Here is a 55749-nt window from a genome sequence, read left to right on the forward strand (position 1 = left end):
TCGGCCAGATAGCCGCCGAGGGTGAGAAAAATCATGCCGCCAAACCCCATAAAAGCTGCTTGCAAACCCAGGAATTGGGCGCGAGCAGAACCGATGTAATAATCAGCAATCAAGGTGGTTGCAGTTGTCATAATACCTGCCACGCTGAAGCCCAGGAGCATCCGTCCCAGCAAAATTAGCCCAATTTGATCCAACAGGAAGCCAGAGCTGCCTGCGAAGCCATAGAGAAACACAGATAATCCCAACAAACCTTTGCGCCCAAAGCGATCGATCGCAATTCCGGCAATGGGCGCACCGATCGCAATAAACAAAGCTGGGGCAGTCAATACCAATCTCACCCAATAATCAGCATTAGGAACAGCCGAAAAGTGCTGTCGCATTGCTGGGAGGGAAGGGGCAATTGTGGCTCCTGCCATCACGGTTAGGGTGCTGACTAGCAGCAGGGTTGCTTTTACGATAAAAGTTTCAGGGCTGCGTGGTTTCATAGAATATTTAGGAAATTATCTGCCTTCATCTGTCTGGATCTGCTTGTGATTTGCGATCGATCTATCAAATTGTTACATACCAAGGTTTTTTTGCACCCATCTGCTTAGATCGACCCCAAATATCAGGCAGGTAAACACAGATGAGCGCAGATAATTTCAGGCTATTTTGGAGATAATGCAATTCCTGTCTATTCAAAATGGTTGACTAGGGTTTGAAGTCGATTATAATCCTACTTGCCCAATGTATTCTGCTACAGAAGTTAGTGCGAGCTGCGGATATTGAATGTTCGTACAGCAAGCTGATCGCTGCATTCTCAAAGCACTGAGGGTAGCGAGTTTCTGAACTTCGCAGCGCTGCATTCTCATGTTCCAGTTGAGCGACTCGCGCCTGCAATTGCTGCATCGAGACTTCCGGATTTAATGGGTTCATCGGTTTTACCTGCGATGTATTGCCTACCTGGTATCTATTTTGCTTGATTCCCAGAAAGTTGGAGCGCGATCGATATATAGTGGTTCTCACAAAGATGAAGTATTGACCAATCAATCTCTCAATCTAAAATCTAAAATCTCAACTTCTAACTCATCTTTTGAGCAAGGCTATATAATTAAAAGATGCCTCACAGCCTTATTTTAAACCTACTGCCAGTTGCACCAATCCCATCCCAATTTTTAACGGGACGGCATCTCCACGCCTTATTTCTCAACCTGGTGAGTGCTGTAGACAGCGATTTGAGCGCGTACCTGCACGACCAATCCAACGAAAAAGCTTTCACATTAAGCCCTTTCCAAGTAAGCAGAAAAGAGACTTACAAAAACAGCAACCCGCAGCCACAAAAGAGGGTTTTGCCTCCGGCGGGGCGCACAAGTTCCCAAGCTGTACAGTGGGAACACAAGCAAGCAATTGGCGAAAATACACCGATTTGGTGGCGCATTTCTCTGCTGGATGACGGTTTGTTCGATCGCCTAACTCAACTGTGGCAGCAACTCAACTTCGATCGCCCGTGGCATCTGGGCCCGACAGATTTGTACGTGACTAGCATTGTCAGCCAACCGCGATCGCACCAGCCTTGGGCAAACTTCTGTACTTACGCCGAATTGTTCGATCGCGCTTCGGAAACTGAGAGGCACATTGCGTTTACCTTCTGCACTCCTACGAATTTTCGGCAAGGCGTGTACGACAGTGCGATGCCGACTAGAGAGAGTATTTTTGGCAGTTTGGCAAATCGTTGGAACAAGTACAGCGAAATTGCGATCGAACCTACTTTCACAGAAGCTATTTTTCCCAGTTTCTTCGATATCCGCACCGAAGTTTGTACGGATTCTCGCAGTAAATTTATTGGCTGCGTCGGCGAGGTTACTTACCGAATTATGGGAGATGTCAGTCCGCTTGCTGTCAAGCAAATTAATGCTTTAGCAGATTTTGCACTTTACAGCGGAGTCGGGCGCAAGACGCCGATGGGAATGGGAATGACGCGCCGATTGCCAAATTTTTAATCATTCACTTTTCGGCTTAATTTCACTGACAATTTCATAAACATCAGTGTCGGGAATCTTGGCAAACAAAGGCGTCATTTGCTTCAATATTTGCTGATAAGCTTCGCTTTGATTTGCTGCCATCTCTTCTACACTTTCCCAAAAAATGATGGCAATACCTTTGTCTGTATTTGGCAATTGCAGCAGGTATGCTCCCTTAAAACCTGTGGCATAGGTGGCGACGGCTTTGCCAAAAAGTTCTTCTGCTTCTTTGAATTTTCCTGGTTTAAATTCGCCAATTGCAACGTAGGCGAACTGATGTCTGAGAAAGTCTAAAAATTCTGACATATCCTTTTCCTCAACAAATCGCGATACACCAACTTATATTTTACCCTCTTCGCAGTAATTTTGTGAACTTCACAGTTTGTAATTTTGAGCGAGCTAAGCGGCGAATTGATGAGATATTGCACCTAGCTGCGATCGCGCTTTACCGGTGAAAACCCGTAAAAAGCGGTTTTTTGCAATAACCCTATCGCACTTGAGCGGTGAAAACCCGTAAAAAGCGGTTTTTTGCAATAACCCTATTGAAAATTTTAAAATTTACCTGCCAAAATTATAACATACAAATACCAACAAAGTAAAGAGCCAGCTCAAAAACATGAAAAAAATATTAGTAATTGAAGACAATAACTTAATCCGAGAAACCGTTTTAGAACTTCTGGAATCGCGAGGTTTTGAAGTTGTGGGCGCCGAAAACGGACAAGTTGGTATCCAGTTAGCGATCGCCCAAATTCCCGATTTAATCTTGTCTGATGTCATGATGCCGGAACTCAACGGCTTTGAAGTTTTCGCGGCTTTGCGATCGTACCCTGCAACCGCCAGGATTCCGTTTATTTTTATGACAGCCTCCGAAATGGAACAAGCCCTAGAACTCCCAGCCGACGGCTATCTCAAGAAACCTTGCAGCGTCACAGAAATCCTCCGGGCGATCGCAAATCAACTAGAAAAACCGACTGTTACCAACCCAAAATATCAAAAAATACAAGACAATTCTGCGCCATCAAATCTCAGCTCGCGCGCCAAGAATCAAAAATCTCGGTTTGAGATTGCGTCGCTTTGCTCGCAATGACGCCCACAGTAACGTTATTCATAGATAAGTTGAGGGAATTGCAAATTGCTTCCAGCCGGGGGTGGCTTAGACTGGGTATGTTGAATTTGGTAAAAAAGTCATGAACGCACAACCCAAAGGCCGCCTAGTTTGGAATCACTCTACCCACCTTCCCGGTTTGATACCAATTTTAGAGCGCCTGACTCTAAGAAAGGGGATTCAAACCGTTACCCCAGGCGTCATTAACAAAGTTAAAGGACACATCCCCCACATGACATTAAGAGTGTCAGTACCCATTCGCGGGGGATTTAAAATCATTGCTAGACAGGGCAAAACTGTACAAGAAGTCTTTATATTAACCACTCTCAGTCAAGGGGACTTGGAAGAGCTCATCGCCCAAACCCTAGCCAAGTGACAATTTTTCCTGAGCAAGCAAAGCCCGGGCTCTAACTGCCAAAGTTTCATCGCTTTGGGCTATTTCCTCAAGTTGGGCCGAAACTTCCGCTAACCAATCCGGTTTAACAGTCGCAGCACCAGCCAAAGCTTGCAAACCTCCCGCCGCTGCGTAGCGAACCACCCATTCCGGATCTCGGGACGCTTGCAGCAGCGTTTTCACAGCGCGAAGTTGAGCATCTAAAACTTGTTCTGCCGGCATCAGTTCCCAGCAAATCGTCCCCAAACCCCTAGCCGCCGCCCGCCGCACGCTCAAAGCAAAGTCATTCGCCGCCGCATCGAGCAAAATCTCTAAACCTCTGGGATCGCCAATTCCCGCCAAAGCCCGAACAGCCCAAGCTCTCGCTCCGTAATTGTAGCCGTCAAGCTGTTCGAGAAGTGGCAGCACGGCAGGTTCTCCGAGTTGAATTAGCCCGTCAACGGCGGCAACAGAGGCGCCTGGGTTGTTGTAGCCGAGGACTGTAATTAAGGTAGGAATTGCTTCTTTTGAGTCAGCAGCCGACAGTGCTTTGACTGCGTTTAACAAGCCTTCGGAAGAATCTGCTTGCTCGACGGCGCGAATTAGTTCTAATGCCATTTATTTGTAAGCTTTACCGTGACTATTGTAATTGTAGGTTGGGTCGATCGCGCGATCGAACTTTTTGTAAGGTGGATGAGGCGCGGCGATTAACTGGGAAAGCTTCCCCTGCTCGAAGTAGGACAGTCTTGGTTAAAGAGTCGAATCGGCAAAAAACTCGACTCCATACCCGCGCTAGGAATTCTTGCGCTGTGCGTCCTCACCGCCTTGGCGCTTCCTATAAGACTTAGCCCAAGCATACCGCTGCGGATTTTTTTTCAGCAGATATTCCACAACTTCCCGACGCTTCTCATCTTTAGCATTTTTGACAACCTGCTTGAGTTCGGAATCTATATCTTCTGATTCAGCACCGCGTTTAATTGCCTTGTTAAACCAATCATCGCCCTGTGAATATTGACCCCGCTCAAAACAAATAGCTCCCATCAAAGTGTAAGGATGATGACTCAGAGGCTGATACTCAATAGCTTTGAGCGCGCACTTTTGTGCATCATCTAATTTATCAATATCTCGGAAAGCACCGCCCCTCGTTGTTAGCAAAGCGGACTTGAGCTTATTTTCTTTGATTTGGTCGAAGTCCAGATTTTCTGTCACCTGCAATGCACTTTTCGGTTCATTTGCCTTGCGCCAATGACTGCTGGCGTTGGGCAAGTTCCATTTATTTCCAGTGCGCTCATATTCCTGCTCATAGAAACGCGCTTCAAGCCTGTGGTAGGCAATAGCAATCCTTCCATGACTAGCTAAAAGTCCCTGTTGTATTAACTGAACAACTAACACAGGATCTAGACGCTCTTCTTTCTCCAATTTGACCATAATTGCGTAAAACGGATCGAAAGGGAAATCACGATCTATAATCCGATACTTGACCTTCAGAGCACCAAATTCCTTTTCTTGGGCAAAAGTAATTACATCCTCACGTCCATTCTGTTTCACCCAATCAATATCAGCCTCACTCAACTTCTCTCCCAATTGGATTTTGGATTTCAGACTAGCAGCATATTTGTCAATAGCAAAAGTAATTACATCCTCACGTTCATTCTTTTGTAACCAATCAATATCAGCCTCACTCAACTGCTCTCCCGATTGAATCTTAGACTTCAGACTAGCAACATATTTCTTAATAGCAACAGTAATTGTGTCAGTCAGTTTACGCTTTTTAAGAAAGTTAATATCCGGCTCACCTAGCTGATTGTCTAAATCAATTTTCTTGAGAACTTTATAAAGATGGCTAGAGCGTGATAAATCCTCAGATTCATTAGCTTTATACTTAACTTTCAGTTGAGCAAAGTGTCGTGTCTGTTCAATCTCCAAAACAATATTAAGCGTTTCGCTCAGTTGATTCTCTTCCAGCCAGTTAAGTTCTGACTCACTCAACTGTATATCTGCATCCAGGTTTTTCAGGATTTGATAGAGCGGACTAGAGACAGATGTTTCTGGGTATTCACTAGCTTTGTACTTATCCTTGAGTTGGGCAAATTCAGCTTCCCGTACAGCTTTTTGTTGCCAAAAAATTTCTAGAGTATCAATCAGTTGGTTATTAAACAGCCAGTTAGCCTCTACATCACTTAATATTTGTCGTGCATCGAGTTGCTTGAGGATTTGATACAAGGGGCTATCAAGCGAACAATCGGGATATTCAGTGGCTCGGTACTTAGCCTTTAGTAAAGCAAATCGCGCCATATCTTCAGCGATAGCAACTGTTTCAGTAAGCCCCTCTTCTTTAAGATATTTAACTTCTAAGTGAGTGAGCTGATTTTCTGAGTCAAGTTTCCAAAGAATAGGATACAAAGCACTGGATAGCCGTAAATGCGGATGTCTGGTTACTTTAAACTTAGACTTAAGTTGAGAAAAATTAGCATCTAGTTTTATTCGTTCTTCAGCTTTACGTTGTGGCTGTTGCTCGATAGCTTCTATTGTTTCCAAAAGCTCTTGGTTGATTAACCAATCCCACTCGAAGCCGGTAATTGCACATTCTAAATCAGCTTTTCGCAGGATGAGATACAGAAGACTAGAAGGAGATGAATCTTCATATTTTGTTGCTTGATACTTTGACTTAAGCGCTGCAAAATGTTGCACCTGGACTTCAAAAGGATCGTTGATCATGGTGAATCCCCCGATTTATACTTCTAGCTGCTACACAACCATCTCCCAGCATTCCGCGATCGCTATTTTCTAAACCAAAGCTTTTTTAACTGGGGAGCGCTCCACATGGTAAGGTGATTTTAACATGAGTTCTTTTACCAAATCAAGCTACTAATCTCAGTATTTTCACTGAAATTTTAGCAAAATTATTGCCGAAAGCGTCCTCCCTCATTCCATCAAACCATCCGTCGCCGATTCACCAGGCTAAAACCGATCAAATAGTTTTCAATTACCTGAAATACAGATATGCGGTAAGGACACAGCAGTGGTGTTTTCTTAATGTGCTGTGTCCTGAATATACGGCAGATAATTGAGAATCGCTAAAGCAATCCTATTGCAGTTGCGAACTAATTTTGGTCAAAGTAAACTATCCATTAAATTCATAACTTGGATAGCTTCATCGGACAAAGATAGAGATTCTTGTTGATTGAGATGATGTTCCAAAACTCCTTTGAGCGCAATCAACTTCATGCTATTTTCTGCTAAAGTTTCAGCAATAGCTGGCGCTGACGGTAAATAGCCGATCGCCCCCAAGTCCATCAAAGCCGATCGCCTCAACTGCAAATTATCCCCATTTAAAGCAGTTACCAACCGCTCTCCGTAAACCCGATCGGCAGTCAACTGATACATCGCCCGCGCCGCAGCGTACTGCACCCGCTCCACAGAATGTTCTAAAAAAGGTGAAATTAGCGGTATAGCTTCTGTCGCTTTCAGCGTACCCAAAGCTTCGATTACCGAGTCGTAAGGCTGCACGAGGTGCGATTTTCCCGGCACTCGCACGGCCACAGCTACGCCCCCATCTAAGAGTTTCATCAGCGGTGGAATCGAATCGATCTCGCCCAGCATTTCTAGAGCTTGAGCCGCCGCTTCCCGCACGTAAAAATCGGCGCATTCTAAACAGCGAGTCAGTGCCGGCAAGGCTTGTTTGTCGCCCAATTTTCCCAGAGCTCGCGCCGCATTTCGCAGTAGGGAATAGTCGCCGATTTTTGTTTGTTCTGATTCTTCTTGCAATGCGGCAATCAAAGCTGCAATCGCTGCGGGTTCCTTGACTCGAAATCGGCCTACCCACCAAGCAGCATAATAGCGGAGACTGTAGTCTTGGGAGTGCAAATTTGCGATCGCCTGTTCTATTGTTAAAGACTCGCCCTCAGCTACACCCGCTGGCGGTGAGTCTGATTCGTCATAATTCATATTCGTTAGTTATTAGTTTAAAAGTGGTGGGATGGGCTTCTAGCCCGTCCTCAAAGAAACTCGGCGATTGAAATCGCGACTAGACAAACAAAACCCGCCTGCGCGGGTTGGGGAAACTTGGCGATTTCAATCGCCAGTTCTAGCGGAATTTGCTATTAATTATGATCCGACGATGATTCCGGTGATGATTCTGCGATCGCACTTAGCGGATGAATGTTCACAATTTTGCCACCCATGCGAGTAATCCGCTGCATTTCTTGATTCATCCGACTGTACGGTACGGTAATAAATGTACTCGCGCTCGATCGAATCGAATAATCGATATTTTCTGTATCATCGCTTTGGCGCAAGCCCACTACTTCATAACGAAAACAGCGACCTGCGGAAGCTGTATTGCCACTTTTTCCAGCTACAATTTGACCAAACATAAGCTTTTTGGTAATTGGTTAGTTGTTATTTGTTAGTTGTTATTAGTTACTGGTTGGTGGTTATTGGTTTTTATTTGTTTGTAACAATAACCAATAACCAATAACCAATAACCAATAACTAATAACCAATAACCACTAACTAAATTGGAGTAATGCTGGCGATTTTTCCGCCCAGGCGTTGAAATTTCTGCATTTGCGAGGACAAATCCTCACCAGGTACGATAAATGCCTTGCTGCTGTGGCGCACTCTGGGATAGCCACCCGTGCGAATGCCCGACACTTCAACGCGGAAAAGCCGCCCTTCTTTACCGTAAGCTGCCGCGCCGCCGAAACCGCTGCTGGGAGTTACGTTTTGTGTCGAAGACCGGTATGCCCAACCTTCGTTGCCGCCAGAAGGCCCAACTACAGCCGTAGCCGTGTTGGTGCCGAGTTCGACAGCTAACCGGGAGTTATTGCCTTCAAGTTGAGATGTATCGCTGTTGGCATAGCCGCGATATAACCGGAACATCCGCGTAAAACCGACGGTTTTTTGCCCGCGCTGCGTGTTAAAGCCCCGGTAGTAAGGGACGATATTTTCGCCGAAGTTTTCTTGATACTCTACTGAATCTATGTAAGAATCAATATCAGCGTCGTAGCCTTCTGTTTGGTACAAATCTAAGTGATGAATTACTTCCGATTCGTCGTAGGGAGCGCGACCGAGCAAGTGTTTGTAGTTTAGTTCGATCGTCCGAGTTTGGAAGCTGTTGTAGAAAAACTTGGTTTTGTACACTTCCGATTTTGCCACTGTCCGCACAAATTCTCGCACCGTTAAACTGCCGTCTCGCAGGAGAGATTCAGCACTTGTCAGGCGCTCGGATTTCATCAAATAGTCGTTGCCCAGCACCTGACGGTAAACTGCACGAATCACAGTTTCAACGTCGTCTTTGGTGTAGTTCGGGCGCAATTCTACCTTCGGCGCATCGCTCAATGCGGATGTTCCCAGTCTGGACGCTGCTGTGGAAATAGCCACCAGATTTTCTCCTAAATTAATAACAAAAATTTAAAGCTTGGTTGAACTTGAGATTTTTAGGACTAAGGCCAAGATGTGTCAAATTAGGGTGCACTCCCGGCGCAGCTTGTCTGTACACATCAATTAATCCTAATTTGCTAAAGACGTTTCAAAAAACATCTTTACAAACTTTAAGCTGTGGTAATACTTACCACTTTGCCACCACGTTTGTTGATTTGCTGCAAGCGGGTCGAAAGTCGATCGTAAGACACGAGATCTTCGGTAGTCCTGCACCGCACTTGGGGTGAAAACTTAGCCGCCGAACCTTCCATTGCGGTGACTCGGTAGAGTTGGCCGCGAGCACTCCCTGAAGTGCCGGCAAGGGCTTTTCCGGTGGTGGGAATGAAGATGGGCGAAGCCGTATTTCTGGCAATTTCCCAGGTTAGTCGCGCTTGCTTTTGGTTTTGGGCGCGATCGCTGTTGGCATAGCCCCGGTACAATTGAAACATCCGGTTAAAACCGACGGTTTTTTTTACCTCTTTGAGTCGCTAAACTGCCATAGCAAGCAACTACACTCTCGCCAAAATTCTCTTGATCATCTACTGAGTCAATGTAAGAATTGATTTCAGCTTCGTAGTCTTCTGCATTTTACAAATCAAGGTGGAAAGCAATTTCCGACTCGTCGTAAGGACCACGGCCTAATAAATGCTTGTAATTAAGATCGATTAAACGTGTTTGCGAGTTCGGATCAAAAAACTTTTTCCGATAAGTTTCGGACTCAGCAACTGCCCGCACAAAATCTTTAACTGAAATCTGCCCTTGCAGCAGCAAAGATTCGGCACTGGTAACTCGTTCGCTCGACATTAAATACTCGTTACCGAAAACTTGGCTAAGCGACGCGAATTACTGCTTTCGCATCGTCTTGCGTCCAGTGAGGGCGCAGTTCTACTCGTCTCGCTTTTTCAAATGCTTTTATTCCTAACTTTTCTGCTTTTTCTGCTTGAAAAACTGAAAAGTTCTGAAAAAAGTATTTGGAAAACTCGGCTAAGATCGCAGATGCCCGGAATCGTAAACAACAGTTAACACTAAAGCTAACAGCAGCTTACATTTCCGGGCATCACGCAAATCTAGCTTAGAGCGTTGATTGCGTAGTCGATGTAGGAATTAGCTTCAGTTGCAGCATCGCCACTCAAACCGTGGTTGGATTTGATGTACTTGAGAGCTTCAACATACCAGCTAGGAGACAATTCAAATGTCCGGTTGATTTCGTCAATACCTGCAATCAGGTACTCATCCATTGGACCTGTGCCGCCTGCAACTAAGCAGTAGGTTACCATCCGCAGGTAGTAGCCGATGTCGCGGGAGCACTTAGCTTTACCGGTTGAGGTAGAAGCGTAGTTTGGCCCTTGCATTTGTTGAGTGTACGGGAACTTGTTGTACACAGCTTGAGCTGCACCGTCGATCAAGCGCGCAGAGTTGGCGCTCAAAGACTTGGCTGCTTCCAAACCTGCTGCTGCTTGGCGGAAACGACCGAAGGCTACTTGCAATTCGGTGCTGCTCAGGAAGCGGCCTTGAGAATCGGCGGCGGTTACTGCTTCAGTCAAAGGGGTTTTCATTGTTCTGGTGTCTCCCTAATGTTTTGTTTTGTTTGTACCAAAATGATTGCTTGCAAATAATGCGATCGCTCGCTTCTTTACAGCAAGAAATGTTCGGGCTCGCTATTTTTAGCCGACTGCATTAGCTGCGCGGTCGAAGTAGCTGCCGATTTCGGACATCAGGGAGCTGCAATCACCACGGGTAACGCCGTTGGGGTCGTTAGCGATCGCGATCGCTGCTTCTTTCATTTTTTGTACGCCGGTTGCAACGGATGCACCTGGAGTTCCCAAAGCTTGGTATGTTTCGCGCAGACCGTTCAAGCAACGATCGTCCAAAACGCTGGCGTCGCCTGCGAAGGTTGCGTAGGTTACGTAGCGCAAAATGATTTCCATGTCGCGCAAGCAAGCTGCCATGCGGCGGCTGGTGTATGCGTTGCCACCGGGGGCGATCAACTGAGGCTGTTCAGCAAACAAAGAGCGAGCTGCATTAGCGACGATTGTGGATGCGTTACCGGTGATCCGGTTTACTGCGTCAATCCGCTTGTTGGCGTCAGAAACCATGCTGCTGAGAGCATCTAGTTGGCCCGAAGCCAAAAATTCGCCACGAGCGTCTGCTTGGGAAACCACTTTTGTAAATGCGTCAAACATGAACGAACTCTCCTACTTGAGTTAATTGAGTTTGGTTGCGGTATAAAACCGTTAAGTTAAATTTGTTCAGACCCGTAAGCCTGCCAGGGTTGAAGGTTGACGCCAGCTACGCTAGCTGGTCGGCTCGTTCTCTCCCTTTCCGCTACCTGCACTATTATGACATTGTAACGGACGTTTAAGAAACCTTAGAAAATTTTACACCTTTTATGAGATGCGACAAACCTTGTTAATCAGTGTTTTTGTTAACTTGAGCGTGTCGTTTCAACCTTCTGATAACCTTTATACAATGCTCGCGAGTGTTTGTTTATTACAAATTATTACGGAAACTTATCTCTATTAGAAGGTAAATTGATGTGGGCCCTATGCTGGCAAATCTCCTTCCTGGGATAGATGCCTGATGGCAGCGGTAAACTGCCGATCGAGAGATTGTCTGTGATGTTCGAGGGCCCGATGGGGATAATCTTCGAGGGAATTCGGGGAGAATGGCAGACAGGGAAAGGATTTGACGAGTTTCGATGCTTTGAAATACAGAATTTAAATTCTGTACAGCTTAAGTCTAGAGTTTGCTTCGATCGCCCTTTTTGTGACTCTGGCATCGCCCAGAATTGCCCCGTGGGTCGATCGCCTCTGTTACATTTCCCTGGGCAAACCCGAATTATTAAGAAAAGTTAACAAAAATTAAGTTGTGCGAAAACAAGCCAGGGGGAATAGGGAAAAAACCAAAAATTATGCCAAATGCAGGATGCGGGCAGAATAAAGTGGCGGTAAAATCTCAAAAGATTGGCAGGGCGATCGGCACAACCTCAACTTTTGAACGAAATATGACCGTTAAAAGACAAAACTCAGCCGCTGGGTCTTGGGTAAAAGCCGGAGAAATTGCTGCTAATTTTTAGCTAGAAAGCCGGGAATCCCCACACCAAGCGCTGTACCCAGGTTGGTGTGGGATGAAAGGCGATCGAAGCGACGATTGCTCGCCTGACAATCCCAACAAGGGACGCTCTAGCACCAAAGGCGGGCATGAGGAGACGAACAAATTCCCTTGTTCAGTCGTTGCACCTATGTTATCATAGGTCTGCTGTTTGTGATAAATAACATTGTGTTAAAGACAGTCAAGGTCAGAATCTACCCCACCGGAAAGCAGCAAAGCCATCTAGCGCAGGCTTTTGGTTGTGTTCGTTGGGTGTGGAATCAGTCATTGGCTACCATGTCCCAGACCTACAAAGATACTGGGAAAGGTATCTCTGCTTTGACAATGAAGAAACAGATTCCCGTCTGGAAGACTGAATTTGAATGGCTCAAAGAGTGTTACTCTCAATGCCTTCAGTCTTCGGTATTGAATTTGTCTCAAGCGTTTATCAACTTCTTTGATGGTCGCGCCCTTTATCCAACCTTTAAGAAACGCCATGGCAAACAATCGATTCAATTCCCACAAAACGTTAAAATTTTGGGTGATGATGAGATTAAATTCCCCGGCAATCTAGGAGTAGTTAAGGCTAAAATTCATCGTGAATTGGTGGGTAGTCTGAAAACTGTTACGGTGTCTAAGATGCCTGATGGTCGTTACTACGCATCGCTATTGATGGATGATGGGATTGACAAACCGGATGCTGTCAAAGAGGGCAAGGCAATCGGTATTGACCTGGGATTGCTTGACTTTGCAGTCACGTCTGATGGTTCTAAATACCAGAACCCTCGACATATAAAAAAGCACGAACGCAACTTAAAGCGCAAGCAGAAAAAACTATCTCGCAAACAGGACAAGACGACGGCTAAACGTCGCAAGGCTAAACTAGCTGTTGCTAAAGTCCACGCTAAAATTGCTCTTTGCCGCGAAGATTTTCGACATAAACTATCCCGTAAGATAGTTGATGAAAACCAAGTCATTGTCGTAGAAAATCAGGCAGTAAAAAACATGGTGAAGAATCATAATCTGGCTAAATCCATCAATGATGCGGGCTGGGGAATGTTTTGCACGATGCTCAAGTACAAAGCAGAAGCAGATGGTAAAGTGTACCTAGAAGTAGGTCGATTTTTCCCGTCGTCGCACCTCTGCTCTGATACATTACTGTCGCTGCCAAAAATGGATCTGTCTGTCCGTGAATTTAGATGTCCCCACTGTGGAAAACGGCACGACAGAGATATCAATGCAGCCATAAATATCAAAAATGAAGGCTTACGGATATTGGCGTTGGGAACCAGCGTTACTGCCCTTGGAGGCAATGTAAGACCAAAGCGATATGGACAGAAATCCACTGTCGTAGAGGCTGTTGCTATTGAATTGGGAAGCCCCCAGCATATCGGTAATCCGATTGCTGGTGGGTAGTTCACTTGTAAGGTGGATAAGTGCTGTCAGCGGTAGGTCTACAAACGGCACGAGAGAGCCGCCAGACGCAGTAAAGTTAAAAGCTTCCTGCTCTCTCGGCATCGAACCGGGGCCCAATACGAGTCGCAAGTTAAACAGTTTTTTTATTCAGAACTCAAAACTAAAAACTCTCTTACTGCCATCAGCCACATTCATCGGCTGTAACTTGTTCGGCCGCAGTCCCCTCATTGCCCCATGCTCGATCGTAATTTATGTCTTCAAATTCTCCCTCTTCTTGGCACACCGTAGCAATTGACAAAACTCTCCAGCAGCTCAGCAGCAACAAAGACAGTGGCTTGAGCAGCCAACAGGTGTCAGAACGCTTGCAGCAATACGGCACCAACGAACTCGAAGAAACAGGAGGCCGCAGTTCTTGGTCGATTTTTGTCGATCAGTTCACCAACATCATGTTGTTGATGCTGATGGGTGTGGCCGTGATTTCTGGATTCTTGGACATCAAATCGAATACTTTTCCCAAAGATGCGATCGCCATTTTTGCGATCGTCATACTCAACGGCATTCTCGGCTATTTCCAAGAAAAAAGTGCCGAAAAAGCCCTCGCAGCCCTCAAAAACCTCTCTTCCCCCCTAGTGCGAGTCCTGCGGGACGGCAAAACTTCGGAAATCGCAGCCAAGGAACTCGTACCCGGAGACGTGATGCTGTTGGAGGCGGGGGTAAAAATCGCAGCCGACGGACGCTTGATCGAAGCTTCTAATTTACAAGTTAGAGAATCGGCTTTGACGGGAGAAGCAATCGCAGCCACGAAGCAAGCTGACCTAGAACTTCCCGAAGATGCTTCGTTGGGCGATCGACTTAACTTGATTTTTCAGGGGACAGAAGTTGTTCAGGGACGGGCCAAGGCGATCGTCACCAACACCGGAATGCAAACTGAAATCGGCAAAATTGCCACCATGCTTCAGTCAGTAGAAACCGAACCGACTCCCCTGCAACAGCGAATGGGCCAGTTGGGAAATGTTCTAGTATCGGGTGCCCTAGGCTTAGTCGCAATTGTCGTCATCGGCGGCATGATTACCTTCGACAATGGCAGCATTGGGTTCGATACCAGCAGATTTGAAGAACTGTTAGAAGTTTCTCTCAGCATGGCTGTGGCTGTGGTTCCCGAAGGACTGGCGGCCGTCGTGACAGTCACTTTGGCACTGGGGACTAGGCGGATGGTGAAGCGAAACGCCCTAATTCGCAAACTGCCGGCGGTAGAAACTTTGGGATCGGTAACTACCATTTGTTCCGACAAAACAGGTACTCTGACCCAAAATAAAATGGTAGTGCAGCTCGTGTCTACGGGCGACTGTACGATCGGCGTGGGAGGTGACGGGTATGCCCCGATCGGAGATTTTGTCGATCGCCATACCTCAGTCCAAATTACTAATTTAGAGGAATATCCAGAACTCGAATCTTTATTAATTGCCTGTGCAGTGTGCAACGACGCAGTATTGCAGCACGAACAGCAAGAATGGAAGATTTTGGGCGACCCCACGGAGGGAGCTCTGCTGTCTTTAGCGGGAAAAGCAGGCATATATAAGGAACAACAGTCTCAATTGCTGCCGCGCGCGGCGGAGTTTCCTTTTTCTTCCGAACGCAAACGGATGAGCGTGATTTGCGAAGTGCCCGGACATTCGGGACATTCGGGCTTTCCGTCGGACAAAGGACAACAGCAGAATTATTTGATGCTCACCAAAGGTTCTCCAGAGTTGACTTTGGAACGCTGCCAAGGCATTATAGTTGGCGATCGAGTACAACCTTTAAATCAGGAAATGCGCGATCGCATCCTTGCCGAAAACAATAATATGGCAAGTGCAGGTTTGCGAGTCCTGGGATTTGGATACAAAATCTGGGAAAACCTGCCGCCCTCCGGTTCCGAGGAAACCAGCGAACAAGAGATGGTGTGGCTGGGACTCGTCAGTATGCTGGACGCCCCGCGCCCGGAAGTGCGCGAAGCAGTGGTGAAGTGCCGCGATGCAGGAATTCGAGTGGTGATGATTACCGGAGATCACCAGTTGACAGCAAAAGCGATCGCCTACGATTTAGGTATTGCGACAGAGGGCGATCGAGTTCTCACCGGTCAAGAATTAGAAAAGCTCAGTCAAGAACAACTCAAACAACAAGTCGAACACGTTAGCGTTTACGCCCGCGTCTCCCCCGAACACAAATTGCGGATTGTCCAAGCTTTGCAAAGTTTAGGCAAATTTGTCGCGATGACCGGCGACGGAGTTAACGACGCACCCGCTTTGAAACAAGCCGATATCGGCATTGCGATGGGAATTACCGGCACCGATGTGAGCAAAGAAGCTAGCGATATGGTGCTTCTCGACGACAACTTTGCAACTATTGTCGCCGCCGCTGAAGAAGGGCGAGTCGTTTATACCAACATTCGGCGCTTTATTAAGTACATTTTGGGGAGCAACATCGGCGAAGTTTTGACAATTGCGGCCGCACCTTTAATGGGTTTGGGAGGAGTGCCGCTAACCCCGCTGCAAATTTTGTGGATGAACTTAGTCACAGACGGCGTTCCAGCTTTAGCCTTAGCCGTAGAACCAGCCGAACCGAACGTGATGAAAAAGCCTCCTTTCAGTCCGCGAGAAAGTATTTTTGCGCGGGGTTTGGGTTCTTACATGATTCGGATCGGGATTATCTTTGCAATTTTGACGATCGCCATGATGTCCTGGGCTTACAGATACAGTCACACTCCCGGAAATGGCGATCCAGAAGCTTGGAAAACAATGGTGTTTACAACTCTGTGTTTAGCGCAAATGGGTCACGCGATCGCAATTCGATCTAACACTCAGCTAACGATCGAGTTAAATCCCTTGACTAATATTTTTGTTTGGGGAGCTGTGATTGTTACTACTGCTTTGCAATTAATGCTGATTTACGTTCCCCCGCTGAGAGCATTTTTTGGGACTCACTATTTAACGCCCTTTGAGTTACTCATTTGCTTCGGCTTCAGCGCCTTAATGTTTGTCTGGATTGAAATGGAAAAACTGTTTGTGCGCTTCTACAAAGCTCGCAAATAGTACGATAGGTCGATAGTAGGTTCGTAGTGAGGACTTCAGTCCGCATTCATGGCGCTTGACTAAAGTCCTCACTACAAACATCTCCTTGTAGGTTCGTAGTGAGGACTTGAGTCCGCATTCATGGCGCTTCACTAAAGTCCTCACTACAAACATCTCCTTGTAGGTTCGTAGTGAGGACTTCAGTCCGCATCCGTCCGAGGACTAAAGTCCTCACTACAAACATCTGATTACCAATTACCAATATTATGTATTTGAAAACGCTGCACCTACGGCAGTTTCGGAACTACTACGATCAAAAAGTAGCATTTGACGCTCCCAAAACCATATTAGTAGGAAATAACGCCCAAGGAAAATCCAACTTGCTAGAAGCAGTAGAGTTGCTTTCCACATTAAAAAGCCACAGAGTATCGCGCGATCGCGATTTAATCCTCGACTCAAAGCCGATCGCCCAAATAGATGCTGCACTCGAACGTCAAACCGGAGCGATCGACCTAGCATTAACACTGCGATCGGGAGCGCGCCGCAGCCTGAAGCTCAACGGCGAACCGCTGCGCCGGCATTTAGACTTCTTGAGCGTCTTAAATGTAGTACAATTCTCCTGCTTGGATTTAGACTTAGTGCGCGGCGGGCCCGAAGGAAGGCGCAACTGGATCGATCGGCTAGTCATCCAACTAGAGCCGATTTACGCCCATATTTTGCACCAATACAACCAAATTTTGCGCCAGCGAAACGCTCTGTTAAAACGTTCTAGAGAAGTCAGGAAAGCCGAATTTTCCGAAAGTTTTGACAAAATGCGATTTATCGGATCTGAAACTCCCGAAGACCAAAATATCGCAGAATGCCCAATGCCCAATGCCCAATGCCCAATTCCCAACTCCCAATCCCCCATTCCCAGTTCAGAATTAGCCTTGTGGGATGCCCAATTGGCGACAGCGGGGGCTCGGGTAATCCGCAGGCGCGATCGTATTTTAGAACGATTGATGCCATTAGCCCGCAATTGGCACGGTTCAATTAGCGGTTCTACAGAAGTTTTAGATGTCAAATACGATGCTAATATCGAAGTCAGCTCGGAGTTAATCGACAAAGACAATCTCGAAGGAGTGCGGCAAGCATTTTTAGAAAAAATTCAAAAAAGGGCGATCGCAGAACAATTTCAAGGAACCACATTAGTCGGCCCCCACCGCGACGACATTACATTTACCATTAACAATACTCCAGCCCGTCAATACGCCTCCCAAGGCCAGCAGCGAACCCTCGTATTAGCATTAAAATTAGCCGAATTGCAGCTAATCGAAGAAGTCGTCGGCGAAGCACCTTTACTGTTGCTAGACGACGTACTTGCAGAACTCGATTTAAGCCGCCAAAATCAACTTTTAGAAACAATTCAAGAACGGTTTCAAACTCTAATTACTACTACTCACCTAGGGGCTTTTGACAGTCAGTGGCTGCGCCAAACCCAAATTCTCTCCGTCGTTTCCGGACAAATAAATCAATTTTAGATTTGAATAAATTATATTATGTTCGCTTACTTAGCAGTAATAAAAATGGTTTGTAGTGAGGACTTTAGTCCGCATCCATGGCGCTTGACTAAAGTCCTCACTACGAACCAATTTGATTGGGGTCATTCGAGCGGATATGATATCAATCTACGTGAGATTGACAAATTTTACTTTTCATGGTATTGGTGCAAAAAATAATAAAAATTTGACATTATTAGCTCAATTCGAGATAGGATAAAGGTTAATTTTGATTGCGACTTGCGCTTCCATTTTTCTAACCCTTATGAAGCATTACATTTCCCGTCTGTTAGCCCTGGTATTAGTTGTTGTCATCGGCGTAGCAGGCTGTACCAATGTTCCCGCCACTCTCAGCGGAGACTACAGCAAAGACACATTAGCATTAGTCAACAGCTTGAGAACAGCGCTTACTTTACCAGAGGGCGCGCCGGAAAAAGCAGCCGCTCAAGCCGCTGCTCGCACAAGTATCAACGATTTTTTCGCAGAATACCGCCGCGATCCCGCTCTTACCAAACTGGCATCTTTTACGACAATGCGCACGGCCTTAAACTCTTTGGCCGGACATTACAGTTCCTATCCCAACCGTCCTGTTCCTGAAAAGTTGAAAAAGCGTCTTGAGTCAGAATTTCAGCAGGTAGAAGCTGCTCTCAATAGAGGAGCTTAATCTCAGAGTTTAGGGATAAAAGATAAATTTGAATAATTCATCTTTCATCCTTGACATTTGAGTGTTAACATTTTTAAGTAGAAATATCAACTGCTTTTAGCGCCCACTTTCTTCAGGCGCTTTTTTTGCTAAATTTAGTTAGCCGTAGGGTGCGTCGAAGAAAGAAAATCCACAAATAAAAATCGACAATCTCACAGATCGGCACCTGTGTTTACAGGCTTGAACTCAATACGCTTGGATTAGCGCTTTTTTTCTGGGCTGTCCCCAGCGTTGCAATCGCAGTGTCTATGTTTCACACCGTGAAAGCAGGCCGGAGTGTCTTAACCAAAGCGTATTGGGGGTTAAACTAATACCATTTATCAAAATTTATGCTACAAAACAAGTTTGGAGTTTCTTTCCACGGACTCACGCGTAAGGTGCGTCGCCGTGAGATTACCGATTGAATGCAAGGGATGTTTAATGGATCCGCACCCTAGGAATACTTAGAAACGATCTAAATTGTCGCTAGACAGAATTTGCCTTGGGCGATCGACTTGTGCCATAACTATGTCAACCAAAAAAGTAGAAAATTTGTAGATGTGCGTCTGCGCGATCGCCAAAAATGCGATCGCCACCCAATTTAAACTAGAAAACCCGATTCAATTATCCCATGAAAATTGCACCAACTCGCCTCGCCAACTTTCAACACCAGCGACGCTGTTTAAGTGCGGTAACTGCTGTTTTAACCACTAGCTTCATCAGCCAGCTTGTTTGGCCCTTTATCGAAAATCAACCAGCCTTAGCCGAAACATCAGCCTATTGCCAATTATCCAAAGATCAGGTAAATCAAAAAGAAGACTTGCGCCGCGCCGCCCTGTCAGGAAAACCCGAATCCCAGCAAGCATATTTTGCCGTTTTGAGCAAACACGCCCGGGAAATCGCAGAATGCCGCCAAAAAACTTGGCCCGAAACCCAAGCAGTTTGGCTGCGCTTGTATCCCTGCGATGTCAGGCCCGGAGAAATCGATCGCGTATTAGACAAAGTTGTGAATAAAGGCTACAATCAAGTCTATGTCGAAGTGTTTTATGACGGTCAAGTGCTGCTCCCAGTGGCAGACAATCCAACTGCTTGGCCTTCGGTTTTGAGAAATCCCGGCTACGAGAAATATGATTTGTTGGAAAAGGCGATCGCCAAAGGCAAACAGCGAGGATTAAAAGTATACGCCTGGTTATTTACCATGAACTTTGGCTATACCTATTCTCAGCGTTCCGACAGACAGCAAACCCTCGCCGTCAATGGCAAAAATCAGACCAGTTTAACAGTAATTCAAGACGCGGGTTTAGACGACCAAACCGGAGAAAGTCACGCCACACACGCCTTTGTCGATCCCTACAATCCGCAAGCAAAGCAAGACTATGCTTTGTTAGTAAATCAAATAGTCAAGCGCCGGCCGCAAGGAATGTTATTCGACTACATTCGTTATGTGCGGGGCGTCGGGCCTGCTTCAGTTGCTACCAAAGTTCAAGACTTGTGGATTTACGGTCAAGCATCGCAGCAAATGCTTTTGCAGCGGGCTAACAATCAACAAGGGCGAGATTTAATTCAGCGATATTTGACTAAAGGATTTATCAATACTAATGACGTTCAAGCAGTAGTCAAACAGTATCCGACAGAGCAAGAACCTCTTTGGCAGGGGCGAATTCCGCGACCAATACCAGTAGCAACTCTAGCTTCTAGAAAGGAGAATCCCACATCAAGAGTAGCTTCAACAAATCCCGCCACTAACCAGCCAAATACTGCTACACCAACACCAACACCAACACCGCCGCTTCCCGATACCGGCATTCTGCAAAAAGACCTCTGGCAACTGAGTGTTGCTCACGCAGTCCAAGGGATTTTAGATTTTTTAGGAATGGCAACTCAACCAGCTCAAAGGATGGGAATTCCTGTAGGAGCGGTGTTTTTTCCTAATGGTAATCAAAAGATAAATCAAGGGGGATTTGATTCGAGATTGCAGCCTTGGGACAGGTTTCCGGCTGGCGTAGAATTTCACGCGATGTCTTACGGCAATTGTGGGGATGTAAGCTGCATTGTGCCGCAGGTGCAGCGGACGTTGAGTTTAGCACCTCCGGGAGCAAAAATCATTCCGGCGATTGCCGGAGATTGGGAAAAATCTCTGAAAAATCGGCCGTCTTTGGAGATTCAAATGCGGGCAATTCGCGCTGCAACGCCGCAAATTAATGCGGTGAGCCATTTTTCTTTTGGGTGGCAAGAAGTGGAGGATGAAAGGGCGCGGCAAACTTGCCGGATGTAGTGTAATTAATTATTTATAGAGACGCAATTCGTAGCGTCTCTATAAAGTAGCTTTTGGAAAGGAAGCTAACTGTTGGACAAACTCTTGATGTGCTGTACTATTTAATCCGGTTTGAAGATTTGCGATCGCACTTGGCATATCCCCGTCTATAAGTGCTGAAACTGCCAGCCACAATCCCGGAAAAACTCTGCTGCGGATAATTCCTTCAGCATCGGGTAGCAGAGCAATATATTCTTCTTCCTGCAAGGAAAACCAATCGATCCGGCGATTCATTACTTGCCAAACTAAATATTCTTTGACTCCATTGCGGCGGTAAACTCGCTTTTTGTCTCGCAGATCGATCGTAGCGGTACTGGCAGAAATTTCGGCAACAAATTCGGGTGCACCTTCGATATAGCCATCATCGCTCAGGCAAGTTTGGCCGCCGCATTGAGCATCAATTAGCAGTACAGCATCGGGTTGAGGTTCGTTATCCACATCGAGACGCACGGTAGGATTATCGCCCAGACGCACGCCTGGAGTAGCAATCTTGTAAGTCCACAGCCAGCCCATTAAATCGGCATGGGGTTCGGCGTGGGGATCAAAGGGTAAGGGTGAAGCCATATAAACAATTCGTTCAATCAAATCTGCTTTTTTGAGTCCCCGCATGGCTGTATAGCGCCGCTCGAATTCTGCAAAAATTTAGCAAGTTCGCCATTTTCCAAAGGCGGGATTGTAATGCGGCTGAGATTTGCCGGAGCAATCATGGCTTTTCTCCTGTGATGATGCGCTGCTATTTTGAATTATAACTAATTTGGTAAAAATCTCAGCGATAATTAGATAGTTGACAGCAAATAGAACAGTTGATGAAGACCAAATTTACTAAAAAATCGTGGATTAAAACCGCTATAGTTATCGGATTGATATCTCTAAGTTTGCTGTTTCCCGATCGCCCAAAAACTCTAAATTCAAATTCGATCGCCCAAATCCCCCCTTTTGGCAATCCTCCGCCCAATCTCCTGAAACCGCCGAAACCCCAAATACAGCCTTCTCCCGCCGCAACTCCCACTCCGAAACCCGCCGCACAACCTTTAGTATTCGCACCGCCAACGCAATTTCGCAACCAAATTATATACAAAGCAAATATCAGCGACTCAAAAGTTATTGCTTTGACATTTGATGATGGCCCAACTGCGGAAACTTTGAAAATATTAAAAATATTGCAGAAACATAACGCGGTAGCTACGTTTTTCTGCTTGGGTGGAAATTTGCGCGAGAATCCAGAAATTGCCAAGCAAGTAGTAAAAGCGGGAAATGCGATCGGCAATCATACTTGGCATCATTTTTATCACAATGTCACTGAAAAAACAGCCTCGGATGAAATAGACAATACTGGGGTTCATATTTATCGATCGACTGGGGCGAAAAGTTTGTTGTTTCGTCCTCCCGGTGGGCGCTTAAATAACGGTTTTGCGGATTACGCCAAAAAGAAAAATTATGTGGTGGTGATGTGGTCGATCGATCCTAAGGACTTTTCGCAACCTCCGGCGGCTGCTATAGCCCGCACTGTGCTGTCTCAAGCGACATCAGGGGCGATCGTATTGTTGCATGACGGCGGTGGCGATCGCCAGCAAACAGTCGAGGCCGTCTCTGCGATTATTCCCAAACTCAAACAGCAGGGATACCGTTTTGTCACCGTACCGCAATTGCTGCAAATGCAAGCATCCCAAAAACAGCAAACTGTCGATCGCAAATCCCCATAAACAGACATCCTATTTCATCTGCGTCTATCTGCGATCGTCTGCATCGATCTGCGGTTAAAAATCCCAATTATGCTAAACTTATGAATAACCGTAAAAACTTCGATCGAGCCTCATGCAAAAACTTCAAGCAAGAGATATCAACATCCCCTATTTAATCGATAACTACGGCTTGCAGCGAGTGCGAAATCAAGAGTTTTTCCGAGAATGGCAAGAAAACTTGCCCGAAGTAACTGACTCTGAGAAACAATTACTCGATCGCGTCCAAAACATATACTTCAACTTGGTAGACTCCCCGCCTGTGTTGGAAAATGCAGTTAAGCTAACAATTGTCAGCCCTATTTTGTTTATTGCCGGTCTCTTTGAGTCTCCTTTTCAAGTCAAAGCCGAAAAGTCGATCGCAATTCAAGAAGAAGACGAAGGCAGAATCATCGAAGGCAGAATAGATATCCTGATTATGAAAGCAAACTTGTGGGTGACAGTAATTGAATCCAAACAACTTGCTTTCTCTACTGACGAAGCACTTGCCCAACTTCTGACATATATGCTGGCAGATCCCAATCCCGAAACTCCGACTTTTGGGATGATTGCCACAGGTGCTAACTTCACTTTTGTCAAGCTAGTCAGAGGAGAATATCCGCAGTATGCTTTATCCAATCAATTCACAATTCCTAATATAGGCAATGAGTTGTACCGCGTTTTGCAAATTTTAAAACGCCTGAGTCAATTACCAGACTAGCAATAAAAGCTATTTTCATTCAGTTGACAGTTGACAGTTGACAGCACTACCGAAGGTCTGGAAAAATGATTGAAACAATGAATCATCCTTATTTAATTTCCCCCTCAACGGGGAGGCGAGCGACCCATCTTCTTTGGTAAGCTATCTTTCAAAACTAACAATATCTAAGGTGCTGTCTATCGATCGCCATCATAATTAAATTAGTTTTTGTAAGGAATGCAATTCCTCACAATCAGCGGACTAAAGTCCTCACTACAAACCGTTTGTGTAAGGAATGCAAGTCGTCATAATTAGCGGACTAAAGTCCTCACTACAAACCGTTTTTGTAAGGAATGCAAGTCGTCATAATTAGCGGACTAAAGTCCTCACTACAAACCGTTTTTGTGACAGGACATGATATAATATCTCAAATTTGAAACTGGTGCAAGCATGGTAAATTACTGGATAGTCGGCGCTGTGGGAATAGCTTCTGTCTGCTGGGCAGAAATCATCAGAGACTTTTATCACGTCGCGTCTCATTATGTGCCGCCCCTCCAAAAACTGCACAATTGGCATCACCGCGTTTTCCGCCCGAATTTGACGCCCGTTAGCGAGACTATTTACAAGCAAGCGCACTGGCGTCACGACGTGCCCGAAGCTGTGGCGATGATGGTTTTGGGCTTGTTGCTGTGGGTTTTAGCTTATTTTTGGCTCCCACCATATCACTGGGGCGCAGCAGCGGGTTGTATTTATACTTTAAGCTTTTTGTTGAGTGCGATCGCCCGCGCGATCGGTATCAAAGGCGCAGATGAATTAACCGACATCACCCACCAACCGGGAGACTTCCAGAGTATCCCCGGTAACTGGTTCGTTAATAAACCTTATCACTGGCGCCACCACTTCGACGATCAAAATGCTTACTATTGCGGTACTTTCACCTTAATAGATAAACTTATGGGTACAGCACTTTCTCTCAAAGGCAAAACAGTAGCCGTCACCGGCGCATCGGGAACTTTGGGGCGTTTGCTTCTGAAACACCTGCACAAAGCTGGTGCAAAAACGATCGCCCTTTCCTCGGGCCAGGAGGAAATTACCGTGAATGTAGACGGCGAGATTTTGCCTGTAAAAACCGTAACTTGGCACGCTGGCGAAGAGGCAGATTTAGCTAAATTGTTAGAAAAAATCGATATTCTCGTCATCAATCACGGAATTAACGTACAAGGTGAAAGAACCGGAGAGGCGATCGCAAATTCCTACGAAATTAACACTTTTTCGGCGTGGCGGCTGATGGAACTGTTTTTCTTAACAGTTCGCACTAACGAAAATATCGCTTGTAAAGAAGTCTGGATCAATACTTCAGAAGCAGAAGTGATTCCCGCTGTCAGTCCCCTGTACGAACTCAGCAAGCGCGCCCTGGGAGATTTAGTCACTCTACGGCGGCTGGATGCGCCCTGCATCGTGCGTAAACTGATTTTAGGGCCGTTCAAAAGCAACTTAAACCCGATCGGCATTATGTCTCCTGACTGGGTAGCGCAGCAAATTGTCAAACAAGCTAAAGCTGATGTCCGCAATATCATTGTGACAATCAATCCTTTGACGTTTATTGTTTTCCCAGTTAAAGAATTCTTTGTTTCTCTGTATTTCCAACTCTTCAGCCGCAAGACAGTTGCAGAGATTAAAGCAGCGACGACATCGGAAAAATCCAACGTTGAAGCCAAGATTAATTGACCTCCCTCGTTCGTAGTGCGGACTTCAGTCCGCATCCAAATATGCGGACTGAAGTCCGCACTACAAACCTAGTTCGTAGTGAGGACTTCAGTCCGCAAAACCCACCGACTATTATCTAATTACTAACCTCAGCCATTTCTATCACGCGCCCATCATAATCCTTAACCAAAAAATTAAGCGGCTTTTCCCGGCGAATTTTATAACTAATCCCGCGAGTTTGTACCCTCATTAATAGCTGATCCAAACAATCGCGATCGAAACAAACATGACGTTCGCGATTTTTTTCCCCGACACCCGCGCCACTAATAATGTGCAGTTGAGTATTTTTCATCAACTGATACCACAAACCCTCGGGACTCCCCATCGTTTGAGAGCTCGTTCCCCTCCCGACATTCGGCGACAAATACAGGGGATCGATACCGGTTGTCCCTAAAGTTTGCTCGTAATTATAGTAGTAGTGCAGCGGTACTTCTGCGACAGGGAGGCTGAGCATACCTTCATAGAACTCCCTCGCCTGTGCGAGATCCGATACCATCACGGTGTGTACCTTGGGAGCACTGGTGAGAAACATCCACATCGCCCCCGCATAGGCGGCCAGCAGCATTACCATAATCCCTTGAGTGGAAAACAAGCCGTCCAAGGGTAAGTCGGGCAAAAAAGAACTCAAGTACAAGGGCCGAAGTCCAAAAGCAATAAAACTAACTGCTACAGTCATGAATTATAAAAAAGGGTAAACAACGAAATTTAGGAAAATTGCAGTCGCGATCGCCCGCGAGACTTAAACTATTAGCTTAGGCATCTAATATAGCAAAAACTAGCGGTTAGGCCCTACCCGATGAAAGTCTTTGTCTACGGCACTCTCAAACCGGGGGAGTGCAACTATCTCCGCTACTGCGAGGGAAAAGTTGTGGATGCTTCTCCCGCGATCGCCCGCGGTCAACTTTTTGCACTGCCGATCGGCTATCCTGCAATGGTGGCCGGAGATGGCAATGTCTATGGTTTTCTGCTGTGTTTCGCAAATTCCGCTATTTTGGACGATTTAGACCGATTGGAAGACTATCACCCGCTGCGGGAACCCACGGAAAACGAATATCAGCGGGAAGAAATCGAAATTTGCGATCGACATTTCAAACCTCTCGGGACGGCTTGGGCATACTTCATGGTACCCGATCGCGTCCGTGCTCTGGGAGGCGTCTGGTTGCCCGATGGGACGTGGGGAAATAGATTTTTGACAAAATAAGATCGCACGGCGGTTGAAACCGCGTCTACACAAAGGAAGCTCAGTCGAGCCGCGGGTTTTGCCTGTGTCGCCGCGGTTTCAACCGCCCGGTATTCCGATCCCAAGCGTGTTGGGATCGAACCTGTAACCGTAATCCCGAACCGTTTGAATCAACTGCGGTCCAATTTTCTTGCGAATCTGGCCGATATGCACGTCCACAACTCTCTCTTCTGATGGGTAAATTGATTTCCAGCCCCAGATTTTTTCGATAATCTGTTGGCGACTCCAAGATGCACCCGGATGACTTGCCAAAAAATACAAAATCTTAAATTCTAAGGCTGTGAACTTGATAATTTGGTCGTTGAGTGTTACTTCCCGACGCCCTGGATCGATCGCCAGTCGATCGAATACAATCCGAGATGGAGTAACAGGCCTGATGCGTCTGAGCACAACTTCGATCCGAATTGCCAACTCCGCCAGACCAAATGGTTTGCAGATATAATCATCAGCACCTGCGGACAACACTTTAAGTTTATCAGCTTCATCTGTGCGGCTGCTGAGCATAATCACAAAAACATTAGTACGGCGCTGCATTTCCTGACAGAGGTGATAGCCGGTAGTATCTGGCAAATTCCAATCGAGAATTACTACCATCGGCTGGAATTCCTCAAACAATGCTAAAGCAGTCTCGCCATCTGCTGCCGAATTTACTTGATATTTATGATTCAAAAAGCGATGAACTAGATTGCGAATTGGTGGATCATCTTCCACAACGAGAATTTTGGGAGCAGTATGAGTATTCATGGCAAAAAAGGTTCTTCCTATTGTCAATTGAAAGCTGGAAATTACGGCACATCTTTAGCAGGAATTCTGCAAAGAATGGTGTCCCTCGGCTATTGGTAGGGATAAAGTGCGGAGTCATTGATGTTATACCAATTTCAAAAAACATTGCTACCAAAAACAAATTAGAGGTTTTTACCTGTAGGGACTTAGGCCAAGCCGTCTCCGGCAATTTATGATAATGACATATAATTTGTATACGCTTAATCAGTGTAGCAACCATTTGTCACGCATGGTATTAACTTAAGGTTGATTCCACAGTCAGACAGGGTTTAAACCCCTATCGATCTTGCAGGTTAAGTTGACATAGATGGTTGACAGCGCGCACCTACCTACAGGCTATTGTCACTTGAAAGCTGGCAATTACAAAACAGCTTTACTCAAACACAAATTCCAGATGCTTCAAACAAAACGGATCTTTTTTTTCCAATTCTTCATTCAACTTCGCCTTGAAGTTAAAAGGCTTTCCCCAATCCCAAATGTTGATTTCAAGACGTTCGTTAAATACCGCAATCGAAAGATCGATCGAAGTCTCTGATGGCATATTTTTGTGATGGTGAACAGCCAGGATAAACCCTTCGACCACCGCAAGTCTGGCAAGCTGCAAAACAGTTTCGGGAATTGGTAGATTATCTAACTGCTCGACCCACCACAAAACTTGACTAACAGTAGCCATCTCACTATTGAGCTGAATAGTAATTTTTTGCAGTGGCTGGTTAGAATTGCGATCGGATTGGCTAGTTATTTGCTCTTTCAGCCAGTTAAAAATGTTCAACACATCGCTCGATCGCTTCAAACCACCAGCTTGAGTGCTATGTTGAGGTAGTACGGGCTGGTAATATTTAACGATCGACAAACAGTTGCGACGGTAAGAATTGCGGGTATAACTAAGCTCATCGGCAATTTGGCTAATAATTTTGAGTCCGATTCCCAGTGACGGGGTTTCATCGTTGTATCTCATTTTGCTATCCTGAATTGGTTGCTCTATGCGGTTGATAGTTCAACTATTCCAAATTTTTCTCGATCGGCAAACGATCTCTAAAAAATCACTGTTAGGCAGATCGTTGACAAATCGGAGGATATGTAGTAATGGGTTGAAAAGTGCGATCGGAAGATTGTTTTAATTGATGAAATTTATAAGACTGATACCGATTTAGGGCAATTGCTAAATTAGAAACTCTAAAAATGTTTACCGCAGATAGTGCAGGCTTTCAACCAGCAATCGAGGTGCTGCAATGACCGAATTTACAGCCACTGGGAACGACCCAAAAGAACAAGAGGCTATGAAGTGCATTCAAGCCTTCAGAAATCGTTTTACTGAATCTCATCTGGAATTTGCTTGCCATGCGGCTTTTCCCCTTGCCTTAACACCGGACTTGCTTTATCGCTTGCGAGATTACCCATTTAATCCCAAGTTAAAAGTGCCTTGGATTGCAGTTTCCGATCTGCTATTATCCGATTTGTGTAGCAAAGTAGATGAGGAACTATATGAAATGGATAGTACAGTTCGCAAGATACTTTTAAGCGGTTTGAGTCAGCAGAGTTTGCGCGAACTATCAGGGTTTTTACTCAAGTATGTTAAGCGCAACTTTCACTCAAAAATTACCGGGTTAAAACAAGCCCAATATTGGACAGCTTTAGCTTATGTAGAACCAGGGAAAGCAGCAGAACAATTAACTCAGACTCTCAGGGAATTACTGCAACAGCCAAATCTGGCTCAATGGTTGCAGAAATCATCGCTAGTAGAAACTTTAGCTGACCCTCTGCAAGCCGCTAATTTTGAACCTTTGCTGATTCTAGCAGAGGCAATGAAGCAAACCGCCCTAGGCGATTACACAGAAGCAACTCGGTTGTTTGATAGCTTACCCAAAACCGGAGAATCTGCGATTATTGCTGGAGTGGAAGTTACTTTACCTCCCCGTCCTGTCCCGGCGGAAACTTTCACCTTTGAAACAGTTACCGTCAATCCTCAAGGTGAAATTATCCAACGCGAAATCAAAAACGCTCCATACTTTACCGAAGGCTTAGGCTATGACACCAACTTAGAAATGGTTTACATTCCTAGGGGGAGATTCATCAAGGGTTCACCTGAGATTGAAGCAGAAAGTCTTGACTCTGAAAGACCTCAACATCAGGTCACAATTAAAGCTTTTTTTATGGGAAAATACCCGATTACTCAAGTACAATGGCAAGCAGTAGCTAGATTACCAAAAATCCATTACGACCTTGACTCCAGTCCATCTCGGTTTAAAGGTGAAAACAGACCTGTAGAACAAATTTCTTGGTATCATGCGATCGAATTTTGTGCCAGATTATCTCAAAAAACAGGTAGAAGCTATCGCCTTCCTAGCGAGGTCGAATGGGAATATGCTTGTCGCGCCCGGACAACAACAGCTTTTCATTTTGGGGAAACAATGACGACAGATTTAGCAAATTATAGAGGTATGGGCGATCGAGAGAACAAGTGGTGGGATTCCTACGGTCAAGGGTCTAAAGGAATTTACCGCCAACAAACAACGTCTGTGGGTAGCCTTGGCGTAGCGAATGCCTTTGGACTCTACGATATGCACGGGAACGTTTGGGAGTGGTGTGCTGACCCTTGGCACGATCGCTATCAAGGCGCGCCTACTGATGGTACAGTCTGGGATGATACTTGTAGCGATCGTCGCTATCACTATAGTATTCATTTATTAGTCAATACCAAAGATGATAACCAAACAAGGCTGCTGCGCGGAGGTTCGTGGGACAGCGATCCGTGGAACTGCCGTTCTGCTTGTCGCATCAACCTTGCGCCCCATATCAGCTTCGCCAACTATGGTTTTCGGGTTGTGTGTGTGGCTGCGCGGACTTAAGGTTTTTGTCAATTCGCATCCCACTAAAAATAAAAATGTACGCTAAATTTATTGTAAATTGTTGACATAAATTCAAGGTCTGTAGGGGCGGGTTCACCAACAATTCATGGTAAAAATGAATCATCTTGTAAACCCGCCCCCACCCCACAAACCATCAAAATGTACCGTGAATTTATGGTATGATGTTCATGTAAATCTTGGCGAAGAGGGCGGGTTTATGAAATTGTTTGTAGGTTTTATAGATGTCGGTGAACCCGCCCCTACAATTCACGGTTTTAGATCTAATTTTGTAGCAATCAAATGCCACTTTTTCAATGCAAACCCTGACAAATAAATCCCGACCAATAAATCAAATCAGCAAAAGGATTTGAATCTGCATACAGACTTTTCGTCAAATTTAAATTCTGATTAATTTTCAGGAAAATCGCATCTATTTGCGGCTTGTACACCACTTCCAACTCCGCACCCGAAATCGTTCGCAACCTCACCTGAGACCGCCGTAACGCATCCGGGCGACTGCAACCAGCCTGCCGAAACTGATAGTAAAAAATCGAAAATAACGACGTAGCCAAATCATTCACTGCCCACAAAGTGCTGACTACACTTCGAGCTCCCGCACACAAAAACCCGGTTCCCAAGGTGAGAACATCGTCGGTAATTTTCGTCTGTCCTAAATTGGTTTCGCAGCAGGATAGGAACACATCTGACAATTCCGGCAAACGCCAACCAGGAGTCATTAATTCGCCTAACCGGATCGTCCCATCCCCCAGTAATAATTCCGATTCTAAAGGATTGTCCAAACGCGATTTGGCGTGGTGGCTGGAGTGCAGGACATTAACTTGTTTCACCAAATCGCGATAATTGGCGACAGTTGCTTGTTGGCGTCCTTTTAAGTGGTGTTCGATCGGAACAATTTTGGTAATTTCTTCGCACTCGAAAGGTGTAAAATAGAGGTCATCCGTGGCATTTTCCACGATACCGTATTGCGGCGATTCGATGGTTGGGCGTTGATGGCAATACTCTAATATTTTGCAACTGGGAACGTAACGAATTAGGAAATAATCGCCAAGAACTCCCCCCGCCCCCCCTTTGCTAAGGGGGGGAGATTGAAGAGAGTTTTGCTTACTTAGCAAAGGGGAATTGTGATGCTGTAGCCCCTCAACAAAAGAAGAATCTTGTTCCTCTCTTAGCCCCCCCTTAGCAAGGCGGGGTTGGGGGGGGTTAATCGGCAATGCCGCCAACGGAATCTGATGCAAATACAGATGCGGAAGCACAATCAATTCCTCAATGCCATCCAGATATTTATCAATCAACTCATTAACTTTCAACCGCTGCGACAACTGGCTTAAAAAATCACCCATTCCTCGTTTCCAACTTTTCTTTGCTACCAAATAAGGCAACAACCAACTCTCGTGAATCCACTCCTGAAAAGTGGCCCAACCCTCACCCAGACAAGTATGAACCTGCGGGGCTTTATCCTTGTAAATCACAAAAACATGAGTGTCATCATTGGTAGTATAAAAACAGATAATTGCCGTCTGTGAATTGTTGATGAGTTGCTGCATTTCCGCAAACTGCATCCCATCGACTTGAAGCTGTCCCGATAAAACTGGATCTAAACGACGAATGTTTTCCCAGATGTGCTGTTTCTCGGCTTCTAATTTTTCTATCTTGTTCGTGTAAGCAGCAAAATCCGCCCGACTCTGTGACTGACTCCCCGCACTTGCTAATTCTTTATTCCCTGGCGATGGATTGTGGAGTTGTTCAACTTCCCTGTCAATTTCTCGCTGCTTCGCCTCAAACTCCCGCAAATAATTTTGAACTGCTGGCGGAATTTCGGCGCTAGCAGACAAGTCATTGCTGTGCATTAAATCGACTAAATGCTTGGAACGGGTTCTGTCACAATATTCTATGGCTTTTTCGAGTTTGCCGCTGTTGACGCAAGCTTGAATCGCGTTTTCGTAAACATCGATCGATTCTGCTACCATCTGTTGGCGGCGATCGTCCGAAGTTATCCAACTTCTACTTTGTTCCACCGCTGTCATCGCTTGTTCGTATCCTTCGATCGCAATCTCCCAGAAACCAGCAGTGAAAGCGGTGTAGCCGAGGTTTCTGCTACACCGCAAGCAATCTAAAGGAAAAGCGGTAGGGGTGTAGACTATTAAAGCTGACTGGTAAAAAGCGATCGCCTGTTCTATATTCTGAGCTTTTTCTCCCTGAATTCTGTAAATGTATGCATTCCCCAAACCATGTTGAGTCGCTGCCCATCTTTGGGGAAATTCTTCGAGGGTGTATACTTTTAAAGCTGACTCAAAATAAGCGATCGCCAGTTCTATATTCTGGGCCTTTTCTCCCTGAATTCTCTTTCCGTAGGCAACACCAAAATCATGTTGAATCATTGCCCAATCTTGGGGAAATTCTTCGAGGGTGTATACTTTTAAAGCTGACTCAAAATAAGCGATCGCCAGTTCTATATTCTGAGCCTTTTCTCCCTGAATTCTGTCACCGTAGGCACTACCCAAATTATTTTGAGCCAGTGCCCAATTTTGGGGAAATCCTTCGAGGGTATGGACTATTAAAGCAGAGCGGCAACAAGCGATCGCCTGTTCTATATTCTGGGCTTTTTCTCCCTGAATCCTGTTACAGTAGGCAACACTCAGATTATTTTGAGTCTTTGCCCAATCTTGGGGAAATTGTTCGAGGGTATGGACTATTAAAGCAGATTGGTAACAAGCGATCGCCCGTTCTATATTCTGAGCCTGTTCTCCCTGGATTCTGTTTCTGTATGCCTTACCCAAATTATCTTGAGTCCTTGCCCAATATTGGGGAAAATTTTCGTATTTGAAGACTATTAAAGCTGACTTGAAACAAGCGATTGCCTCTTCTACATTCTGAGCCTTTTCTCCTTGAATTCTGTGATAGTAGGCACTACCCATATTATTTTGATTCATAGCCCAATCTTGGGGAAATTGTTCGTATTTGAAGACTATTAAAGCTGATTGGTAACAAGCTATTTCCCGTTCTACATTCTGAGCCTTTTCTCCCTGAATTCTCTCTCCGTAGGCAATACCCAAATTATATTGAGTCATTGCCCAATCTTGGGGAAATTGTTCGCGAGTGCGGACGATTAAAGCTGACTGGTAACAAGCTATTTCCAGTTCTATATTCTGAGCCTTTTCTCCCTGAATTCTTTTACCGTAGGCATTACCCAAATTATGTTGAGTCATTGCCCAATCTTGAGAAAATTGTTCTAGAGTGTAGACTCTTAAAGCAAAATCGAAACAAGCGATCGCCCGTTCTATATTCTGGGCCTTTTCTCCCTGAATTCTCTCTCTGTAGGCATTACCCAAATTAGTTTGAGTCATTGCCCATTGCTGGGAAAATTGTTCTAGAGTGTAGACTCTTAAAGCAGAATCGAAACAAGCGATCGCCCGTTCTATATTCTGGGCATTTTCTCCCTGAATTCTGTTACGGTAGGCAGTACCCAAATTATTTTGAATCATTGCCCATTGCTGAGGAAATTGTTCGCGGGTGCAGACTATTAAAGATGACTCAAAATAATCGATCGCCAGTTCTATATTCTGGGCTTTTTCTCCCTGAATCCTGTCAAAGTAGGCAGCACCCAAATTATGTTGAGTCATTGCCCAATCTTGAGGAAATTGTTCGCGGGTATGGACTATTAAAGCTGACTCATAACAAGCGATCGCCCGATCGATATTCTCAGCCTTCTTTCCGTGCATTCTGTAACTGTAGGCATTCCCCAAATTATTTTGAACACTTGCCCATTGTTGGGGAAATTGTTCGCGGGTATAGACTATTAAAGCAGACTCGTAACAAGCGATGCCAATTTCTAAATACCAGTCCCGGCTACCTAGGGTAAATTGCTGAATTAAGTTGCCAAAATTGCCAATATCTCTTGCGATTAATTCAGCTTGTTCTAATGTAAACTCTGTGAATTTTGATGTAGCCCAATCCTGCAATATTTCGGCAAGCTTCAGATTCAATTTGTCGATATTTTTTTGTAAAATAGGATAGACGACTTGAGGATTTCCATCACTGTATGACGTTGCCTGCAACACCTCCATCAGAAAAGGCAAATACTCTTCATAAATTGCAGTATTACCGATATAATTCGCCAAATGTGCCGCTAGATTTTGCAGAAACTTGGCTGCATTTGAGTTGCCCTTTTCTGCCATATCTGCCACTACCATTTCCAGAACTTGCAGCAAATAGGCATCAACCAACTCTCGATTGGCGTTGAGAATATCATTTTCTGCACCGTTAGGACAATCGAGGAGTTGTTGAATCAGATTTAGATAAGCCGCAAAGCGTTGTTCGTCCATGAGGATTTCCTTTAACTCTATATATCTATCAGCGATTTGGGGAAGAATTTCGCAAAATCCCTGAAAAATTATTGATATTTGTCCAAAACCCTGGGGGCAACAACCCGCCTGAAACTCTTAGGTCGTAATAATTTAATCCATTGCACTTAAAAAAACAACTGACGCCGACTCAGTTCGATCGATCGCACTAACACTTCACTCCGTTGCGCCTCGCTTTTGACTGCATACATATTTTCCCACTCATCTACTTAGCAATATCGAATCTGTAACCGTAACAGCGAAGTATTTTCGTAAAAAAACTGGTGGTTGAGCTTCGGCTACGCTCAACCACCAGCCGAAATCCGGTTTCTGGCCACCCGTGCATACAAAAAGTCATGTTTAGTGCAGCGTAAATGCCAGCTCGTCCCAGCTAAACGGACTTTTTTCTGACAATTCTTCCTCCAACTTTGATTTAAAATCAAAAGGCTCTCCGCTATCCCAAATTTCGAGTTCTAGGCGATCGTTAAATGCAGCAATCACCAGCTCGATCGGAGTTTCTAAGGGCAGATTTTTATGAGCATGGCGCACCACATTTGTAAACCCTTCGATCGCAATCAGCTTAAATTGGGAAAACACTGCTTCGGGAATTGGTAGATCCTCTAACTGCTCGAACCACAGCAAGACTTCAGTAACAGCCTTGATATCAGTATTGAGTTTTAAGCTGATTTTTTTCAGTGGCTGGTGAGAATTGCGATCGGATTGTTGCTCTCGTTGCTCTTGCAGCCAATTAAAGCTGTTCAGAATATTTATCGCCCGCTTCCAACAACCAGCTTGAGTGTTGTGTTGGGATTCGTAATATTTTATAATGAACAAACAGTTGCGACCAGAAATGCGGGTATAGGAAAGCTCATCAGCAATTTTGCCAATAATTTTGATACCGATCCCGCCAGAGGGAATGTCATTGATGTTATCTTTCATTTTGCGAATCCTTATTGCTTGTAGTCTTGTAGTTAAACTCTCCCAACTTTTATCGACTATGTAAAAGATCGCTAAAAAATCACTTGTAAGTAGATCGTTGACAAATCGGAGGATGTGTAGTAATGGGTTGGAAAGTGCGATCGGACAAACTAGAATTAGTCAACGCCAGGGTACAAACAAGAGGTGGCAGGCAGCAGGTTCGTTGGCAAGTGGCCCGATATAAAATTGAACAAGGGTTGGCACTTAGCAACCAAACACTGGAAGATGGACTAGATGAAACAGACCTTCAATACCTAGCTCAGCACGATGTCCTGATTGGTGATGCTGCAAATCTTATGCTTGAGGCGATGCCCGAATTAAAGTCCCAGAAATTCCAATTGGCAGCTATTAAAGATTATTTTATTCCCTACTACAGCCTGAGCATAGAAAATTTTCTCAATGATTATCTAAAAATCAAAGATAACAGTCACGGAACTTGGACTAAATTTTTAAATGGAGAAACAGCCATCGAATATGAGGCTTTTAATACTATTTGCAACGTGTTAGATTTGGATTGTCACAGAATCGGCACGGACACGCGAGAAATGCCTGACTGGAAAAAGCTAGAAATTTTGTTGTGGCAGTTAAACCATAAAACTCAAATTCAAAGTTTCCAAGCCTTAGCCCGAAAGTCTCAGAATTTAGTCTGTTTAAAATTTCCCCAGGTTTCAGAGGATCGGATTCCTATATTTTGGCTGCTCAAAACTCTGATTCAACCACTTGATGACAGCATCCAAAAAGCTGCAATTGATTTTAACAGTCCGATTTACTCAGATTCGAGAGATAGGTTGAATACCATTATTCAAGGACTTGGACTTCCCAACAAGCTTTATAGAAATCAAAATCCTAACGCCATTGCCAAAGAAATTCACAGAAAAATGCTGAAAAACAATAAAACTATAGTCTTATTGTTTTTTACGCAAAATAGGCAAAATTTAACAGAGCTTTATGAATTATTCAATCTATTGTATGAACCTCTACTAAACCAATTCTCCCAACAGCAAACAAATCAAAAACTGTTGATGGTATGGATCGACTCGCAACCCTCATCCCAAGGAGACTCCGATGCTTTAGATGGAGAGGGTGACAACGATCCGTATCATGAAATTCCTGTCACGTCTAGATTCCACAACAGCGATCTAATACACTGGACAAATCTCGAAAAAGTGCAATTATTTATCAACCGAACCATCAACGATGACTTATCAAATTGCCAATTTATGGACAAAATCAGTGAATTTATTTGGAGTGAAAGCCAACCAGGGCAACCAGAAGTTTTGCTAAAATCTGTCTACAGTCTTTGTAACTTAAAATGGGAGACACATCAAGGTTCATGGCGCAAAATATAGATCGAAATAAGTCTCAACTCGAATTCACTGGGGCGATCGAATTTCAGCCCCAAGCTGGCGAACTCGATCCAGAAACACAAGAACCCCTGTATCCTTATTTAGCGGATGTTAGCGACGGTTTAGTGGAAGCTGTTCGGTTGGCGATTAACCTGAACAGACCATTACTGCTGGAAGGGGAACCGGGATGCGGTAAAACGAACTTAGCTAAAGCTGTTGCCTGCGAATTTAGCAAGCGCTACAATGTTAAATGGCCCTATGCTGATTGGTATATCAAATCCACAGACCAAGCGCGGGATGGCTTGTATATTTATGATGCTGTTAAGCGGCTGTACGATGCACAACTGTCAGCGACAGATTCCTGGGAAAAACAAAACATTCACACTCGCCTCAATGACCCCAACCATGCAGCTTACATTACATGGGGTGCGATCGGCAAAGCATTCAAAGCCTCTCAAAATGGTCAGCGCATGATTGTTTTAATTGATGAAATTGATAAAGCTGATACCGATTTTCCCAACGATTTACTCTTGGAACTAGAAGAAAAACGCTTTTTTGTCCGAGAAACAGGAGAAGAAATTCGTGCCAAAGCAGATTTTGCTCCGATTATCTTTATTACTAGCAATGCTCAGAAAAAGTTGCCCGATGCTTTTCTCAGGCGCTGTCTGTATCACTATGTCGATTTTCCGACAAAGCTAGATTTACAGAGAATTGTCGCAGCTAAGATGGGGCAAAAATGGTCAGAAGATTTAACAAGCAGAACTCTGGATAAATTTTTAAATCTTCGTGAGGTAATGGAGGAGGAAAAAGGAGATTTTGGCAAAAAGATTAGCATCAGTGAATTGCTAGATTGGTTTGCGGCCTTGCATCTACACGTACCTCAGTCCGAACTTGAGCAACTTTTAAAACAGCGCCAAATACCCTATGCTAGTACATTACTGAAAAACCGAGACGATTTACAAATAGCTGAGGACTTAGGAGATGACGACTCCGATTGAACTCAACTTGCCTTTCTACGAACTATTCAGCCAACTGCAAAAGGCAGGATTTCCGCTGGGAATTTGTGATTACAATTTACTGATAGAGGCTTTAGAAACTGATATTTATCCATTAGAATCAGAGTCTTTGAAGCATTTGCTAAAAACTATTTGGGTAAAAACTAGCTCTCAAAAACAAGAATTTGAAGCAATTTTTCAGCAAGTATTTACTCAGGAATCAGCATCTACCATCAAGTCTTCTCAACTACTAAATGCAGATCCTTCTAATTTTCCAGAACCACCGCAACCACCGACTCCCACACCATCTCCCACTCCCAGAAACCCGACAGGGAAGTATTTCTTTTTTCCCGCCAGTCCCGAATCAGCCGTCTCTACTTCTGTAGGCGAAAATAGTGAAGTTGTAAAAGCTATCAGAACATCTCGACAACAAGATTGGGTAGCTTTTAAATCAACAGGAAACCCGGACGATTATTTGCCTGTTACGGGACAACAAATGATCCAGGGTTGGTACAACCTCAAACGCTCCATTCGCACGGGAACGCGACTAGAATTAGATGTTGCTGCTACTATCGAAAAAATCAAACGTCAAGGTAAATTAGTTCTGCCTGTCCAGAAGCCGCGCCAGCTCAAATATAGTTCCCTATTGTTGCTAATTGACCAAAGAGGTTCTATGCAACCATTTCACGTTTTATCTCGGCAATTAGTTGCTACTGCACAACAAACCGGATGTTTGACATCCCAGTCTTGTTATTATTTTAATAATTATCCGAATCAGGATTTGTATTGTGACCCGGAATTTAATAGTGAAATTCCTGTAGAACAAGTTTTATGGCGCCTTTCCTCTCAACACACAGTTGTGTTAATTTTTAGTGATGGCGGTGCAGCAAGGCGAGATTATATTCCCAGGCGCATTCGTGAAACTGAATCTTTTTTAAATCGCTTAAAACAGCAAGTGAAAACTATTGTTTGGTTAAATCCTATCCCAGAACTTTCTTGGCAAGAGACAACGGCTGGGGAACTTGCTAAATTTGAAACTATGAAAATGTTTGCCGCAGATAGCGCGGGCTTTCAAAAAGCAATTGAGGTGCTGCAATGACCGAATTTACAGTCACTGGCAATGACCCAAAAGAACAAGATGCTATGAAGCGCATTCAAGCTTTACGAAATCGTTTTACTGAAGCACATCTCGAATTCGCTTGTCATGCAGCTTTTCCCCTAGCCTTAACACCTGACTTGCTTTATCGCTTGCGAGATTACCCTTTTAAGCCAAAATTACAAGTGCCTTGGATTGCAGTTTCTGATTTGCTATTGTCTGGTTTGTGCAGCGAAGTAGATGAGGAACTATATGAAATGGATAGCACAGTTCGCAAGGTACTTTTGAGAGGTTTGAGTCAGCAGCGTTTGCGCGAACTATCGAAATTTTTACTTAAGTATGTCAAGCGAAACTTTCGCTCAAACATTAGCGGGTTAAAACAAGCGCAGTATTGGACAGCTTTAGCCTACGTAGAACCAGGGAAAGCAGCAGAACAATTAACTCGGGTTCTGGGTCAATTACTGCAACGACCAAATCTGGCTCAATGGTTGCAGAAGTCATCGTTAGTAGAAACTTTGGCTGACCCCCTGCGAGACGCTAATTTTCAACCTTTGTTGATTCTAGCAGAGGCAATGAAGCAAACCGCACTGGGGGATTATACAGAAGCAACTCGGTTGTTTGATGGCTTACCCAAAACAGGAGAATCTGCGATTATTGCTGGAGTTGAAGTTAATTTGCCTCCCCATCCTATCCCGGCTGAAACTTTCACTTTTGAAACTGTCATGGTTAATCCTCAAGGTGAAATCACCCAACGCGAAACCAAACAAGCTTCATTTTTTACCGAAGACTTAGGCTATGAGACCAAGCTAGAAATGGTTTATATCCCTAGGGGTAGATTCTGGATGGGCTCACCTAAAACGCAAGCAGAAAGCTATGAGTATGAAAAACCTCAACATCAAGTCACAATCAAACCCTTTTTCATAGGAAAATACCCAATTACTCAAGCGCAGTGGCAAGCAATAGCTCAATTACCGAAAATCTATTATGACCTTGACTCAAATCCATCTTATTTCAAAGGTGAAAACCGACCTATAGAACGCATTTCTTGGTATCATGCAATCGAATTTTGTGCCAGATTATCTCAAAAAACAGGTAGAAGCTATCGTCTTCCTAGCGAGGCAGAATGGGAATATGCTTGTCGGGGCAGGACAACAACACTTTTTCATTTTGGGGAAACTATGACGACAGATTTAGCGAATTATAGAGGTACAGAGGATAAAGAGAATAAGTGGTCAGGTTCCTATGGTCAAGGGCCTACAGGAATTTACCGCGAAGAAACAACGCCTGTAGGTAGCTTTCGTGTAGCTAATGCTTTTGGACTCTACGATATGCACGGGAATGCCTGGGAATGGTGTGCTGACCCTTGGCACAGTAGCTATCAAGGTGCGCCTACTGATGGTACGGTCTGGGATGATGCTGGTCACGATCGTCGTTATCAAAGCTGTATTGATTTATTAGTCAAGACCAAAGATGATAACCAAGCGAGGCTGCTGCGCGGGGGTTCGTGGATCGGCCTTCCGGGGAGTTGCCGTTCTGCTTATCGCCTCAAAGATGCACCAGGCATCTATTACTACCACTACGGTTTTCGGGTTGTGTGTGTGGCTGCGTGGACTTAAATCAAAATGTACCGTGAATTTGTGGTAGGATGTTAATGTAAATCATCGCGAAGAGGGGGCGGGTTTATGAGATTGTTTGTGGGTTTTATAGATGGTTGGTGAACCCGCCCCTACAGGATTTTGGGGTGTTTTTTGTGGATTGGTTCCGCCCAATTAAAATACTATTTCCGAGAAATTTATTGTGTACAATGTTGATGTAAATTCAGTGGCTGTAGGGGCGGGTTCACAACAATTTATGGCAAAAATGAATAATGTTGTAAACCCGCCCCCACCCGATTAACAATAAAAATGTACCAGGAATTTATTGTAAGATGTTGATGTAAATCATGGCGAAGATGGGGCGGGTTTATGAGATTGTTTGTATGTTTCATGGATGTCGGCGAACCCGCCCCTACAATTCAGCAATTGCGAATTTAATCAAATTTGTACTGACTTATAGTTCTAGCACAATGTTTTTTCAAAGATAGAGGACGGATCGGGAGCATCTCAGTTTTTGCAAAAAACATTTTTTTATAGTGCCAGCTTGATGCTTCCTAAATGGCTGGCAGTATGGCTAGTTGAGAATGGTGCAAAATCTCAGTTTTAACCGACTTAAGCTTTGAGCCAGGGGTTTAAACCCCTGGCGGGCTGGGGGACAAATATGCTTTACCTGTAATCCGAAGTCTGAATATTTTTCAACTTCGCTGCATATTTCATGCCGTATTCCGGGCGACAGAAGCGATCGATCTGAGACTCGAAAAACGCCCGATTTGCCTTCAAATGCTTCGGATTTGGGTCATCCAAAGGATATAATAGCGCAGTTCGCAAAGCTTGAATCACGGCCGAAGTAACGCAGTACATCGATCGCTGAAAAGTCACCCCAATTTGATTCAGGATATCATCTTCGCCGCGACACCGCTGTTTGTAGAAATCCATCAAATAAGGCGGCAGGAAGTGCAGCATATCTTGGGCTAGCAGAGTCGGCGGGATGCCGGCGGTTCCTACGGGGAATTTGTCTGCATACAAAATACCGTAGTGGAAGTCTTTTTGGTCGTCTGGAACTTCCCTGGCTTGGGCGTTGTAAGATTTGGTGCCCCGGAACGGCGAAGTGCGGTAAAATACGGATTCTACGTAAGGTAGCGCTGCTTCGTACAGCCAAGTGAAGCCTTTGGATTTCGGAATGATTTCGTAGGTTTCGCCGTCGATGAGAACGTGGTGGTAAATGGGACGACCTGCGATCGCAAATATGCCATTTACCAGAAAATCCATCGCCTGCGGGACTGTGGTAACTTTCCCTTCGTCGTAAAGGTCTGACACTTCAAAAAACACCGGGGCCATTACTTCCCAAAACAAGCCGAGATTGCTGTAATAAGACATCTGGCGGCATTGTTCTAAAAACATTTCGGGGAATGCTTTGTGCAGCGCCAGCATGAACGGGTCTTTTTTGAAGTAAGCTTTAATAGCGCGATCGGCATTTGCTTTGTATTCGTCGCTGTCGAGATAGGGGTCAAATTTATTGACAGGAACGTACATCCCCCGGTGCCACAGCATCGACCTCATGCACTCTTCGGCAAATTCCATGTTTATGCGATCGTGCCACAAATGGTGAAACAGTCGCGGCTTTTTGCCAGTTTCTCCATTTTCCATGAACTCCAAAAGTTCTGGGTGAGCGCTCCCAGTCCCCCGCCAAATTCGCAAATCTGCACCGTCACCGGAATAGTGATTTTGCAAGTCTAAGTACTCCTGGGGCAAGAAGTATTTAAAGAAGGGCAGCGGGTTTAAAAATACCCGTTCCGCGATGTAAAGTAAATCCCGCCAATAGAAGTCCATCGGCACCGCGTAGGCCTTCCAAATCGCGATGATTTGCATCAGATTTTCCGGCGTATCTGGAATCATCGCGCCGCCAGCTTCCAGTCTGTGAATTACTTCGGCAAATTCGTGCTTGGAAGGAGGCAGTTTAGTTGCTGGTTTAGTAGGAGTTTGTACCATTGTTTCTTCCTTGGTTTGAATGAATCTCAATATTTAGAAATATTCGCCAAGTCTGCGGTAGCGCAATGCTTGGAAGTTGCTAGTAGGGAAATTGCTGTAACTGCACCTGAATTTAGAATTGTTTGCGGTGTTCCAAACTTTTACACAGTTATGGTGGTAGTTGACTGGTTGTTTTTATTTTACCATATTTACAATCCGAAGCGATATCATTTCGGGTAGATTATCATAACAAAAACGGTTCGTAGTGCGGACTTCAGTCCGCAGTATTAGAGCGGACTAAAGTCCGCACTACAAACTGTCCCGGTTCGTAGTGCGGACTTTAGTCCGCAGCATTAGAGCGGACTTAAGTCCGCACTACGAACTAATTTTATTCTGGTTAGTCCACCGGAGATGATATCAGAGGGAAGTTCGGCAACCGATTGTATAGCCGATTTAACGGATTCAATGGATGGATGTTGAGGGAACAGAAAAGAAGGAAGAAGCAAGAAGGAAGAAAAAAGGTTTTTCTAAGTTCCCCTTCTCCCGCTCTCCCATTCTATTTATCCGGCTGATAGCTGACAGCTACTTGAGAATATCTGCCCGTTGATAGAGTTACTGCCATCGCGTTTGTAGTAGATTCGCTCCACTTTAGCAGCCACACCGGTTGCACTCCCAAGAAGAAAATGATCGCGGCTAAAACTAAGGCTGGCATATTTTCCGCAAACTTAACTGGAGGATAGTAAGCCGTAGCGTTGTCCAATTTTCCAAAACAGGTGCGGTTGAGCAGAATTACAAAGTAAACTGCTGTTAACCCGGAGGCTAAAATGCACAGTAAAGTCGGAATTGGAAATGTTGAGAAACTGCCTTGAAATACTAAAAATTCGGCGATAAAACCGACTAAGCCGGGAATGCCGGCGCTGGCCATGCCGCCCAAAACTAATAGCGAGCTCGCCGTCGGTAAACCGCGCATCGGATTCATCAAGCCGTTGAGCACGTCCAAATCTCGCGTGCCGGCTTTGGTTTCGATGATGCCTACGAGATAAAAGAGCAAGGCTAAAATCAAACCGTGGCTTACCATTTGCCCGACAGCACCGATTAAGGCGAGTTTGGTGCCGGCGGCGCAGGCGACGAGGATGTAGCCCATATGCCCGATCGAACTATAGGCTACCATGCGCTTGATATCTTTTTGGGCGATCGCGCTCAAAGCACCGTACATCACGCTCACTGTGCCGATTATCGCTAAACCAGGAGCGACAATCGACCAAGTTTCGGGAAACATCTGCAAACCAAACCGCACTAAGCCGTAAGTTCCCAACTTCGCCAACACGCCTCCCAACAGAATTGCTGTTGCTGGCGAAGCTTCGACGTAGGCATCCGGCAGCCAAGTGTGCAGGGGTACTAAAGGAATTTTAATTGCCAACCCAAGTAGGACAATTGTTAGCAAGATTAATTGCGTTTTTAAGGGCAAATCTTGAGTAGTAATTGCACTGTAATCGAAGTTTAAAGAGCCGCTCAGCCAAGCTACACCCAAAAATCCGCCTAAAACTAAAAGCCCTGAAACTGCCGTATAAATCAGAAACTTCATCGCGGCGTATTCCCGCTGCTTACCGCCCCAAATCGCAATCAACAGGTAAAAAGGAATTAATTCTAGCTCGTAAAATAGGACGAACAGCAGCAAATTTTGAGACATCAAAGCTCCCGCTACCCCCGCATTGATTAGCAAAATCAAAGAGTAGTAAAGCTGAGGGCGAGCGATGTCGTCACCAGTACCGTAAATTACCAATAGCGTCAGCAATCCGGTTAAAACTAGCAGTGGCAAAGATAAGCCATCAACTCCCAAGTTGTAGCTCAAACCTAATTGTGGAATCCAAGCCCAATATTCTTGAAATTGCAGGCCTGAATTGGCAGTGTCAAATTGAGTTAGCAGCCAGATATTCAACAGGAAAATGGCAGCAGCGAAGGCGAAGGCGACTGAACGCACCCGCATCGTGTTCATTTTTCCGGGCAAGAACCCGACTACCGCAGCGCCCAACGCAGGCAACCAGAGCAATGCACTAAGCATAATGTGTAAACAGTGAAGAGTAAAAAAACATTTTCCAACGCTTTTGCGATCGCTAATTTGACAATATTTAGATGTATAATTTGACAAATTATCGATCGCAAATTACATCATGACTCAATCAGAATATTGACTGCACCCGTGTCTAAATCGTAATATCCACCAACTACTTTCAGTTTATTTTCAGTAATTAACTGAGAGATCACTGGGGATGCTTTCAATCTTCTAGCTTGCAAGATCACATTGGCTTTACAGGCATTTTCCAGGCGATCGCCCGCTTGGCCTTTCGAGCTTTCGACAGCAGGCTTAATTGCTTCTAGCAAACTGCCAATTTGACCGGGAACCTGAGCTCCTTTGATGGTTGCGTCTACCGCACCGCACCGTTTATGCCCAATTACCACCAGCACTTTTGCTCCCAACACCAGGGTGCCAAATTCCAGGCTACCAATTTCTTCTGGGGTAGCCACATTTCCGGCCACGCGACAGACAAATAAATCTCCTAATCCCTGATCGAAAATAATCTCAGAAGGAAAGCGGGAATCTGCACAGCCGAGAACAGCAGCAAAAGGTGTTTGAGCTTTGGCAACTTCGGCGAGGCGGGGTAAGTCTTGGTTGGGACTTTGACGTTTTCTGTTAACAAACCGCTTGTTTCCGTCCATTAACTGTTTCAAAGCTGCATCGGGAGTTATGTCATTTTGAGCAATTGCTGGTGCGGGTGCAGCCACATCAGCGCCGACTCGTGCTGCGAGTATTCCTGTACCTATTGCTCCTGCGACAAATTTGAGCGAATTGCGCCGGGAAAGATTTACTTGTCTGTTTTTGTCTTTCATTTGTGCTGCCTTGTTGGAGAAAGTTTGAAATCTTTGTTCAAGATTTCATTTGTTTAAAATTTTAGGCTTAAAGTGTCACCTAAACTCTTCAACTTTATATCTCTTTACCCGCCTACAATCAGCGACAGGCGAGCCAACAAAGGCCAGCTTACTAGCAGTCCCAAAAGTGCAACTCCGAACAAAATTGTCAGGGCATAAAATTGAGTTTGACCGCTAACGTTGTATTTGAGACTCTGCCCGCCGAAAACTGTGGCAAAACCGATTAAGTTTACGAAGCCGTCAACAATGTTGCGATCGAACCAGGAGATGATTTGGGAAACCAGACCGACTGCAAATATCACTGTGACGCGGTAAAGTTGGGCGGTGTAAAAGTCGTAGGCAAAGAAGTCTTGCACGGCTTGAGAACCAATTCGCACTGGTTTTTCCCACTTTTCGTTCAAGTAAATAAATGCTCCTGCACCAATGCCGATCGCACTTGACAAAGCTAACAGCCCGGCCGCAGTATAATTTAAAGTTGCCAAAGGCAGCAATTGCCAGGCGGCGAGCAAGTGTGGGACGTGCAAAGTAAATCCCATTAACACGGTCATTGGCAAGACAAAAGGCCAGGCAACTTCGGGCGAACGTTCAGTCATTTGCTTGGGTTTGCCACCGAAAACTAAACCAAAAACTCGCACTAAGCCAAAAGCCGTCACGCCGTTCACAAACAGCACTACTACTAACAGTGAAGGGTGAGTTTTAGCAAGCCCGCCTGCTAATTCTGATAAAGCCCAGAAGCAGCCGAAGGGTGGCAGTCCAATCACTCCAGCGGCGCCAACAAGAAACGATATTCCCGATATCGGCCGCTTCGCCCACAAACCGCCGAGAGAGCGGACATCCTGAGTGATGCTGTTCCAAACTATCGAACCGATGCTCATCACCAACAAACCCATTGCCAAGGTGTAAGCAAATATCAATGTCAAAGCTGTGTGGGTTTGTCCGGTACCGACGGCGATAAATACCAAGCCCATATAAGAGCTAACTATATAGGAAAGCGTGCGCTTGATGTCGATTTGGGCGATCGCAATTAAAGACGCACCCACCGCCGTTGCAGCACCCACAATAATAGTTGTCTTCAGCCCCACGGGCGACAAAGCAATCACGGGCTGCAATTTAATCAAAATCCAAGCACCGGTTTCCACAACCACCGTGTTCCGCAAAATCGTTGCCGGCAAAGGGCCTTCCATCGCCTCATCCAGCCACAGGTGCAAGGGAAACTGGGCGCATTTACCCATCGGGCCGGCAATCAAAGTTAAACTCAACAGCGTCGCCACTGTGGGGTCAATGTTTGCAGTCTTGGCCCACACGGCCAACTCGTCAAAATTCCAAGTTCCCGCCAGCGGCAGAATTGCAACTACTCCCATCAGCAGGAATAAGTCTCCTACGCGCTTAGTCAAGAAAGCGTCCCGGGCACCCGTCACCACTAAAGACTGATTGAACCACAGCCCGATTAGCAGGTAAGTTCCCAGAGTCAGGACTTCCAGAATCATGTAGCTGAAAAACAGAGAGTTGGACAAAACCAAGCCGCACATCCCCGCTTCAAACAGCCCCATCAGGGAAAAGAATCTAGCCCAGCCCCAGTCCATCTCCATGTAACCGACTGCATAAATCTGCGCCAGAAGGTTCAGCCCGGTAATCAAAACTGTCGCCCCGACGGTGACAGCAGAGATGTCTACGGGAATGGTTAAGTCTAAACCTGCTACGTTCAGCCAAGGAATTAACTGGTGTTGCGCCGGTTGGTTCCAGATAGCTGTCAGGGCGATGACGCCGTGGGCGAAAGCGAAGAAAGTTAAGATGGCGTTTACGTAACCGGAGGGTCTAGGCCCCGTGCGGCGAGTTACTGCTGGAAACCACAGTATCGACAGAAATGCGCCGATGAGTGGATAGCAAGGTATAAACCAAACGGTCTGGAGTAGGATTTGAGCCATTGGCACTACCTGTAAATGTTACAAAAATTTAAAAATCTGAGAATAATCTCGATGCCAGAAGGCTGAGGCCATTCGCCAGAAGTAAAGAAATTTTGGGTGTGACTGGGAGTTTCTCGTCGTTTTGAAACCGTATGCTTCAAAATAGACTTATTAATTTTATATTAAGGATTGCCTGAAATTTTCATATTTCCTAATTCAGCATACTTATATACAGATAAACTGTACTTATCTGATGTAAAGCTGGGACTATAAGTATTAATGCTCTTGAAGACTTAGATGTGTTGCATTATACAAAGCAAGATTTGTCAATCCTACTTTTGATAGATTAGGACTGACGGACGGGTAGCTAGAAACCGGGTTTTTTACGAAAATCCACAGGTTCGAGCCCACAGTAAGGGTAAAAAACCCAGTTTCTTTGACCTTAGTGCGTGGAGGGACTGTAGATACACGATGGGGCGATTGAAAATTGCTGCACAATGCTAGCGCTGGCAGAAACAAGATTTAAACTAAAGATTAAAGCCGCTCAATTTCCCGAGCTAGTTCTGGGAGTTGGGCTTGTCGCTGTCCGATCGCCCTTGCCCTGACATTTACTAGACCGATCGGCGTATTTAACAAATCTACCAGATCGGCGCGGGCGATCGCACATTTAGCCGCAGCAACCGGTAATTCTTTTAATAGCCATCTAGCCAGCCGGTACAAATATTCCCCTGCTGTGAATTCCCGCATCAAATCGACACCGTGGAGTTCGTGCAAATATTTATTCGACTCGCCGTAACGATGCCATTGACTTTCTAACTGTTTTATTGTAGACCGATGGCGGTGTCGGGCGATCGCATTTTGGGCAAAATACATTTTATAGGATGTTTCCCGCAAAATCCGCCAGCACAAATCCGCATCGCCACCGCTCGTAAGGTACGGACGAAACAAACCGACTTGTGCTAAAATCTGCCTGCGTACAGCCAAGTTAGCAGTTTGACCGTAGCCACAAAAAGGGTGAGCCAGAGTGTGTTTTTGAGATAAAGTATTTTCGCGGGCGGCGTGTTTTTCTAAGAGAGTGTTACCGGGGAGGGCGAGGATTTCCCCGCAAGTAATTCCTATTTCTAAGTTAGCGAATGGTTTGACTAAATTTTGCAACCATTGAGATTCCGGGCGACAGTCTGCGTCGGTAAAGGCGACGATTTCGCCTGTGGAGGCGCGAATTCCTTTGTTTCTGGCGGCGTAGGAACTTTGAATTGTATTTTCGCTGAGATTGCGAATGGTGATTTGATTAAATCCCTCTTGGCTGGCGGATTTGGCGGCTGCTTGCAGGATGGTTGAAGTGTAATCGCGACTTTTGTTGTCTACTAAGAGATATTCTACTCTGGTTGTGGGATAAGTTTGCGATCGTAGACACTCAATTAAATCAGGTAAATCCATCTCGCCGTTGTAAACAGGTACCACAACCGAAACAATCGGTAAAAACTCCTGATTGTTCATTAATCCTCTCTGCTGGTTGTGAAGTCAATCAGGACTAAAGTCCTTACTACGAACCAGTTTGTAGTGAGGACTTCAGTCCTCTCTTACTCGTTTGTAGTGAGGACTTCAGTCCTCTCTGCGGGTTGTGAAGTCAATCAGGACTAAAGTCCTTACTACGAACCAGTTATTGAATAATTTCTACTTCCGTGCCTTTTTGTACCAACTGATACAATTCCTCAACATCCTTATTTTCCAGCGAAACGCACCCCAAAGTCCAATTCGATCGCTCTTTTATAATTTTCTTTGAATTAGCAGGCACGCCGTGAATGCCAACCTCACTGCCAATGCTATCGTACCATTTAATTGTACCTGCTTGCTTGGCTTTGATATGTTTTCGCCAAGATTGCTTAGTTGGATAGTCCAGCCAGAGAAACTTCGACCAAGCTGGGTGAGGATAAAGGTCTTTGATGCTAAAAATTCCTTCCGGCGTCCGAAAATCCCCTGCTTTTAGTTTATCGCCTGCGGGATTGCTCCCAAATACAACAGGATAAGATTTGACCGGCTTTTTGTTCTCATATACAGTCAGCCTGTATTTTGATTTTTCAACCAGAATGGAAATTCTAGTTTTATCTAACTTATCCGGTTCGCCTAAAATTTGTGTTAGGGGTTTGTCGTAGTTTAATAAATTATCGGCCGGCAATTGAGTGTGTAAAACATTTAAATCGTCAGCCGGACAGTTATTTAAGCAGAAAACATCTAAAATATAGGGAATTGGCACAGCATAACCCAGTCTGACGAGTTTCCAGTAAAAAAAGGAGCTCGCAGCTAGCAATAAAATGCTGGCAGATGAAGCAATTATCCAAATATTGCCCTGTCTTTTTTTGAGTTCCATTGCATTAACTGGGGAGAGCAATTTTCAAAATTATAACTTATGAGCTTGGCACTGGCAAGATGCCAGTTCCACAACAGAATGAAGTATTAGTGGCACAGGCATCTTGCCTGTGATTTAGCTAGATTTAATATTAGTGGCACAGGCATCTTGCTTGTGATTTAGCTAGATTTAATAGGGTGCATCTGGTTTTTGAAGAGGGCGAAGCATGACCGCATATAAGTTATTAGTTATAATCTCATATTCACAGCGGTCATGCTTCGCCCCGGAGCGATATATTTTCCAAACCGAGATGCACCCGATTTAATATTAGTGGCACAGGCATCTTGCCTGTTTTTTTATTTTAAAACGGGCAAGATGCCCGTTCCACAACTGCATTGAGTTCCTGTGGAACGGGCATCTTATTTGTTTTTTAACATAGCAGAAAACATCAGCTACATATGCTGTAAAGTCTGTTACTAATCTGGTATTAACTGTTGCCAGTCAACATCAAAATCATTAACACTAACACCCCGTTAGTTAAATAAAAGATACCAACAACCTGAGTTTCCAGCCACCCGCACAGTTCTAGATGGTGGTGTAGCGGAGCCATTCTTAACAGACGCTTGCCGATGCCATCCGGGCCTTTTGTAGCTTTGTAATAACTTACCTGAGCAATTACTGACAGAGTTTCTACAAAGAAAATACCGCTGATTATTAATAATATCCAAAGGCTATTTGTTAATAAAGCTACCGCACCCAACGCACCGCCCAAAGCCAACGCACCTGTATCACCCATAAATACCCGGGCTGGATTGCGGTTGTGAGCTAAGAAACCGAAACAACTGCCGCTAATGCAGGCGCAAAATATCATTAATTCTGGCGAAGTTGAGGCTACAGATGCGCCTAGTCCCAAAAGTGCGATCGCCCCCAAGCCTCCCATTAACCCGTCAACGCCGTCGGTAAGATTAGTAGCATTGCTTTCCGCAACTAACACAAAACCCGCCAGCGGCCAAAACAGAAAACCTAAAGGCAATACCCAACCAAAAGGCAAAGCAACGTTCGTAGAAATACTTGGATTGTGGAACATCAGCCACAGACAAAATAGAGCTGCAAAACCTACTTGCAAAGCCAATTTCATCCGGGGTGAAATACCTTTATTCGACTTGCGGCGGAGAATTTGCCAGTCGTCGAGCCAGCCGATGAAACCGTAAGCTAAAGTTAAAGCCGATACGGCAACAACATCTGAGTTAAATCTCGACCAAAGTAAAGCGACTGCTACCCCTGCCGGCACAAAAAATATGCCTCCCATTGTCGGCGTTCCCGCTTTTTTCAAGTGGGCTTGGGGGCCGTCTTCGCGAATTATTTGTCCTGCTTTCAGTTGCTGGAGTAAGGGCACAACTAGATAACCTAAACCCGATGCAACGAGAGCACAAACAGCTAGTGGCATAAATAGCGATGCAGGCGCATCCAAAAATCTACCCGCTGCTACATCTAAACCGATCGCTACAATGCCGATCCCCAAACCCAGCAGCAGGAATAAATTCCTGCCTGTAAGTTTGAAAGGCATACTAAAAGGGATTTTTTCATCCAAAAAGTTATCCATGTCACTCCTCAACACACACCATTTGAGAATCAGCATTTGACAATTGGGGAATAGGGTGCGATACAGGAGATTGCGAAATTTGTTAGTTTTTCTTCCCTGTTTCCGGTAGATTCGTTGACCCGCAAAAAACGGTACACGCCCTAAACTTCAGCGGTCGATTCTCCCCAAATTTTAGACTCAAGTTCGGTTTCCCAGATTTAATGCTGCAAAGTGAATCTAAAATCTAAAATTTACAATCGACTGACCATTCTACAGTTATTCGTCCCCTACACCCGCATCATCTTCTACTTCTTCTTCTAAATCATCGTAAGGACTGTCGTCAACTGCCATCAACTCGGAAATTTCTTCTTCGTGCAGATAGTCGGGTTCTTGGACATCCCTTGCTAAGAGGCGATTGTTAGATTCCAACCAGTCTAAAAGAGAAGATTGCTGCTTTAATGGAATTACATCCGCAGGCAAGTGGCGAGGTATTTGACGCAGAGATGGGTTGTACATGATTATCGGTTTCTAAAGACAAAGATGCGATCGAGTAGAACTGTAGAACTAATGTTGTGCCGACTGACTGCTCCTTCGATCGAACACTTGCAAATCGGGCATTTAGCAGAGCTAAGGCATTATACCACAGACACTGTTTGCTTCCGGATCGGGATAGGATGGCTGACCGATTCGGGCGATCGCGGCCAATCATGGGCCTCACAATAACACTAAAATCCGATCTTGCCAATCCCTCTTTCGCCATGAGTATTGTAATCTGAGGCGATCGTCTTTTAAAGTATCGCGGGACACCGGGCTTTCCAGCGGTTGAGTCAGAACAGTCTTCTGGTTTTGCGTCTAAGCCTGATGGTGAAAGCCTTTTACCTTCTTCAACAACTCTCAAACAATAAATCTCAGGATGGATACAACGGCGGCGGTTTTATACCACAAAGACGGTTACGACACCGGAGGGCAAAGACTTCTGGGGCGTCATTCAGCCGGAGAAGGATTTCTCAAAAGCTTAGTCCAACACGGTACTGCTGACTCTCTCTACTGTTGTACGGACAGCGAAGCAACATTTAAGGAGTTTTGTTCGCGCATCCAACCTTGGCTGCAACAACCTCGGAAAGTCCGCTGGATTCGCGCGGATCGACCAGATTTGCTATCTCAACCGGGTACAATTTATCGACCCGATCCCGCCCTGGCAGATATGGTTTGGGGGCGTAGATTTGTCGATCAGCGGGCTTACAGCGTTTGCGGCGTTACTCACACGATCGCAACTAAGTATGTCATGGAATCGATCGGCAATTTGGTAACAGCACCAGTTCAGCCTTGGGACGCCCTCATCTGCACCTCTAACGCCGTGAAAAACACAGTAGAAGGAGTTCTGAGGGAGTGGTCGGAGTATTTAGCGCAGCGCAACGGCGGTCAGCCGGAAATTTTGGTGAAATTGCCAGTTATTCCCCTAGGAGTGGATTGCAGCGCGTTTCCGCAGGGTGTGGAAGCGGTTGAGGCGGGCGATCGACAACGGCAAGAACTCGGCATTTCTCCCGGCGATACAGTCGTGTTATTTGTTGGCCGCTTAACTTTTTCGGCAAAAGCTCATCCGGTACCAATGTACATCGCCCTGGAACGCGCCGCGCAACAGACAAAAGCCAAAATCCACTTAATTCAAGCCGGTTGGATCGAAGATCCGAGAGAAGAATCCGACTTTAAAAAGAGCGCGCAAATCTTTTGTCCGTCTGTGAATGCTATTTTTGTAGATGGCAGAAAGCCCGACATTAGAGTTAATATTTGGTCGACCGCCGACATTTTTATTTCGCTTTCCGACAACATTCAAGAAACCTTCGGACTAACACCCATTGAAGCGATGGCGAACGGACTGCCGGCAATTGTCTCTGATTGGAATGGATATAAAGAATCAGTACGCCACGAAATCGACGGTTTCCGCATTCCCACACTCATCCCGCCCCCGGAAGCTTGTTTAGATTTAGCGCTAAATTATCACAACGGTAGCTTAAATTGGCCGACTTACATGGGTCACACTTCCCTAGCCACAGCAGTTGATATTGATGCCTGCACCCGCGCTTTGTGTCAATTAATTGAAAATCCCGAATTGAGCAAGCGGATGGGTGAAAGTGCGAGACAAAGGGCGAGGGAGATTTATGATTGGAAAGTAGTAATTGCTGCTTACGAACAGTTGTGGCGGGAATTAGCAGAAATTCGAGTTTCTGCACCAGAGTCAGCCGCTTTGAAAGCTGGGAAACCGCCTTATCCCCTGGGCGACGATCCGTTTCGGGTGTTGGGCCATTATGCGACTAGAACTTTAACCGATGATATGATGCTGAGTCTGGGTGCGATCGCGACTCCGGAACTTCTCAGACATTTACCAACAATTTGGTTTACCAACTTCGGTCAAGACCGAAGAATATCTGTTAACATTCAGATGGAGATGTTGAATGCGATCGAGCAAAATGGTGCTGTCAGCGTCGGGGAAGTTCTCAGGCGTTATGCCAAAAACGAGCAAGAATCGGCATACCTCTATCGGACGCTACTCTATCTCGTGAAATTTGGTGTTTTAGTCATTGGGAATGGGGAATAGGGCATGGGGCATGGGGCATTGGGAATGGGGCATTGGGAATGGGGCATTGGGAATGGGGCATTGGGAATTGGGAATTGGGAATTGGGAATTGGGAATTGTTCATACTAAATCCAATAAGAATCGGCGGTTGAAACCGCTACTACACAAACGATGTCCGCCTCCGCGGACAGAAGATTAGATTACATTTAGAGTGCGCGCTGGGCACAGAGAAGCCCAATCATAAGCGTGGGTAAAAAAAACGATTTATTTAGTCCCTCTGCATAAGTCATAAACTACTGACTAATGACTGCTGACTAATGACTGCTGACTACTGACTAATGACTGCTGACTAATGACTGCTGACCAATGACTCTTAAAAAACTATGCTTAAAAAATCTGCACTATTAGAGATAATTGCTGGTAAGAATCGCGGTTTGCTGGCTACTCCCAGCGACAAACAGGTGATTTTAAGTGCGATCGCCCAATTAGAAGATTACAACCCCACGCCACGCCCTGTGGAAGCCGCAGAGCTTTTAGATGGCGATTGGCGGTTGTTGTACACCAGCAGCCGCGCCCTGCTGAACCTTGACGGTTTTCCGTTGTTGAAATTGGGTCAAATTTATCAATCTATCCGGGTCAAACAATCTAAAATTTACAACATTGCCGAACTTTACGGATTGCCTTATTTAGAAGGAATTGTCAGCGTAGCCGCAAGATTTGAGGCGACTTCGGAACGGCGAGTGCAGGTGAAGTTTGAGCGATCGATCTTCGGTTTAAGCAAGTTGATCGGCTATGAATCTCCCGCAAAATATATCAATGAAATTGAGTCAGGGAAAAAGTTCGCTGCTGTAGATTTTAGCCTGGATACTCGCGAACAGCAGGGATGGCTGGATGTTACTTATTTGGATGGCGATTTGCGAATCGGGCGCGGCAATGAAGGAAGTGTCTTTGTGTTGACAAAAGAGTGATTTGGTGCAGCATAACAAAACTTACCAACAACCAACAAAATCACACAAAAAATGCTCCGACTATCCCAAACCCAACTCAAAATCCTCGAAGAATGCCCCCGCAAATTCCAGCATAGCTACCTAGAACTCCTCGCCACCACCGCCTCCCCAGAACACAAAGAAAAACTCACATGGGGAAGCCACTTTCACCTATTGATGCAGCAGCGAGAACTCGGGCTTCCCATTGAATTCATCATCCAACAAGACCCAGAAATGGGACGCTGTATCGCAGCCTTTATCAATACCGCGCCGGAACTTTTCGCTAATTCCGAAAATAGCGATCAAATTTTCCGCCAAGCCGAACACCCCCGCACCCTAATTTTTCAAGACTACCTCTTCACCGCGATCTATGACTTATTAATAGCCGAACCAAATACAGCCCAGATTCTCGACTGGAAAACCTATCCCCGCCCTCAAAAATCAAAATGGATAGCCGAAAGTTGGCAAACCAGACTCTATTTATATGTCCTAGTAGAAACCAGCGACTATTCCCCCGAACAAGTTTCTATGACATACTGGTTCGTACAATTGCAAGGAGAAGAACCGCCGCAAAAACTCACATTTTCCTACAACCAAATTGAACACGATCGCACAAAACAAGATTTAACCCAAATATTGCAGCAGCTAACCGACTGGCGACAGCGCTATGTCGAAGGCGGTGAATTCTTCCCCCAAGTACAAATTAGTTCAAATCTTTGCGATTCCTGTCAATTCGCGACTCGCTGCAACCGCACCCAAGATACCAAAGCTTCCTCACCAATTCTTTCCCCAGACACTCCCGCAAATTGGCTGCCAAATCTTGCTATAATCGAGGAAATATCTATATAACATACCTATTCAACAAATCAACAGTCCGCTAAAAGTTTGTAGTGAGGACTTCAGTCCTCTCATCACTAAAAGTTTGTAGTGAGGACTTCAGTCCTCTCTTGAGTATTTTAGCCAATTAGGACTAAAGTCCTTACTACGAACCTTGATTTGCGAACTTTGATCTGGACTAATTAGGACTAAAGTCCTTACT

46 protein-coding genes and 1 pseudogene are annotated in these 55749 nt (G+C 45.2%); 22 read left to right on the forward strand and 25 right to left on the reverse strand.

The genetic code is table 11. From position 1 onward, the window contains the following. Together QUB64_RS24940 and QUB64_RS24945 are read right to left on the reverse strand one after the other, a co-directional pair. On the reverse strand, positions 1–485 hold a 485-nt coding region (locus tag QUB64_RS24940), incomplete at its 3' end, for an MFS transporter (protein ID WP_333276021.1). Positions 486–690: 205 nt separating this feature from the next. Then, positions 691–915: a hypothetical protein gene (locus tag QUB64_RS24945; protein ID WP_333276023.1), complete on the reverse strand. Its 225-nt coding sequence runs from the start codon at positions 913–915 to the stop codon at positions 691–693. A gap of 182 nt (positions 916–1097) precedes the next feature. Between QUB64_RS24945 and cas6 the strand changes: the two genes are divergently transcribed. Next, positions 1098–1979, forward strand: coding sequence for a CRISPR-associated endoribonuclease Cas6 (cas6, locus tag QUB64_RS24950; protein ID WP_333276024.1), 882 nt, complete (start codon positions 1098–1100; stop codon positions 1977–1979). On the opposite strand, the gene QUB64_RS24955 is transcribed toward cas6, so the two are convergent. Further along, positions 1980–2306, reverse strand: a complete 327-nt coding sequence (locus QUB64_RS24955) for an antibiotic biosynthesis monooxygenase (protein WP_333276026.1) — start codon at positions 2304–2306, stop codon at positions 1980–1982. It abuts the gene before it with no gap. 310 nt (positions 2307–2616) lie between these two features. Here QUB64_RS24955 and QUB64_RS24960 point away from each other — a divergent pair, with 310 nt between their 5' ends. Both QUB64_RS24960 and QUB64_RS24965 read left to right on the forward strand, forming a co-directional pair. Continuing rightward, positions 2617–3087 carry a response regulator gene (locus QUB64_RS24960; protein WP_333276028.1) on the forward strand — a complete coding sequence of 157 codons (471 nt, stop codon included), beginning with the start codon at positions 2617–2619 and terminating at the stop codon, positions 3085–3087. Positions 3088–3187: 100 nt separating this feature from the next. Further along, a complete protein-coding gene (locus tag QUB64_RS24965; RefSeq protein ID WP_333276030.1) occupies positions 3188–3481 on the forward strand; it encodes a DUF2103 domain-containing protein in 294 nt (97 codons plus the stop codon). Here the strand turns inward: QUB64_RS24965 and QUB64_RS24970 are convergent. From QUB64_RS24970 to QUB64_RS25005, 8 genes and pseudogenes are all read right to left on the reverse strand, one after another. Then, positions 3470–4096: a HEAT repeat domain-containing protein gene (locus QUB64_RS24970; RefSeq protein ID WP_333276032.1), complete on the reverse strand. Its 627-nt coding sequence runs from the start codon at positions 4094–4096 to the stop codon at positions 3470–3472. The two genes, QUB64_RS24965 and QUB64_RS24970, sit on opposite strands and share 12 nt — an antisense overlap. Positions 4097–4270: 174 nt before the next feature. Continuing rightward, positions 4271–6196, reverse strand: a complete 1926-nt coding sequence (locus QUB64_RS24975) for a hypothetical protein (protein ID WP_333276034.1) — start codon at positions 6194–6196, stop codon at positions 4271–4273. Positions 6197–6592: 396 nt separating this feature from the next. Then, on the reverse strand, positions 6593–7426 hold the full coding sequence (locus QUB64_RS24980) for a HEAT repeat domain-containing protein (protein ID WP_333276036.1): 834 nt from the start codon (positions 7424–7426) through the stop codon (positions 6593–6595). Positions 7427–7581: 155 nt separating this feature from the next. Then, positions 7582–7854 carry a phycobilisome linker polypeptide gene (locus tag QUB64_RS24985; protein ID WP_333276038.1) on the reverse strand — a complete coding sequence of 91 codons (273 nt, stop codon included), beginning with the start codon at positions 7852–7854 and terminating at the stop codon, positions 7582–7584. A gap of 139 nt (positions 7855–7993) precedes the next feature. Continuing rightward, positions 7994–8863, reverse strand: coding sequence for a phycobilisome linker polypeptide (locus QUB64_RS24990; protein ID WP_333276040.1), 870 nt, complete (start codon positions 8861–8863; stop codon positions 7994–7996). Positions 8864–9033: 170 nt separating this feature from the next. Continuing rightward, positions 9034–9893: pseudogene (locus QUB64_RS24995) on the reverse strand (phycobilisome rod-core linker polypeptide). Positions 9894–9969: 76 nt separating this feature from the next. Next, a complete protein-coding gene (cpcA, locus tag QUB64_RS25000) occupies positions 9970–10458 on the reverse strand; it encodes a phycocyanin subunit alpha (protein WP_293144655.1) in 489 nt (162 codons plus the stop codon). 108 nt (positions 10459–10566) lie between these two features. Further along, positions 10567–11085 (reverse strand): phycocyanin subunit beta, encoded by a 519-nt coding sequence (locus QUB64_RS25005; RefSeq protein WP_333276043.1) that lies wholly within the window; start codon positions 11083–11085, stop codon positions 10567–10569. Positions 11086–11475: 390 nt separating this feature from the next. Here QUB64_RS25005 and QUB64_RS25010 point away from each other — a divergent pair, with 390 nt between their 5' ends. The 7 genes from QUB64_RS25010 (at position 11476) to QUB64_RS25040 (ending at position 20953) form a co-directional block, all read left to right on the forward strand. Next, complete coding sequence (locus QUB64_RS25010; RefSeq protein ID WP_333276045.1) at positions 11476–11757, forward strand: hypothetical protein; 282 nt, start codon at positions 11476–11478, stop codon at positions 11755–11757. Positions 11758–11813: 56 nt separating this feature from the next. Beyond that, a complete protein-coding gene (locus tag QUB64_RS25015) occupies positions 11814–11978 on the forward strand; it encodes a hypothetical protein (protein WP_333276047.1) in 165 nt (54 codons plus the stop codon). A 203-nt stretch (positions 11979–12181) separates the two neighbouring features. Continuing rightward, complete coding sequence (locus QUB64_RS25020; RefSeq protein ID WP_333276049.1) at positions 12182–13408, forward strand: RNA-guided endonuclease InsQ/TnpB family protein; 1227 nt, start codon at positions 12182–12184, stop codon at positions 13406–13408. Positions 13409–13659: 251 nt separating this feature from the next. After that, complete coding sequence (locus tag QUB64_RS25025) at positions 13660–16479, forward strand: cation-translocating P-type ATPase (protein ID WP_333276051.1); 2820 nt, start codon at positions 13660–13662, stop codon at positions 16477–16479. 245 nt (positions 16480–16724) lie between these two features. After that, positions 16725–17978: a DNA replication/repair protein RecF gene (locus QUB64_RS25030; RefSeq protein WP_333276053.1), complete on the forward strand. Its 1254-nt coding sequence runs from the start codon at positions 16725–16727 to the stop codon at positions 17976–17978. A 283-nt stretch (positions 17979–18261) separates the two neighbouring features. Continuing rightward, the gene (gene psb27, locus QUB64_RS25035) at positions 18262–18660 is read left to right on the forward strand and encodes a photosystem II protein Psb27 (protein ID WP_333276055.1); all 399 of its coding nucleotides are present in this window, start codon (positions 18262–18264) and stop codon (positions 18658–18660) included. 649 nt (positions 18661–19309) lie between these two features. After that, complete coding sequence (locus tag QUB64_RS25040) at positions 19310–20953, forward strand: family 10 glycosylhydrolase (RefSeq protein WP_333276057.1); 1644 nt, start codon at positions 19310–19312, stop codon at positions 20951–20953. Positions 20954–20992: 39 nt separating this feature from the next. On the opposite strand, the gene QUB64_RS25045 is transcribed toward QUB64_RS25040, so the two are convergent. Beyond that, a complete protein-coding gene (locus QUB64_RS25045; protein ID WP_333276059.1) occupies positions 20993–21601 on the reverse strand; it encodes a Uma2 family endonuclease in 609 nt (202 codons plus the stop codon). Positions 21602–21798: 197 nt separating this feature from the next. Between QUB64_RS25045 and QUB64_RS25050 the strand changes: the two genes are divergently transcribed. From QUB64_RS25050 to QUB64_RS25060, 3 genes are all read left to right on the forward strand, one after another. Next, complete coding sequence (locus QUB64_RS25050; protein WP_333276061.1) at positions 21799–22695, forward strand: polysaccharide deacetylase family protein; 897 nt, start codon at positions 21799–21801, stop codon at positions 22693–22695. 112 nt (positions 22696–22807) lie between these two features. After that, positions 22808–23431 carry a restriction endonuclease subunit R gene (locus QUB64_RS25055; RefSeq protein WP_333276062.1) on the forward strand — a complete coding sequence of 208 codons (624 nt, stop codon included), beginning with the start codon at positions 22808–22810 and terminating at the stop codon, positions 23429–23431. A 429-nt stretch (positions 23432–23860) separates the two neighbouring features. After that, positions 23861–25138, forward strand: a complete 1278-nt coding sequence (locus QUB64_RS25060) for a bifunctional sterol desaturase/short chain dehydrogenase (RefSeq protein ID WP_333276064.1) — start codon at positions 23861–23863, stop codon at positions 25136–25138. Between the two features lie 115 nt (positions 25139–25253). On the opposite strand, the gene QUB64_RS25065 is transcribed toward QUB64_RS25060, so the two are convergent. Next, the gene (locus QUB64_RS25065; protein ID WP_333276066.1) at positions 25254–25853 is read right to left on the reverse strand and encodes a glyoxalase-like domain protein; all 600 of its coding nucleotides are present in this window, start codon (positions 25851–25853) and stop codon (positions 25254–25256) included. A gap of 120 nt (positions 25854–25973) precedes the next feature. Here QUB64_RS25065 and QUB64_RS25070 point away from each other — a divergent pair, with 120 nt between their 5' ends. Continuing rightward, positions 25974–26378, forward strand: a complete 405-nt coding sequence (locus tag QUB64_RS25070; protein WP_333276068.1) for a gamma-glutamylcyclotransferase family protein — start codon at positions 25974–25976, stop codon at positions 26376–26378. Between the two features lie 78 nt (positions 26379–26456). On the opposite strand, the gene QUB64_RS25075 is transcribed toward QUB64_RS25070, so the two are convergent. Then, positions 26457–27161 (reverse strand): response regulator transcription factor, encoded by a 705-nt coding sequence (locus QUB64_RS25075; RefSeq protein ID WP_333276070.1) that lies wholly within the window; start codon positions 27159–27161, stop codon positions 26457–26459. A 412-nt stretch (positions 27162–27573) separates the two neighbouring features. Then, positions 27574–28158, reverse strand: coding sequence for an ATP-binding protein (locus tag QUB64_RS25080; protein WP_333276072.1), 585 nt, complete (start codon positions 28156–28158; stop codon positions 27574–27576). A gap of 274 nt (positions 28159–28432) precedes the next feature. Here QUB64_RS25080 and QUB64_RS25085 point away from each other — a divergent pair, with 274 nt between their 5' ends. Continuing rightward, a complete protein-coding gene (locus QUB64_RS25085) occupies positions 28433–30049 on the forward strand; it encodes a formylglycine-generating enzyme family protein (RefSeq protein WP_333276074.1) in 1617 nt (538 codons plus the stop codon). Positions 30050–30360: 311 nt separating this feature from the next. Here the strand turns inward: QUB64_RS25085 and QUB64_RS25090 are convergent, their stop codons facing one another. Further along, entirely contained in the window at positions 30361–34392 is a 4032-nt protein-coding gene (locus tag QUB64_RS25090) for a CHAT domain-containing protein (RefSeq protein ID WP_333276076.1), read from the reverse strand. 378 nt (positions 34393–34770) lie between these two features. After that, on the reverse strand, positions 34771–35349 hold the full coding sequence (locus QUB64_RS25095) for an ATP-binding protein (protein WP_333276078.1): 579 nt from the start codon (positions 35347–35349) through the stop codon (positions 34771–34773). Positions 35350–35471: 122 nt separating this feature from the next. Between QUB64_RS25095 and QUB64_RS25100 the strand changes: the two genes are divergently transcribed. From QUB64_RS25100 to QUB64_RS25115, 4 genes are read left to right on the forward strand one after another with little or no spacing between them, the layout of a single operon-like run. Continuing rightward, positions 35472–36737 carry a hypothetical protein gene (locus QUB64_RS25100; protein ID WP_333276080.1) on the forward strand — a complete coding sequence of 422 codons (1266 nt, stop codon included), beginning with the start codon at positions 35472–35474 and terminating at the stop codon, positions 36735–36737. Then, positions 36722–37732 carry an AAA family ATPase gene (locus QUB64_RS25105; protein ID WP_333276082.1) on the forward strand — a complete coding sequence of 337 codons (1011 nt, stop codon included), beginning with the start codon at positions 36722–36724 and terminating at the stop codon, positions 37730–37732. The genes QUB64_RS25100 and QUB64_RS25105 overlap by 16 nt, the downstream gene beginning before the upstream one ends. Next, positions 37716–38828, forward strand: a complete 1113-nt coding sequence (locus QUB64_RS25110; protein ID WP_333276084.1) for a hypothetical protein — start codon at positions 37716–37718, stop codon at positions 38826–38828. The genes QUB64_RS25105 and QUB64_RS25110 overlap by 17 nt, the downstream gene beginning before the upstream one ends. Beyond that, positions 38825–40441, forward strand: coding sequence for a formylglycine-generating enzyme family protein (locus QUB64_RS25115; RefSeq protein WP_333276086.1), 1617 nt, complete (start codon positions 38825–38827; stop codon positions 40439–40441). The genes QUB64_RS25110 and QUB64_RS25115 overlap by 4 nt, the downstream gene beginning before the upstream one ends. A 645-nt stretch (positions 40442–41086) precedes the next feature. Here the strand turns inward: QUB64_RS25115 and QUB64_RS25120 are convergent. The 8 genes from QUB64_RS25120 to QUB64_RS25155 all read right to left on the reverse strand — a co-directional run bounded on the left by QUB64_RS25120 (position 41087) and on the right by QUB64_RS25155 (position 51665). Continuing rightward, positions 41087–42409, reverse strand: coding sequence for a CO2 hydration protein (locus QUB64_RS25120; protein ID WP_333276088.1), 1323 nt, complete (start codon positions 42407–42409; stop codon positions 41087–41089). A 535-nt stretch (positions 42410–42944) separates the two neighbouring features. Then, positions 42945–44450 carry an NADH-quinone oxidoreductase subunit M gene (locus QUB64_RS25125; protein WP_333276090.1) on the reverse strand — a complete coding sequence of 502 codons (1506 nt, stop codon included), beginning with the start codon at positions 44448–44450 and terminating at the stop codon, positions 42945–42947. A 107-nt stretch (positions 44451–44557) separates the two neighbouring features. After that, entirely contained in the window at positions 44558–45277 is a 720-nt protein-coding gene (locus tag QUB64_RS25130; protein WP_333276092.1) for a carbonic anhydrase, read from the reverse strand. Positions 45278–45381: 104 nt separating this feature from the next. Then, complete coding sequence (locus QUB64_RS25135; protein ID WP_333276093.1) at positions 45382–47241, reverse strand: NAD(P)H-quinone oxidoreductase subunit F; 1860 nt, start codon at positions 47239–47241, stop codon at positions 45382–45384. Between the two features lie 513 nt (positions 47242–47754). Beyond that, the gene (locus tag QUB64_RS25140; RefSeq protein WP_333276095.1) at positions 47755–48717 is read right to left on the reverse strand and encodes a glycosyltransferase; all 963 of its coding nucleotides are present in this window, start codon (positions 48715–48717) and stop codon (positions 47755–47757) included. 163 nt (positions 48718–48880) lie between these two features. Next, on the reverse strand, positions 48881–49588 hold the full coding sequence (locus QUB64_RS25145; RefSeq protein WP_333276097.1) for a L,D-transpeptidase family protein: 708 nt from the start codon (positions 49586–49588) through the stop codon (positions 48881–48883). Between the two features lie 466 nt (positions 49589–50054). Continuing rightward, complete coding sequence (mraY, locus tag QUB64_RS25150; RefSeq protein WP_333276099.1) at positions 50055–51170, reverse strand: phospho-N-acetylmuramoyl-pentapeptide-transferase; 1116 nt, start codon at positions 51168–51170, stop codon at positions 50055–50057. A 255-nt stretch (positions 51171–51425) separates the two neighbouring features. Further along, positions 51426–51665 (reverse strand): DUF3134 domain-containing protein, encoded by a 240-nt coding sequence (locus QUB64_RS25155; RefSeq protein ID WP_293261860.1) that lies wholly within the window; start codon positions 51663–51665, stop codon positions 51426–51428. Between the two features lie 397 nt (positions 51666–52062). Here QUB64_RS25155 and QUB64_RS25160 point away from each other — a divergent pair, with 397 nt between their 5' ends. From QUB64_RS25160 to QUB64_RS25170, 3 genes are all read left to right on the forward strand, one after another. Next, positions 52063–53745 carry a glycosyltransferase family 4 protein gene (locus QUB64_RS25160; protein WP_333276103.1) on the forward strand — a complete coding sequence of 561 codons (1683 nt, stop codon included), beginning with the start codon at positions 52063–52065 and terminating at the stop codon, positions 53743–53745. A 362-nt stretch (positions 53746–54107) separates the two neighbouring features. Further along, positions 54108–54692: a PAP/fibrillin family protein gene (locus QUB64_RS25165; RefSeq protein ID WP_333276105.1), complete on the forward strand. Its 585-nt coding sequence runs from the start codon at positions 54108–54110 to the stop codon at positions 54690–54692. Between the two features lie 51 nt (positions 54693–54743). Beyond that, positions 54744–55559 carry a PD-(D/E)XK nuclease family protein gene (locus QUB64_RS25170; RefSeq protein WP_333276107.1) on the forward strand — a complete coding sequence of 272 codons (816 nt, stop codon included), beginning with the start codon at positions 54744–54746 and terminating at the stop codon, positions 55557–55559. Positions 55560–55749 lie beyond the last annotated feature (190 nt).

This window comes from Microcoleus sp. Aus8_D2, assembly GCF_036702665.1.
GTDB lineage: Bacteria > Cyanobacteriota > Cyanobacteriia > Cyanobacteriales > Microcoleaceae > Microcoleus.

What these genes read in the sequence shown, in the direction of transcription:
- QUB64_RS24945 (WP_333276023.1), bottom strand. Translation starts at nt 915, where the DNA reads ATGAACCCATTAAATCCGGAAGTCTCGATGCAGCAATTGCAGGCGCGA.
- cas6 (WP_333276024.1), top strand. Translation starts at nt 1,098, where the DNA reads ATGCCTCACAGCCTTATTTTAAACCTACTGCCAGTTGCACCAATCCCA.
- QUB64_RS24955 (WP_333276026.1), bottom strand. Translation starts at nt 2,306, where the DNA reads ATGTCAGAATTTTTAGACTTTCTCAGACATCAGTTCGCCTACGTTGCA.
- QUB64_RS24960 (WP_333276028.1), top strand. Translation starts at nt 2,617, where the DNA reads ATGAAAAAAATATTAGTAATTGAAGACAATAACTTAATCCGAGAAACC.
- QUB64_RS24965 (WP_333276030.1), top strand. Translation starts at nt 3,188, where the DNA reads ATGAACGCACAACCCAAAGGCCGCCTAGTTTGGAATCACTCTACCCAC.
- QUB64_RS24970 (WP_333276032.1), bottom strand. Translation starts at nt 4,096, where the DNA reads ATGGCATTAGAACTAATTCGCGCCGTCGAGCAAGCAGATTCTTCCGAA.
- QUB64_RS24975 (WP_333276034.1), bottom strand. Translation starts at nt 6,196, where the DNA reads ATGATCAACGATCCTTTTGAAGTCCAGGTGCAACATTTTGCAGCGCTT.
- QUB64_RS24980 (WP_333276036.1), bottom strand. Translation starts at nt 7,426, where the DNA reads ATGAATTATGACGAATCAGACTCACCGCCAGCGGGTGTAGCTGAGGGC.
- QUB64_RS24985 (WP_333276038.1), bottom strand. Translation starts at nt 7,854, where the DNA reads ATGTTTGGTCAAATTGTAGCTGGAAAAAGTGGCAATACAGCTTCCGCA.
- cpcA (WP_293144655.1), bottom strand. Translation starts at nt 10,458, where the DNA reads ATGAAAACCCCTTTGACTGAAGCAGTAACCGCCGCCGATTCTCAAGGC.
- QUB64_RS25005 (WP_333276043.1), bottom strand. Translation starts at nt 11,085, where the DNA reads ATGTTTGACGCATTTACAAAAGTGGTTTCCCAAGCAGACGCTCGTGGC.
- QUB64_RS25010 (WP_333276045.1), top strand. Translation starts at nt 11,476, where the DNA reads ATGCCTGATGGCAGCGGTAAACTGCCGATCGAGAGATTGTCTGTGATG.
- QUB64_RS25015 (WP_333276047.1), top strand. Translation starts at nt 11,814, where the DNA reads ATGCCAAATGCAGGATGCGGGCAGAATAAAGTGGCGGTAAAATCTCAA.
- QUB64_RS25025 (WP_333276051.1), top strand. Translation starts at nt 13,660, where the DNA reads ATGTCTTCAAATTCTCCCTCTTCTTGGCACACCGTAGCAATTGACAAA.
- QUB64_RS25030 (WP_333276053.1), top strand. Translation starts at nt 16,725, where the DNA reads ATGTATTTGAAAACGCTGCACCTACGGCAGTTTCGGAACTACTACGAT.
- psb27 (WP_333276055.1), top strand. Translation starts at nt 18,262, where the DNA reads ATGAAGCATTACATTTCCCGTCTGTTAGCCCTGGTATTAGTTGTTGTC.
- QUB64_RS25040 (WP_333276057.1), top strand. Translation starts at nt 19,310, where the DNA reads ATGAAAATTGCACCAACTCGCCTCGCCAACTTTCAACACCAGCGACGC.
- QUB64_RS25045 (WP_333276059.1), bottom strand. Translation starts at nt 21,601, where the DNA reads ATGCGGGGACTCAAAAAAGCAGATTTGATTGAACGAATTGTTTATATG.
- QUB64_RS25050 (WP_333276061.1), top strand. Translation starts at nt 21,799, where the DNA reads ATGAAGACCAAATTTACTAAAAAATCGTGGATTAAAACCGCTATAGTT.
- QUB64_RS25055 (WP_333276062.1), top strand. Translation starts at nt 22,808, where the DNA reads ATGCAAAAACTTCAAGCAAGAGATATCAACATCCCCTATTTAATCGAT.
- QUB64_RS25060 (WP_333276064.1), top strand. Translation starts at nt 23,861, where the DNA reads ATGGTAAATTACTGGATAGTCGGCGCTGTGGGAATAGCTTCTGTCTGC.
- QUB64_RS25065 (WP_333276066.1), bottom strand. Translation starts at nt 25,853, where the DNA reads ATGACTGTAGCAGTTAGTTTTATTGCTTTTGGACTTCGGCCCTTGTAC.
- QUB64_RS25070 (WP_333276068.1), top strand. Translation starts at nt 25,974, where the DNA reads ATGAAAGTCTTTGTCTACGGCACTCTCAAACCGGGGGAGTGCAACTAT.
- QUB64_RS25075 (WP_333276070.1), bottom strand. Translation starts at nt 27,161, where the DNA reads ATGAATACTCATACTGCTCCCAAAATTCTCGTTGTGGAAGATGATCCA.
- QUB64_RS25080 (WP_333276072.1), bottom strand. Translation starts at nt 28,158, where the DNA reads ATGAGATACAACGATGAAACCCCGTCACTGGGAATCGGACTCAAAATT.
- QUB64_RS25085 (WP_333276074.1), top strand. Translation starts at nt 28,433, where the DNA reads ATGACCGAATTTACAGCCACTGGGAACGACCCAAAAGAACAAGAGGCT.
- QUB64_RS25090 (WP_333276076.1), bottom strand. Translation starts at nt 34,392, where the DNA reads ATGGACGAACAACGCTTTGCGGCTTATCTAAATCTGATTCAACAACTC.
- QUB64_RS25095 (WP_333276078.1), bottom strand. Translation starts at nt 35,349, where the DNA reads ATGAAAGATAACATCAATGACATTCCCTCTGGCGGGATCGGTATCAAA.
- QUB64_RS25100 (WP_333276080.1), top strand. Translation starts at nt 35,472, where the DNA reads ATGGGTTGGAAAGTGCGATCGGACAAACTAGAATTAGTCAACGCCAGG.
- QUB64_RS25105 (WP_333276082.1), top strand. Translation starts at nt 36,722, where the DNA reads ATGGCGCAAAATATAGATCGAAATAAGTCTCAACTCGAATTCACTGGG.
- QUB64_RS25110 (WP_333276084.1), top strand. Translation starts at nt 37,716, where the DNA reads ATGACGACTCCGATTGAACTCAACTTGCCTTTCTACGAACTATTCAGC.
- QUB64_RS25115 (WP_333276086.1), top strand. Translation starts at nt 38,825, where the DNA reads ATGACCGAATTTACAGTCACTGGCAATGACCCAAAAGAACAAGATGCT.
- QUB64_RS25120 (WP_333276088.1), bottom strand. Translation starts at nt 42,409, where the DNA reads ATGGTACAAACTCCTACTAAACCAGCAACTAAACTGCCTCCTTCCAAG.
- QUB64_RS25125 (WP_333276090.1), bottom strand. Translation starts at nt 44,450, where the DNA reads ATGCTTAGTGCATTGCTCTGGTTGCCTGCGTTGGGCGCTGCGGTAGTC.
- QUB64_RS25130 (WP_333276092.1), bottom strand. Translation starts at nt 45,277, where the DNA reads ATGAAAGACAAAAACAGACAAGTAAATCTTTCCCGGCGCAATTCGCTC.
- QUB64_RS25135 (WP_333276093.1), bottom strand. Translation starts at nt 47,241, where the DNA reads ATGGCTCAAATCCTACTCCAGACCGTTTGGTTTATACCTTGCTATCCA.
- QUB64_RS25140 (WP_333276095.1), bottom strand. Translation starts at nt 48,717, where the DNA reads ATGAACAATCAGGAGTTTTTACCGATTGTTTCGGTTGTGGTACCTGTT.
- QUB64_RS25145 (WP_333276097.1), bottom strand. Translation starts at nt 49,588, where the DNA reads ATGGAACTCAAAAAAAGACAGGGCAATATTTGGATAATTGCTTCATCT.
- mraY (WP_333276099.1), bottom strand. Translation starts at nt 51,170, where the DNA reads ATGGATAACTTTTTGGATGAAAAAATCCCTTTTAGTATGCCTTTCAAA.
- QUB64_RS25155 (WP_293261860.1), bottom strand. Translation starts at nt 51,665, where the DNA reads ATGTACAACCCATCTCTGCGTCAAATACCTCGCCACTTGCCTGCGGAT.
- QUB64_RS25160 (WP_333276103.1), top strand. Translation starts at nt 52,063, where the DNA reads ATGGATACAACGGCGGCGGTTTTATACCACAAAGACGGTTACGACACC.
- QUB64_RS25165 (WP_333276105.1), top strand. Translation starts at nt 54,108, where the DNA reads ATGCTTAAAAAATCTGCACTATTAGAGATAATTGCTGGTAAGAATCGC.
- QUB64_RS25170 (WP_333276107.1), top strand. Translation starts at nt 54,744, where the DNA reads ATGCTCCGACTATCCCAAACCCAACTCAAAATCCTCGAAGAATGCCCC.